This is a genomic window from Flavobacterium sp. NRK F10 (assembly GCF_024054235.1).
Taxonomy (GTDB): domain Bacteria; phylum Bacteroidota; class Bacteroidia; order Flavobacteriales; family Flavobacteriaceae; genus Flavobacterium; species Flavobacterium sediminis.
In genome coordinates this window covers 3213209-3270879 of the sequence record NZ_JAMXLC010000001.1, presented here as the reverse complement: position 1 = coordinate 3270879, position 57671 = coordinate 3213209, and the positions used below count along the sequence as shown (strand labels likewise).

Sequence of the window (57671 nt, the reverse complement as noted above, 5' to 3'; positions counted from 1 at the left end):
TGACAATTTGCAATGAAACGAATGTAAAACCGATTATCATTTTAAATAAGATTGACTTGATAAACGATGCCGCTTTAACTGATTTAATTACCAGAGTACAAGAAAGAGTGAAGCAAGTGCCTATAATTGCTATAAGCAATGAGTCCAAAAAAGGATTAGAAAAATTGAAAGAATATATTGTAGAAGGTAAAACTTATTGTTTACTAGGTTCGTCAGGAGTAGGAAAATCAAGTCTTCTAAACAATCTTTCAGGTAAAGAACTGATGAAAACAAATACAATTAGCGCGAGCTCAAATAAAGGAAGACACGTTACAAGTCACCGAGAATTAATTGTTCTTGAAAATGGTGGAATTATAATTGACAATCCAGGAATCAGAGAAGTAGGTATCGCAGATTCAGTTGGAGGATTAGAAAAAACATTTGATAAAATAGTTGAGTTGTCTAAAAACTGTAAATTTAAAGATTGCACCCATACAATAGAAATTGATTGTGCTGTAATAGAAGCAGTTGAAAGTGAAAAAGTAGATAAATTGTTCTATGAAAATTATCTGAAAATGAAACGAGAAAAAGAACATTTTGAATCAACTGTAGCTGAAAAACACAAAAAGGACAAAAAATTTGGAAAAATGGTCAAGCAATTTAAAAATTTAAAAAGATCAAATAAGTACTAAGCACAACAGCATGTATAAGCAATAGCGGTTTGGGTATTAACCCAAGCCGCTATTTCATTTAATTATAATGTATTTGGAAACTGAAAAGTAGTCGCTACTACTCATACATAAGACCGTTATATCACTCTATCTGACTGATTTTCTTTAATGAAAGAATTCACAGTTGATTTTAAACTTTTGGCATTCGTATGGAAAGAGCGGACATATTTAATTGGTTTTAGGTAAGGTAGTAAAGCATTATTTTAAGTCCTTATTTTTTTTGAGTATATTTCGTAAAAGTCCCATCAGCATAAAAAATGACAATTGCATCTATAGTAGAAGTGTTTATAGAGTTTATTAAGGTCTCTTCCAAAACTTGCGTATTTGATTTTTTTTCTTCAGGAATTTCATTTACGCCATTTTTTGTCTCTTCTATATTTTCTGACGAACTAAATAAATCATCAGAAGTAGAATTCCGTTTTTGAACAGGTTGTGACAGAGCAGAAGGAGACTCTACTTTTTTCTCTTCTTGAATTTCAGTTTTAGGAAAAGTTCCCTTCCCATTTAAAATCCAGTACAAGTCTACTTCCGGAAAAACTTCAATTACTTTCATTACAAAATCCAGACTGGGTTTGTTTCTACCCGAGAGTAGGTGAGATAAACTAGAGCGTTGTACACCGATTTTATCGGCAAACGAAGAAGCAGTTAACCCGTAAAAGTCAAAGATATTTTCTAGTCTTTTTGTAAATTCATCAGTGTTTACCATTGTAAATAGGTATTACATCATTGTTTCACAAATGTAAATAAAGTAATTGAAATAAGCAAGTTTACAAATGTAAATAGTGATAAAAATGATCTGGAGTAATATAATTAAAACTTTAAGTATTAGTATTTAATATACTGAAATACAATATTTTGTATTTATATAAATAAAATAGTTTACAAATGTGTCTTAATCATAGATAACTAATCAATAAGGACTAGTATAGTAAATTACAATTGTAAATTATTAATAGATTTTATTGTTTTACATTTGTAAACTATAAGATGTTTACATTTGTAAAAAGTTTATAATCCATGAATTTATTAGATATAGCGAAACAAAATTTAGTTTCTGAAATAAAAGGGAGATACGTTACTCTGGAAATGATTTTGCCGTTTCTTAAAACGCTTACTACTGATTTTAAATTAGAAGTTGTCGGGCAGTCTGCTTTAGGGAAAGATATTCCGTTAGTAACTTTTGGAAGAGGTTCAAAAAAGCTATTGATGTGGTCTCAAATGCACGGCAATGAATCAACAACTACTAAAGGATTACTTGATTTTCTTCATTATCTTAATTCTGATAGTGTATTCAATACCTTTATTAAAGAGAATTTTACCTTATATATGGTTCCTATCTTAAATCCTGACGGGGCAGAAGCATATACGCGTGTAAATGCAAATGAAGTTGACTTAAACAGAGACGCTTTTAACCTTTCACAACCGGAAAGTAAAGTATTGAGAAAGCTTGTTGAACAAATACAGCCTGATTATTGCTTTAATTTACACGATCAACGTACTATTTTCGGTACAATTGGGTTGCAAAAACCGGCAACAATGTCATTTTTAGCTCCTGCTTATAATGAAGAACGAGAAGTTAATGATGTTAGACTAAAGGCTATGCACGTTATTAATAAGATGTATGATAATTTACAAGGTGTTATTCCCGATCAAATAGGGCGCTTTGATGATAGTTTTAATATAAACTGTATCGGAGATTATTTAACTGCGCAACAAATCCCTACAATTTTGTTTGAAGCCGGGCATTTTCAGGACGATTATGAGCGTGATACAGTGAGAAAATTTGTATTTATAGCTTTAATTTCAGCGGTTTATGCTATTAACGAAAACGTTATAGTTGATAACGATTTGGAAAAATACTTAACAATTCCTCAAAATTCTCCTCATTTTTTTGATTTTATTTATAAAAACGTGAAAATAATTGAAAATAATCAGAAAAAAATAATTAACTTTGCGGCGCAATATTCTGAATTACTTGAAAATGGTAAGGTTATTTTTGAAGCAAGGATAGCAAAAGTAGGTGATTTAGAAGAAAATGTAGGGCATTGCGAATTTGACGGAGCAAATAAATTATTTTCAGCAGAAAATATCAATTTCCCTAAAATAGGACAAAAAGCTGATTTTTATTTAGATAATTTGTTAAAATTTTGCAATGGATTAAAAATAAATAACTAATATTGCGTTTTAATATAATTTAATATAAGCACTTTTATGAGTAAGTTTCGTTTAGATGAAGTTGATCACCAAATTTTGGATATGTTGATTGACAATACAAGAGTTCCGTTTACAGATATTGCAAAAAAATTATTAATATCTGCCGGTACTGTTCACGTACGTGTTAAAAAGATGGAGGATGCAGGAATTATTCAAGGTTCTTCATTGACGCTGGATTATGAAAAACTTGGTTATGCTTTTATTGCTTATGTAGGTGTATTTCTTCATAATACTTCTCAGACTAAATTTGTATTGGAAAGAATTAGTGAAATTCCTTTTGTGACAGTGGCTCATGTAACTACCGGAAAATTTAATATTTTCTGTAAGATTCGTGCCAAAGATACTAAACATGCCAAAGAAGTGATTTTCTTAATTGACGATATTGAAGGTGTTTACAGAACAGAGACCATGATCTCTCTCGAAGAAAGCATTAATGATAAAAAACGTTTAATGCACACGATCTTTAAAGAATTGTAAAAATAAATTGTTTATATCTTAAATCCCGATTTTTTCGGGATTTTTTTAATTTTAGACCTTTATGAATTCAATAGAACTTTTTTTTCCGCCTTTTTACGAGAAATATATAAAGAATGCCTCGAGACATCAGGATATTGTTGAAGGATTGTCTCAACAAGAAGAAGAGTTGGTGACTTTTTTTAAGCAAATTCCGAAAGATAAAATAGAATTCAGATACGCACCGGATAAATGGACGCCTAAAGATATCCTACATCATTTAACGGATACCGAACGCATCTTTTCATACAGAAGTTTGAGGGTGGCTCGCAATGATAAAACAGCTTTACCCGGTTTTGAAGAAAATGATTTTGTTCAATTTGCTAATGCAAATGACAGAAGTATGGAAAGTTTATTAAAAGAATTTCAGACGGTTAGAAAAGCAACAATTTCATTATTTGAAAATTTTAAAGAAGAACAGTTGAACAGAAGAGGAGAAGTGTCCGGAAATCAAATGTCGGTAGGAGCTATGGGGTATGTCATTTTGGGGCATGAAACACATCATATTAGTATTATTAAAGAACGCTATTTATAATATAAAAAAGGAGCTTAAAAATTTAAGCTCCTTTTTTATATTAATCTTCTTCAGATTCGTCTGCGATTTCCAAATCTTTTAAAGCATCTAATGAATCATCATCTGCAGGTCCGTCTAGGTCGTCATCTTCAAAATTCTCAATCCTGTCGGCAAGTTTTGTACTTACTTTTACAAGATAAATAGTGTCTTCAGTGCGGACTTCAACAGCTTCAATTGTCTCATTTTTAGCATTTTTAAAACGGATGATATCAGTTTCATCATAGCCGTCAGGGAATTTCTCAACTAGTAGTGTTAAGATTTCGTTTGTCAATTTTGCGTAATCAACAATTACTCTTTTCATTGGGTTGTTTTTAGTCTTGTATTTTTGTCAAATGTAATATCCTAAATGAAAAAATCAAATATTTTAAGGTGATTTTTTTAAAAAAATTACCAACCTAAAATATACGCGAAAATAAGCGGTGCAACAATGGTTGCATCTGATTCTACAATGAATTTAGGAGTGTGAATATCCAATTTTCCCCAAGTGATTTTTTCATTCGGAACTGCTCCCGAATACGAACCGTAACTGGTTGTGGAATCTGATATCTGACAGAAATAAGCCCAGAAAGGAACATCGTGCATTTCCATGTCCTGATATAACATCGGTACAACACAGATCGGGAAATCTCCGGCAATACCTCCTCCGATCTGGAAGAAACCTATTCCTTTTCCTTCACAATTGTTTTTGTACCAATCCGCTAACCACATCATGTATTCTACACCACTTTTCATAGTAGTAGCTTTGAACTCACCTTTAATACAGTAGGATGCAAAAATATTCCCCATAGTACTGTCTTCCCAACCCGGAACTACAATCGGTAAATTTTTCTCAGCAGCAGCAACCATCCATGAATCTTTAGGGTCAATTTCATAATACTGCTCTAAAACTCCGGAATTGATCATCTGATACATGAACTCGTGCGGGAAATAACGTTCTCCGGCTTTGTCTGCTTTATTCCAGATGTCATGCAGATGTGATTGTAGTCTTCGGAAAGCTTCTTCTTCAGGAATACAAGTATCTGTCACACGATTGTAATGATTTTCTAATAATTCCCATTCTTCCTGAGGAGAAAGATCGCGATAATGAGGTACTCTCTTGTAAGAGTTATGTGCTACAAGGTTCATGATATCCTCTTCAAGGTTCGCACCGGTACAAGAGATAATATGGATCTTATCCTGACGGATCATTTCAGCTAATGACTTTCCTAATTCGGCTGTACTCATGGCACCGGCCAAAGTAACCATCATTTTTCCGTTGTCAAGTAAATGTGTTTCGTATCCTTTTGCGGCATCTACTAAAGCTGCAGCGTTAAAGTGTAGGTAATGATTTTCTACAAATTGACTAATTGGTCCTTTCATGTTTTTTATTTTTTACCGACTCGAATGTTTTTATAAAATATCGGAGCAGTTTATGATTATTGTTGTTTTTTATTGTACCCTAAAATTTCTAATACATCGTCCGCTTTTTGTTGTTCCGAGAAAATTTCGGTAGCTATAATTCCGTTTTTATCCCGATCGATCAAAATGTGTTTGGGCTGAGGGATTAAACAGTGGTGTAATCCTCCGAATCCTCCTATAGTTTCCTGATAAGCTCCGGTATTAAAAAATCCTATATACAAAGGTTTTTCTTTATTGTATTTAGGTAAGTAAACGGCATTCATGTGTTGTTCAGAATTGTAATAATCATCACTATCACAAGTTAGTCCTCCTAAAAGTACTCTTTCATAGGAGTCATTCCATCGATTCACAGCCATCATAACAAAGCGCTTGTTGATTGCCCAGGTGTCAGGAAGAGTAGTAATGAACGAAGAGTCGATCATATTCCAGTTTTCACGGTCATTTTGTTGTTTTTGGTATAAAACTTCATAAATGGCACCGCCGGATTCACCTACTGTAAACGAACCGAATTCAGTAAAAATATTAGGAACATCAATTTCAGCTTCATCACAAGCAATTTTGATCTGATTCAGAATTTCTTCCACCATGTATTGGTAATCATAATCAAAAGCTAATGAACTCTTAATAGGGAATCCACCACCGATATTCAAACTATCAAGACTAGGACACTCTTTTTTAAGAGCAATGTAAACTTTCATACATTTTAAAAGCTCATTCCAGTAGTATGCCGTATCACGTATTCCGGTATTGATAAAGAAGTGAAGCATTTTCAGTTCAACTTTTTTATTATCCTGAATCTGTTTGCGGTAAAAAGGAACAATGTTTTTATATCCTATTCCCAAACGAGAAGTATAGAATTCAAATTTCGGTTCTTCTTCCGCTGCAATGCGGATTCCTATTTTAAATTTACCTTTGATTTGTTCTTGCAACAAGTCTAACTCTTCATAATTATCAATAACAGGCATTGTATTTTTATGTCCGTTATTAATTAAACGAGCAATATTTTCAATGTATTGTTCGCGTTTGAAACCGTTACATATTACAAAAGTATTTTTATTTATTTTTCCGTCTTCAATCAATTTTTCTACAATATTGATATCGTAAGCAGAAGATGTTTCAATGTGGATATTATTTTTTAGAGCTTCGTCTAAAACAAATTTAAAATGCGAACTTTTGGTACAATAACAGTAGTAATATTTACCGTCATAATCCAATTTTTCCATTGAATTACGGAACCAGGTTTTAGCTCGTTTGATATTTTTTGAAATCTTCGGAAGATAGGTAAACTTCAACGGAGTACCATATTCTTCCACTAGTTTCATCAGGTCAATACCGTGAAACTGTAAATTATCTTTATTTAAAGTGAATTCTTCTTGTGGAAAATAAAAAGTTTGATTAATTAAGTCGTAATAACTTGTCTTCATCTATAAAATTTTATATAAAGTTAAAAAAATAAGTAAAAACTAAAAAAATCAATTGATTCTTATTTTTTTAAACTCTGATATTAGCGAAAAAGATAGGGAACTTCTCGTGTATTGCTTTTAAAAACATAAAGATATCGATGAAAGTAGTAGTATATAAACTTTTAGCAAATGCAAATCGAGTGCTCTTTTGAACACTTATGGGATTCAGACAGATGCTTGTCAGTTTTAATGCTTTCATAGCGGCAAAAATAAAAAATATTGTATTATAAAATACAAATTAAGAATTAAAAAAAAGTCACTTTTGGTAATCTTCAAAAGCATTGTAAATCAAATCGTTATCGCAGAATTGATTAATTTTTATCTTGCCGATACTTTCGAGTAATACAAATTGAACTTTTCCAAACTCATTTTTCTTATCATAAATCATCAAATCGATGATATTTTGAATATCTTTTTCGTCAAAATCTACGATTTCGTAGATGTCATTCAAATGGTATTTGATTTCCTGATATTCTTCATTTGTCAAAAAGCCTTTTACCGTTGAAAGGTAAGCTTCTAAGATCATTCCGATCGCAATAGCTTCTCCGTGTAAAAGATTTTCTTTGTTCTCGTTCTCTAAAAAATAACTTTCGATAGCGTGACCTAATGTATGCCCGAAATTCAAAGCTTTTCTGATTCCGTTTTCTGTCAGATCTTCAGACACGATGCTGTTTTTTATTTCAACGGATTGGTAAATTAAAGTGTCTAAATCCTCTGTACTTAAGTCTTTTAAATTTTTAAATTTATCCCAATAAGTTTTATCAGCAATTATTCCGTGTTTTAGCATCTCTGCTAATCCGGAGCGCATTTCTCTGGAAGATAAACTGGATAAAAAAGCAGTATCAATAAGAACAGCTTTAGGTTCGCGGATGATTCCGATTTGATTTTTTAGATTTCCCAGATCAACACCATTTTTACCTCCTACAGAAGCATCAACCATAGAAAGTAGAGTAGTAGGGATATTGATAAAATCGATTCCTCTTTTAAATGTACAAGCTACAAAACTACCTAGATCGGTTACAACACCACCTCCCAGATTCAGAACAATGCTCTTTCTGTCACCGCCAAGATCTGTCATAGCCTGCCAAACCTCTAAACAAGTCGCAATATTTTTATGCTGTTCGCCTGCTTCTAATTCAATGATTTCAATTGTTATTTCGGTAACTAACTGTGATAAAAAAGCAGGTAAACAATATTGAGATGTATTTTCATCAACAATTACGAATACTTTTGAATAACGGTCAGTCGTTAATAGTTCGGCTAAATACTGATAGCAATTTTCGTTAAAAAATATTTCGTAATGATTGGCTTTTATGGTTTGCATTGTAAAATTTAATTTTTCTACAAAATACGGTAATTTTTATTTAAAATAATAGGTTACTGAAGTATATTTGCAGAGCAATTTTATGATTTCTTAAAATGGAAAAAATTTTTGACAACACGGAAATAGCTTTTGCTTTAAAAAGTGATACCGAGTTAGAAAGGGCTTATTTTTTATTCAAATTAATTGAAAGTGAGCCACTTGTAAAGATAGGTACTGCAGTAACCAACTTTGCGCTGAAAGCACATTTGCCAGTGGAGGGATTAATTCGCTCAACGGTTTTTGATCATTTTTGCGGGGGAGTGAACGAAAATGATTGCTTAACGGTAGTGGATAAGATGTTTACCAAAGGAGTATCCTCTGTATTGGACTATTCAGTAGAAGGAAAAGAAGAGGAGATACAGTTTGATTCTGCTCTTGAAATTACACTTAAAACAATTGTGTTCGCAAAAGAGCGTTTAGCTATTCCTTTTGCAGTGTTTAAACCAACCGGCTTCGGACGTTTTGCCTTGTATGAAAAAATAGGAGCAGGGGAGGAATTGACCGAATCAGAGAAATTAGAATGGAAAAAAGTAGAAGAACGTTTTGATAAGGTGTGTAAAACAGCTTATGAATTAGATGTTGCGCTTTTAATTGACGGAGAAGAGAGTTGGATGCAGGATGCTGCTGATGATTTGGTAGCTCAAATGATGCGTAAATACAATAAGGAGAAAGCAATCGTTTACAATACGCTTCAAATGTATCGTTGGGACAGATTGGATTACCTTAAAAAGCTACATGAAGAAGCAAAAAAAGAAGGATTTCATATCGGGATGAAATTGGTTCGGGGCGCTTATATGGAAAAAGAAAATAATCGTGCTCAGGAAAAAGGCTATAAATCTCCTATTTGTGTTAGCAAACAAGCGACTGATGAAAACTATGATGCTGCTGTGGCTTATATGCTTGATCATATTGACCACATGGCTGTTTTTGCAGGAACTCACAATGAACATAGTTCGTATAAGTTAATGGAATTGATGGCGCAAAAAAGTATTGCTAAAAATGATAAGCGGGTATTTTTCGGGCAATTATACGGAATGAGTGATAATATTAGTTATAATTTAGCTGCACACGGGTATAATGTTGCTAAATATTTGCCTTTTGGTCCGGTACGTGATGTGATGCCGTATTTGATCCGAAGAGCAGAAGAGAACACATCTGTTGCCGGTCAAACCAGCAGGGAGTTGATGTTGCTAAAAAAAGAGAAACAAAGACGAAAATTATAAAATAAAAAGGCTGTTTTTAACAGCCTTTTTTTATGTACTTTGATTTCGGTATTGTTTGATATAGGCTAAGCTTAATAGGAATCCTGAGAAAGCCATTAGCGCACCAACTAAAGAAGGATAATTGTAAGAAAGCCCGTTCTCTAAAGGAAGTCCGCCAAAAAAGGCACCTAAAGTATTGGCGATGTTGAATGCGGCTTGCATGAAGGCTGCGGCAATCATTTCTGAATTTTTTGCAGAAGAGAGCATCATCATGTTGATAGGTGAAGAAACAGACATGGATAAGGCACCGCAAATAAAAGTCAGAATTAAAGCAATAAATTTATATTCTGAAAAGAAAAATACGGTAATTAATGCTAAAGTCATTATAAAAAGTAAAAGCGCACTTGCTTTTGAAGGGCTCATTTTATCAGCTAAAATACCTCCTAATATATTACCGAAAACCATTCCGGCGCCAGCCAGGATCATAATATAAGCCGTACTGTCTTCTGAAAAACCGGATACTTCGGTCATTAATGGTGATATATAGCTGAACCAGGCAAATAATCCTCCGAAACCTATCGCTGTAATGAGTATGACGTGCCAAGCTTGTTTTGATTGAAGAAAAGCAAATTCGGATCTTCCTGTATTGCTGCTTAATCGTGGTAAAAACGGTAATAATGTTTTTAAGGTTATTAGTGTTATAAGACCTAAAATAGCTACTATACCAAATGCCCATCTCCAGGTATATGTATGACCTATATAAGTTACTAATGGTACCATTGCTAAATTTGCTATGGTTAATCCGGTGAACATCATGGCGATACTTTGTGCTTGTTTTCCGGGAGATGCCAGTCGGGTGGCAACAACTGTACCGACACCGAAAAAGGCTCCGTGTGGCAATCCGGATAAGAAACGTAGAATGAGTAAACTCCAATAATCAGGCGCTAAGGCAGAAAGTCCGTTGAACAATGTAAAAATAACCATTAGATACATTAAAATCTTTTTAGGAGGATGTTGAGAGGAAAGAGCAACTAAAACCGGAGCGCCGATAACCACTCCTAAAGCATAGGCTGAAATTAGATGACCGGCTTGGGGGATACTGATCTGTAAGCTTTGAGCTACGTCGGGTAGTAAGCCCATAATTACAAATTCTGTAGTGCCAATGCCGAGACCTCCCAGCGCTAATGGTAAAATGTTTTTCTTCATAAATTCTTTTGAAATGGTTTTTAAGCTTTTTGAACGGTAAAATTGGCTTATCTTAAGTTTAGATAAAACTTTTAAAGGTTAATTGATGTTAAAGTTCAGTAATGTTGAATATTCGATAGAATAAAAAAGAGAAATAGGAAGAAATAAAAAAATCCCGCTTTAAGCGGGATTAAATTTTTGTGGGCGATGAGGGATTCGAACCCCCGACCCCCTCGGTGTAAACGAGGTGCTCTGAACCAGCTGAGCTAATCGCCCTTTTGTATTAACATTTCTACTTCTGAAATGCGAGTGCAAATATACACCCATTATTTATATTTGCAAGCGTTTTGAAAATATTTTTTAATTTTTTTCTACTTTTTCTAAAACAGCTTTACTAGGGTAATTAATCATAGTTATGGTAATTTCTTCATTTTTAGCATTTTTGCCCTCTATGACATAAATTTTACCTTTTTTGTAAGCTTTATTACTTTGAGAAAAATCTACATCACCATATTCTAATGTCTTTTTTATATCATCAAGATTTACCCAGCCTTGGTGCAATTGTTGCTCTGCTTCTGGAGTTATATCTAAAGGTTTTTTTCGTAAATCCTGTAAAACTCTGCAATTGGGTAAATAACAGAATTCAACACCTCTTGATTTTGCTTTAGCACCTAAAAAATAAACTACAAAATAAATACCAATAAAAAGCCCGAATAAATAATAGGCTAATCGAAATTTGAATTTCATTCTTCTAAATTCTTTTTGCCAAAGGTAAAAACTAAATTTTGTATTGGCGCTTAATATTTATATTCTTTTAACAAATTTAACGAAAGAACATTGTGGTTAGAAAACGATTAAATTAATATCTCTGAATTCCAGGCTAAACCAATCGGCTATAGATCTGTTGGTTAATAAGCCATGATACATGTAGATCCCGTTCTTTAAACCGCGATTGCAACGAATGGCACTTTCAATTCCGCCGTCATCAGCAATATGCAGTAAGAAAGGAGAAATAATATTACTGATAGACATTGATGCCGTTTTGGAATATCTCGAAGGGATATTAGGCACACAATAGTGAATTACATTGTTCTTAATAAATGTCGGTTTATCATGAGTGGTCACTTCTGAGGTTTCAAAACAACCACCGGTGTCAATACTTACATCCACAATAACAGCGCCTTTTTTCATATATTCAACCATGGTTTCAGTAACGACTATAGGAGCTCGGTTTTTGCCACGCATGGCTCCGATGGCTACATCACAACGTCTCAGTGCTTTTAAAAGTATTTTTTCTTGTATGGTTGATGTAAAGATTCTTTGGTTTAAGGTGTTCTGAAGGCGACGTAATTTAGTGATCGAGTTATCAAAAACTTTTACATTGGCACCTAAGCCGAGAGCTGTTCGTGCTGCATATTCTGCAACGGTTCCGGATCCTATGATTACAACTTCAGTAGGAGGAACACCTGTAATATTCCCGAAAAGCAATCCTTTACCGATATTCTGATTGATCATTAATTCGGCTGCGATATGGATAGAGGCAATTCCTGCAATTTCTGAGAGAGAACGTACCGCAGGGTAAGAGCCGTCTTCATCTTTTATAAATTCAAAGGCTAATGCCGTAATCCTTTTTTGTGCCAGAGCCTGAAAATATTCCTTGCGTTGTGTTTTTAACTGGATTGCTGAAATGAGAATCGTTTGTGGGTTCATCATTTCTATTTCAGGTAATGTTGGCGGTTCTACTTTCAATATCATCGGGCAACTAAAAACCTTTTGTGTATCGTTCGTTACTTCAGCCCCAGCATCTTGGTATTCTTTGTCGGCATAGCTGGAACTTTCTCCGGCTCCGGCTTCAATTAAAACCCGGTGTCCGTGAGAAATTAAAGAGGCGACCGCATCGGGAGCTAAACAAATTCTTCTTTCTTGATAAGCAATTTCTTTAGGAATTCCGATAAATAACTCGCTCTTGTGTTTTGTAACTTCAAGCTTTTCTTCCTGAGGAAGCAACTGGGCTTTTGAAAACGGACTGAAAATAGCCATATTTTGGTTTTAGTTAAGGAGTGCCAATTTAGGAAAAAAAATAAAGATTTAAAAGCGTTCAGGAATCAGAAATTTAATTTTACAGGGAATAAAATAGGAATTCTTCATTCTGTTAACTTTCTGAAAGTGATTTTATTAAAATTTAATCCAGTAATTCTCTGAACTGCCGGATATAAAATGAAGGTAATTCAATCGTACCAAAGCCATATTGAGCATATACAAAGGGGATATTATTATTCTGTGCTGCTTCAAAATCCCATATGGTATCACCTATGTATACAGGAGTCTTTAATTGATTTCTCTGAATAACCTGTTTTATGTTATAGGTCTTAGGTTGTCCTGTATTACCGGAACATTCAAAATCGTTAAATAAATGGTTCAGTTCGTGGAAATTTAAAAAATTCTCGATATATCCGGATAAGCAATTGCTGACAATGAATAAATTGTACCTTTCTTTAAGCTGCTCTAGTGTTTCTTTTACATCCGGAAATAAGGAACCGCCTTCTTTTTGTAAATAAATCATTTCGTTTTTCTTATAGGTCTCAAAAAAAAGATCAATATCTTTTTCCGTGAGAAAAGAAAAATTCTCTTTCAGAATGATCTCAACTCTCTGACCTGAAAACGAACGTACCTGTTCAGCATTGATGGAATGGTTTTTCTGACCAAACTCTTCAAGTGCTTGATTCCATGCCTTTGCAGTACTTTCTGAAGCATCCCAGAGAGTACCATCCAGATCAAATATAAGGCTGTCTGCTGTTAGTGTTTGGGGTAAGGACATCATTAGTTTTTGATTTGTAATTCTCTTTTTCCTCCGGGTTTTACTTTTATGGAAATAGCAGCATGGTCTATCGGGATCAGGTTTGGTGTTTTTTCCGGCCATTCGATAAAGCACCAGTTCCCGGAATAAAAATATTCATCAATACCCATATCATAAGCTTCTTCTTCCGAATTTAAACGATAAAGATCAAAATGATAAACCGGATCTCCATTCAGATCTTCGTATTCATTAACCAAAGAAAAAGTAGGACTGCTGGAATTATCAGCAACTCCTAGCTCTTTGACCAAAGCTTTAATAAGTGTTGTTTTTCCGGCACCCATTTCGGCGTGAAAAGTAATTACCTTTTTTAATAGAGGAATGGCTAAAATTTCTTTAGCCACGTTCTCAATTTCATCTAAAGAGTAAGTCAGGGTCATATATTTTACTGCTATAAACGGTTTATTTCGGTTCTAATACTAAAAACGGAATGATCATTTCTTCCAGTGAAATTCCGCCGTGTTGATATGTATTGCGATAATAACTTACGTAATGATTATAATTATTAACGTAGGCTAAAAATAAGTCGTTTTTTGCAAAAATAAAAGAACTGCTCATGTTGATCGCCGGTAACCCTATTTTTTTAGGATCTTTCACAGCATAAACATCTTTTTCTTCGTAAGTCAGACTGCGACCTGTTTTATAACGAAGATTTAATGAGGTATTTTTATCACCGATCACTTTGGAAGGATTTTTACAGTTAATGGTTCCGTGGTCGGTTGTTAGTATTAGTCTAAAACCTAGTTGTTGTGCTTGTTGGATAATTTCAAGTAAAGGCGAATTTTTAAACCAGCTAACAGTCAAAGAACGATAGGCTTTATCATTTGAAGCCAGCTCTTTTACCACTTCCATTTCTGTTTTAGAATGTGAAAGCATGTCTACAAAGTTGTAAACAACGGTAGTAAGTTCGTTATTTTTTAGTGCTTTGAAATTTTCAACTAATTTTTTTCCGTCTTTAAAATTAGTGATCTTGTAATATTCTTGTTTAATGTTTAAACCTAAACGTTTTAATTGCTCAGTTAAAAATTCGGCTTCAAACAAGTTTTTTCCGCCATCGTCAACATCATTTTTCCAGTATTGAGGAAATTTCTTTTCCATTTCTAAAGGTAATAGACCTGAGAAAATAGCATTTCTGGCATATTGAGTCGCAGTAGGAAGAATAGAGTAGTAGCTTACTTCTTTTTCTAATTTATAGTAATTGTTCACAATGTTCTCAAAGGCTTTCCATTGGTCATATCTCAAGTTGTCGATCACAACAAAAAGAATGGGTTTATCTTTTTTACGGATCTCAGGAGCTACTAATTTTCCGAAAAGCTGATGTGATAACACAGGAGCATCATCCGGATCCTGAATCCAGTCTTCGTAGTTTTTTTCAATGAATTTTCCGAATTGAACATTTGCTTCAGTCTTCTGACTTTCCAATATTTCTACCATACTTTGGTCATCAATATTTTCGAGTTCCATTTCCCAATACACCAATTTTTTGTATAGTTCGATCCAGTCTTCAAAGGAATTAACCATTGCTAAGTCCATGGCAATTTTTCGAAATTCCTTCTGGTAGTCTAAGGTTGTTTTCTCTGAAACCAATCGGGAGTGATCTAAATTTTTCTTTAAGCTTAGTAAAATTTGGTTCGGATTGACCGGCTTGATCAGATAATCGGCAATTTTAGAACCGATCGCTTCTTCCATGATGTATTCTTCTTCACTTTTTGTGATCATGATTACCGGAACCGAAGATTTTCTTTCTTTGATCTCAGCTAGTGTTTCTAAACCGCTCAATCCGGGCATGTTCTCATCTAAAAAAACGATATCAAAGTTGTTTTCGTCAAACAGATCAATAGCATCCTGGCCGTTATTACAAGTTATTACTTCGTAATTTTTCTTTTCTAGGAATAATATATGAGGTTTTAACAGGTCGATTTCATCATCAACCCATAATATTTTGATTTTGTTCATAGTATCTATTTTAATGCGCAATTTACTATTAATTAAACGAAGATTTTATTAAAGATTGTATAAAATTTGTTTAAAAAATTTCATTATGCTACTGTGTTTCTGAAAAAATGTGCGAAGCATACAAAAAACGAAAAGCTTCCTTGTAGAAAGAAAGCTTTAGTATTGTAATAATGTAAAAAACAATCAACTGAAGTTGGATTATTAACTTATGGATTGTTTACGTTTTTATTCTCATTCTGAACGAGAGGAATCTCATTATTAAGATTTTTTATCGCTCATATTTTGCTCTGTAAATGAGCACTTCTTTGAAAAATCAGGTTGTTAAATTCGATCAATGATTATAGAATGGACTATTCCAGTTGTATTCACTTACATTGTTCCCTTTTTTGATCAGGAAGAAAAAAGTAATAGCAATGATCCATTTCCAACTGAATAATAAAATAATTAAGAATTGGACATCGGTTAACGTATTTCCTGATCCCAGATTTACAAGATTAGTTGTCAGCAAACTTAGTAGTGCTGTAGAGAAAATAAGGTTTGTTAGATTCTTTAAAGGCCAAGCCATTAATTTTTTTGACCAGTGCAGATCATTTCCCCAATGGTCTAACAAATAGTAATGATCGTTACCTAAGGTCATAAACAGTAAAGGATCATCATAATTGTCTAACTTAAAACTATCTTTAGGAGCCAGTATTTTAAAATTGGCTAGTTCAGTTCCGTGTTTTTCTTCAAAATCAGCGATTTTATGAATAGTACTTTCCTGATAATCATTTTTATAATATTTGGTGTCTAAAAATCGTAAACGATAATCGATAGATAATTTCCTGATCGCATCAATATGGTATATCTTATCCGTTTCTAATAGGTCAAATTGAAAAAAATTATCTTTTTCTCCGTTGGAATTTTTTAAACGATATCTGATACCTTCGTATTGGAACGCGCTATTTTCAGCTATTTGTAATCGGGAAAGTATTTCGGATAATTCTATTTTTGCTTGAAATTTATCCAATTTTTGTTTTAAATTATACATCATATTCTTATCAAATTAAAATTAGATATCAAATTATCATTTAACGGTCAAATTTATTGAATTTAATATGTCAAATAAAACAAAAAATGTTAATTTTTAAGTTTTATTCTAATCAAAAAAGCTGTTTTTGTATAAAATTTTTAAAGCAGATTTTATTCCTATATTTGTTGGAAAATTTTTAATTCGTGAGCCAAACCAATAAACTCAAAATATTTAACGATCCTATTTACGGATTTATCACAATTCCGAATACATTAATTTACGATCTGATCCAACATCCTTATTTTCAAAGATTACGTCGTATCTCTCAAATGGGGATGTCTTATCTGGTCTATCCGGGAGCGCATCATACCCGTTTTCACCATGCCTTAGGCTGTATGCATATTATGCAAAAAGCTGTGCAAACACTCCGTTTTAAAGGTATTGCTATTTCTCCGGAAGAAGAGAATGCGCTGTATATTGCTATTTTGTTGCATGATATCGGACATGGTCCTTTTAGTCATGCTATGGAGCACAGCATTGTAGAAGATATTCAGCACGAACAGATATCGCTCTTATTTATGGAGCAATTGAATGTGGAGTTTGAAGGACAACTAGCACTGGCTATTAAAGTTTTTAAAGGAGAATACCATCGTAAATTCATGTTGCAATTAATTTCCAGTCAATTGGATATGGATAGAATGGACTATCTGAAACGGGATAGCTTTTACAGTGGTGTAGCGGAAGGAAACATAAATAGCGAACGTTTGATCCAAATGATGAATGTAGAAGATGATACACTGGTTATCGAAGAAAAAGGAATTTATTCCGTAGAAAAATTTTTAGTTGCCCGTCGTTTGATGTATTGGCAGGCCTATTTGCATAAAACATCTGTAGTTGCCGAACTTACTCTGGTTAAAATCCTGAAAAGAGCGAAAGAATTGTATCACAAAGGAATCATTTTAGAGGCTAGCAAGCCACTGCAATATTTTTTGGAGAAAAAAATTAAAATCGAACAATTTGATGCTTTTGTTTTAGAGATGTTCTCTTATTTAGATGATTATGATGTTTTAAGCGCTGTAAAAGCATGGCAGTTCAATGAAGATATAGTGCTAAGTTCTTTATGTAAGATGATTATTAACAGAGACTTACTAAAGATTAAAATGATGGATGAAAAGCCAACAAAAGAAACACTACAGCCTTACAAAGAAGAATATGCAAAAATGACAGGACTTTCCGATAAAGAGTTAGACTATTTTGTTTTTAAAGGGAATCTGAAAAACCAGGCTTATAACAAACAGAGTGAGCCGATTAGGATTCTGAAGAAAGATAAAACCATTGAAGATGTAGTAGAAGCATCGGATCAATTACACTTGAAAGCATTGTCAAAACCCGTTACTAAATATTTTATTTGTTTTCCAAAAGTCATCTTAGGAAAAGGAGGTTTTTAATTTAATTTTATATTTTTGTCGGGTTAAAGTAATACTATAAGGTGCTATTTTAACCATAGAGATTTATCTTAAATTTTAATTTAATGAAATTTACTGCAGAGCAAATAGCTGGAATTTTAGAAGGAGAAGTGGTAGGAAACCCTAACGCAGAGGTCTTTAAATTAGCTAAAATTGAAGAAGGAACAGAAGGTGCTTTGACATTTTTGGCTAACCCGAAATATATCAATCATATATATACAACAAATGCAACGGTAACAATAGTTAACAAATCTTTTGAACCGGAACAGGAAATACAAACTACTTTAATAAAAGTAGAAGATGCTTACAAAGCGTTTTCAACGCTATTAGAGTATTACAATCAGGTAAAACTGATGAAATCCGGTATTGAACAACCCAGCGCTATTTCTGAAGGAGTTATTTATGGTGATGATCTGTATCTGGGAAGTTTTAGTTATGTCGGAAAAAATGTAACTATAGGAAATAACGTAAAGATTTATCCGAACAGTTTTATAGGCGATAATGTAGTGATAGGAGATAATACTATTCTGTTTGCAGGTGTCAGAATCTATTCTGAAACAGTTATTGGTAATAATTGTACCATTCATTCAGGAAGTATCATCGGATCAGATGGTTTCGGTTTTGCACCGCAGGAAGACGGAACCTATAAAAAAGTACCGCAAATAGGTAATGTAATTATTGAAGATAATGTTGAGATCGGTTCTTGTACTACAATAGACAGAGCAACATTGGGTTCAACAGTAATCAGAAAAGGAGTCAAATTAGACAATCAAATTCAGATTGCTCATAATGTTGAAATCGGAGAAAATACGGTGATCGCTTCACAAACCGGAGTAGCAGGTTCAACAAAAATCGGTAAAAATTGTCAGATCGGTGGGCAAGTGGGTATTGTAGGACATATTACCATCGGAGATAATGTTCGTATTCAGGCACAATCAGGAATCGGTAAAAGTTTAAAAGACAATGAAGTTGTACAGGGAAGCCCGGCATTCGGTTATGCTGATTTTGCAAAATCCTTTGTACATTTTAAGAACTTACCTAAAATTGTAGCCGATTTAGAAAATTTGAAGAAGAATAACAACTAAACTAATATAAATCGTCATGGTTAAACAAACAACCATTGGTAATGAAATTTCATTAAAAGGTGTGGGGCTTCACACCGGTCAAGAAGTGACAATGACTTTTAAACCGGCTCCGATTAACAACGGGATAACTTTTGTTCGTGTTGATCTGGAAGGAGAACCGGTTATTGAAGCTGATGCTAATTATGTTGTAAATACGCAAAGAGGTACAAACCTAGAGAAAAAAGGAGTAAAGATCCAGACTCCGGAACATGTATTGGCTGCTGTTGTAGGTTGCGATATTGACAATATTATTATCGAATTAGATGCTTCTGAACTTCCTATTATGGACGGTTCATCCAAATATTTTGTTGAAGCTTTGGAAAAGGCTGAAATTGTAGAACAAAATGCTGAGCGCAGAGTTTTTGAAGTAAAAGAAGTTATTTCCTATACAGATGAAGCTACAGGAAGTGAAATTACAGTTATTCCACATGACGAATATTATGTAACTGCCATGGTAGATTTTGGGACTAAAGTTTTAGGTACTCAAAATGCTACTATGAAAAATATTAAAGAATTTAAAACTGAAATTGCCGATTCAAGAACTTTCAGTTTCTTACATGAGTTGGAAGCTTTACTGAATAACGGATTAATTAAAGGTGGTGATTTGAATAATGCTATTGTTTATGTGGACAAGGAAATTTCCTCTGAAACAATGGAAAATTTAAAAAAGGCTTTCGATAAAGATAATATTTCAGTTAAACCTAACGGTATTTTAGACAATCTTACCTTACATTACCCTAATGAAGCTGCCCGCCACAAATTATTAGACGTTTTAGGAGATTTAGCATTGATCGGGACAAAAATAAAAGGTAAAGTTATTGCTAATAAACCGGGGCATTTTGTAAACACTCAGTTTGCTAAAAAGATGTCTAAAATTATCAAATTAGAAGAACGCAATCAAGTACCGAAATACGACATCAATCAGCAACCGGCTTTGGACGTAAACCAAATCATGGGATTACTACCGCACAGACCTCCGTTTTTGTTGGTTGACAAAATTCTGGAATTATCAGATACTCATGTAGTAGGGTTAAAAAATGTAACCATGAACGAACCGTTCTTTGTGGGACATTTTCCGGGAGCGCCAGTTATGCCAGGAGTCTTACAAATTGAAGCAATGGCACAGGCCGGAGGTGTTTTAGTATTAAGTACCGTTCCCGATCCGGAAAATTATTTAACTTACTTCATGAAAATTGATAATGTACGTTTTAAACATCCGGTACTTCCCGGTGATACATTGTTCTTTAAATTAGAGTTGTTATCACCGATACGAAGAGGAATTTGCCACATGCAGGGTTATGCTTATGCTAATGGTAGATTGGTGACAGAAGCCGAATTAATGGCTCAAATTGTTAAATCAAAATAATCCTTTAGATTAAAAAACATTTCAAAATATGAATCAACCGTTAGCATACGTTCATCCGGGGGCAAAAATCGCAAGAAATGTCGTAATTGATCCTTTCACAACCATTCACAACAACGTTGAAATAGGGGAAGGAACCTGGATAGGCTCTAATGTAACCATCATGGAAGGAGCCCGCATCGGAAAAAACTGTAATATTTTCCCGGGAGCAGTGATCTCTGCACCACCACAGGATCTGAAATATCAAGGAGAAGACACTATTGTTGAGATTGGTGACAATACCACGATCCGCGAATGTGTAACTATCAACAGAGGAACAACAGACCGTATGAAAACGGTTATCGGAAAGAACTGTTTAATTATGGCCTACTGTCATATTGCACACGATTGTATAGTAGGGGATAATTGTATCTTTTCGAACAATACTAATCTGGCAGGACATATTTCAGTAGGTGATTTTGTAGTATTGGCAGGAATGGTAGCCGTACATCAGTTTTGTTCAATCGGAAGTCACTCTTTTGTAACCGGAGGTTCATTAGTACGTAAAGATGTTCCGCCTTTTACAAAAGCAGCAAGAGAACCGCTTTCGTATGTTGGGATCAACTCAGTAGGATTAAGAAGAAGAGGTTTTTCAACAGAAAAAATTAGGGAAATTCAGGATATTTACCGAATTTTATATCAAAAGAACTATAACACGTCACAAGCTTTAGGAATTATAGAAGCTGAAATGGAAGCTACAAATGAACGTGATGAAATTATTCAGTTTATTAAAGATTCATCGAGAGGTGTGATGAAAGGGTATTCAGGAATTTATTAAAACATAAACAAAAATTAAATAAAAAAACATGGCTACAACAGCAGATATTAGAAACGGATTATGTATTAAGTTTAACCACGATATTTATAAGATTGTTGAATTTTTGCACGTAAAACCAGGAAAAGGTCCTGCTTTCGTTAGAACCAAACTAAAATCATTAACAACAGGAAAAGTTTTGGATAATACTTTTTCTGCCGGTCATAAAATTGAAACAGTTCGTGTTGAAACACATACTTTTCAGTATTTATACAGAGAAGGAGAAGATTTTCATTTTATGAATAATGAAACATTTGAACAAATTACCTTAAACAAAAATATCTTAGATGCTCCTGATCTATTAAAAGAAGGAGAGAATGTAATGGTTCAGATCAATACAGAAACTGAATTGCCTATAGCTGTAGATATGCCGGCTTCTGTTGTATTAGAGATAACTTATACTGAACCGGGAGTTAAAGGCAATACGGCAACAAACGCAACAAAACCGGCTACAGTAGAAACCGGAGCAACAGTAAACGTTCCTTTATTTATCAATGAAGGTGATAAAGTTAAAATTGATACTGCTACCGGAAAATATATGGAAAGAGTTTAATTTTTAAAAAACGGCCCCAATGTTTTATTGGGGTTTTTTGATGAAATTTTATAGAAAACATAGCTTAAAAGAAATTGCCGCAATCATTGAGTGTGATTATGTCGGTAATGCGGATTTTCCCGTTTTGGGAATGAACGAAATTCACGTAGTAGAATCGGGAGATATCGTTTTTGTGGACCATCCTAAATATTACGACAAGGCACTTCAGTCGGCTGCAACCATTGTTTTGATAAACAAAGAAGTGGAATGCCCGGAAGGAAAAGCTTTATTGGTTTCTGACGATCCTTTTCGGGATTTTAATAAGCTGACCAGGCATTTTAAGCCCTTTCTTTCGGCTTCAACATCCATTTCCGAAACAGCAGAAATAGGAGAAGGAACCGTTATTCAGCCTAATTGCTTTATTGGTCATAATGTAGTCATCGGTAAAAATTGTTTGATTCATGCTAACGTAACCTTGTATGATAATACCGTTATCGGAGATAATGTTATTATCCATTCCGGAAGTATTTTAGGAGCTGATGCTTTTTATTATAAAAAGCGTCCGGAAGGCTTTGACCAGTTACTTTCAGGAGGTAGGGTAGTGATCGAAGGCAATGTCGGGATCGGTGCTTTGTGTACTATAGACAAAGGAGTAACCGGAGATACAACCATCGGTGAAGGAACTAAAATAGACAATCAGGTGCATGTGGGGCATGATACTGTGATCGGTAAAAAATGTTTAATTGCGGCGCAAACCGGAATAGCCGGTTGTGTAGTGATTGAGGACGAAGTAACGCTATGGGGGCAGGTAGGTACCACTAGTGGTATTACGATAGGTTCTAAAGCTGTTGTCTTAGCGCAATCGGGGATTTCGAAATCTTTAGATGGCGGAAAAGTCTATTTCGGATATCCGGCAGAAGAATCTCGTGAAAAATTAAAACAATTAGCCAATATCAAGAGAATTCCTGAGATCATAGAAATTTTAAAAAATAAATAAAAACAAAAGAAGTAAGCCCTAAAAGGATACTAATTTAGCAAAAATCCATGAAAATATTTTTAAAAACACATGGCTATTTTGTTTAAAAACTTATTTTTGTAGAATAAATAATAACAAATCAATAATCTCAAACTATGAGCGTTTTAGTTAATAAAAATTCAAAAATAATTGTTCAAGGATTTACTGGTAGTGAAGGTACTTTCCATGCATCACAAATGATTGAATATGGTACAAACGTTGTAGGAGGTGTAACACCGGGTAAAGGTGGTTCAACTCATTTAGACAAACCTGTTTTCAATACTGTGAAAGATGCAGTAGACCAAGTAGGTGCCGATACTTCTATTATATTTGTTCCGCCTGCATTTGCTGCAGATGCTATTATGGAAGCTGCAGAAGCCGGTATCAAAGTAATCATTTGTATTACAGAAGGTATTCCTGTAGCAGACATGATCAAAGCATTCGATTATATTAAAGATAAAGGTTGTCGTTTAATCGGACCTAACTGTCCCGGAGTAATTACTCCTGAAGAAGCAAAAGTAGGAATTATGCCTGGTTTCGTTTTCAAAAAAGGAAAAGTAGGTATTGTTTCTAAATCTGGTACTTTAACGTATGAAGCAGCTGACCAGGTTGTAAAACAAGGATTAGGTATCACAACTGCAATCGGTATCGGTGGTGACCCGATCATTGGTACTACAACTAAAGAAGCGGTTGAATTACTAATGAACGATGCTGAAACGGAATGTATCATCATGATCGGTGAGATCGGTGGACAATTAGAAGCTGATGCAGCTCGTTGGGTTAAGGCTGACGGTAACCGCAAACCGGTTGTTGGTTTTATCGCAGGAGAAACAGCTCCTAAAGGTAGAACAATGGGACATGCAGGAGCTATCGTAGGTGGTGCCGATGATACTGCTGAAGCTAAAAAACGTATCATGAGAGAGAACGGAATTTTTGTAGTAGATTCACCGGCTGAAATCGGTAAAAAAGTGAAAGAAGTTTTAGGATAATTTCCTATTCTATATAAAATTTGAAGCCTCGGTTAGCCGAGGCTTTTTTTTATACAACTGACGGATAAAATTAGGATAACTTTAAAAGAGGAAGACTATATCCATAATATCGAAATTGTTATATTTGCTTTAAATTTTTAACAAACTGACAAAAATGAAATTATTAGAAGGAAAAGTTGCTATTATTACCGGAGCCAGTAGAGGTATCGGGAAAGGAATAGCAGAAATATTTGCCAAGAACGGTGCTAATGTTGCTTTTACGCACAGTTCATCTGCTGCTTCAGCTCAGGAATTAGAAAATGAATTAAATGCTTTAGGAATTAAAGCAAAAGGATACCAATCAAATGCTGCTGATTTCGGTGAAGCGCAAAAATTAGTTGACGATGTTTTAGCCGACTTCGGTACGGTTGATATCCTAATAAATAACGCCGGAATAACAAAAGACAACCTTTTAATGCGTATGTCTGAAGAAGATTTTGATAAAGTAATTGAAATCAACCTGAAGTCTGTTTTCAATATGACTAAAGCCGTTCAGAGAACCATGCTAAAAAACAGAGCCGGTTCCATTATCAACATGAGTAGTGTAGTGGGAGTTAAAGGAAATGCCGGACAGGCTAATTATGCTGCATCAAAAGCAGGTATGATCGGATTTACTAAATCGATAGCTTTAGAGCTAGGATCCAGAAATATCCGTTGCAATGCAATCGCTCCCGGATTTATTGAAACAGAAATGACGGCAAAATTAAATGAAGAGGTGGTTAAAGGCTGGAGAGAAGCTATTCCGTTGAAAAGAGGAGGAACTCCTGATGACGTAGCAAATGCTTGTGTGTTCTTAGCATCAGATATGAGTGCTTATATTACCGGACAAGTATTGAATGTTGACGGTGGAATGTTAACTTAAAAAGAAACTATTATTATGACTTCAGGCACGTTATTATTATTGAGTTTAGCTTTTATTATAGCTGCTTGTTTGTCGTATTATCAATACCTGTATAAAGCCAATGAAAGAACGCTTAAGTACTTTTTATTGGCTTTTTTACGTTTTTTAAGTTGGTGTTTAGCTTTTGTATTGCTGATTAATCCGGTTTTTAGCACAAAGAAATACGAAATTGAAAAAACGCCACTTCCTGTTTTTCTGGATAATTCCGAATCGGTAGCTGATTTAAAAGCTGAAAATGAGGTTGAAAATGTTTTAAAAGCAATTCAGGAAGATCATGATATCAAAGAAAATTTTGATATTCACGTATTTCAGTTCGACCAAAAAATAACTTCGTTTAAAACTTTAGATTTTAAAGGTAAACAAACACAAATAGAGAAACTTAGCGAGGAAGTAAAACAACTTTTTAGAAATAAAAAAGCTCCGGTTATTTTAGTTACAGACGGTAATCAAACCTATGGAAATGATTATGTATATAGCTTTACGGAAAACACTCCGGTCTATCCGGTTGTGCTGGGTGATACAGCGACTGTCTTGGACCTAAAGATCGACAAGATCAATGTTAATCCGTATGCTTTTCATAAGAATAAGTTTCCTGTTGAATTATTTTTAAGCTATAACGGTTCAAGGCGTATAGAATCTTCTTTACAAATCATGAATAAGGGAAGTGTTGTTGCTAAACAATCAGTTTATTTTGACAGCAAACATCAATCTCAGGTTGTTCAGGTTTATTTGGAGGCAAATGTGATCGGTAATCAAAAATATACAGCTACATTGAGTAGTTCTTTAGTTGAAAAGAATAAAAAGAACAACAGCAAGCCATTTGTCGTTGATGTCATTGACCAACGAACGGAAATTGCTGTTATCAGTGAAATAAACCATCCCGATTTAGGTGCTTTAAAGAGAAGTATTGAAAAGAATCAGGAACGAAAAGTTACGTTACTGACTCCTGATAAGATAAGTGATCTAAGTCAATATAATGTTGTCATTTTGTATCAACCTACACCTAAGTTCCGATTTATTTTTGATGCAAATGCCAAACTAAAATTAGGAACCTGGATCATAACCGGAAAAAATACAGATTTCGATTTCTTAAACAGCGTACAAGACGATTTTGTTTTCAGAATGAACAATCAAACGGAGAGTTATTCTCCGGATTTTAATCCTGTTTTTAATGCTTTCTTACAGGAAGATATTCATTTTAATAATTTTCCGCCGTTAGAAAATAAATTCGGAGCTATCCGATCTTCAGGAACTGAAAATACATTGTTGTTTGCTAAGGTCAGAAATATCGAAACAACTAATCCTTTGTTAGCTTTCAAAGAAGAAGGAAATCAAAGAAGAGGGTATCTTTTCGGGGAAAACATCTGGAAATGGCGGATGGAAAGTTATCTGAGTCAAAAATCATTCAAAGATTTTGATTTATTGACGGATAAGATCATACAATATTTAGCAACAAATTCAGATAGAAAAACACTGCTGATCGATTACGAGCGTTTTTATAACAGTGGCGAAACTATCGGGATCACAGCTCAGTTCTTTAATAAAAATTATGAATTTGATGAAAATGCAGAATTGTCAATTTCATTGAAAAATAAAGAAACCAATCAGGTTAAGAACTATAATTTTATGAAAGCGAATCGGGCTTTTAAAGTAAATTTTACGAATCTTTCTGCCGGGAATTATAGTTTTATCGTTACCGAAAAAAAATCAAAAACTAAAGAATCGGGTTCTTTTGAAGTCCTTGATTTTAATATTGAAAAACAATTCGTAAACCCTGATTTCAAGCGATTAAAGCTGTTGGCACAAAATACTAACGGTAAAGTCTTTTTCCCGAATGAAATAAAGGATCTGCTTCAATTTTTATCTCAAAATAAAGAATACCTTCCGGTTCAGAAAGAAGTAGTGATCAAAGAGCCTTTGATCGAATGGAAATGGTTACTGTTGCTTTTAACCTTATGTCTGGCAACCGAGTGGTTTGTTAGAAAATACAACGGATTGTTGTAATCTTAAGCAAATCTTAATTTAACATTAAGCTGTTCTTAAGTAAAAAAGATGCAGAAGTGCGGAAATTTGATCTGTTAATCAATCCGCTTTATAATGTTCCTATTTCCAAAACGTTACAAGACCTTATTATGGTTTAGCTTAGGTTTTATTCTTATTTCATTTCTGCTAAGAATTGTTTTCATGATCTGGCAGTTAAATGACCTGGATCTTAGTTTTTTAAAATTAATCCGAATCATTTTTACAGGTTTATTTTTTGATTTAGGTGTCCTTTCCTTTTTATGGACAATAATATCGTTTTACCTATTATTTACACCTAAAAGATGGATAGGAACTATTGCTGATAAAGCTGTTGTTTTATTCGGAATGGGATTAGTAACCCTAATCTTTACGTTTACTTTTTTTGCTGAAATAACCTTTTGGGAAGAATTTCATTGTCGCTTTAATTTCGTAGCAGTAGATTATTTAATTTACACTTATGAAGTGGTTAAAAACATCAATGAATCTTATCCTTTGGTTATTTTAATTCCTTCAATACTAATGCTGGTAGTTTTAGTGTTTGTATTGTTTGTAAAAAATAAAGTATTCAGCGATACTTTTCTGGATAAAACAGAAATGAAAAACAGAGCAATAATATTTAGCGGAAGTCTGGCTGTTTGCTTATTTTATTCCTTTTTTATTAAAAATAATCAGGCTGAATGGTCTGAGAACCGATACAACAATGAAATTTCTAAAGCAGGAATCTATTCTTTCTTTTCTGAATTCAGAAATAATAAGTTGGATTATGCCGCTTTTTATAAGACAATCTCAGAAGAGAAAGCATTTGCTACTATCCGCAAAGATTTAGACAGAAAGAACAGTCGTTTTATTTGTGAAAAAGAATGTATCAAAAGAGAAATAACAGATACTTTGCAAGAAATTCATCCGAACGTAGTATTTGTTTTAATGGAAAGTATGAGTGCTGACTTTATGAGATCTTTCGGAAACAACGGAAATTTAACGCAAAATTTAGACAGTTTAGCAGAAAAAGGATTATTTTTAACGAATCTATTCGCTACCGGTAACCGTACAGTAAGAGGAATGGAAGCCGTAACCTTATCTATACCACCTACACCCGGACAAAGTATTGTAAAACGTCCGGATAACAGTAACTTGTATAATGTTGCTAACGTTTTCAAAGCTAAAAATTACCAATGCAACTTCTTTTACGGAGGAGATGGATATTTTGACAATATGAATGCCTTTTACGGAGGAAACGGTTTTGATATATACGATAGAGGTAGAGGAAGTATTTTGAGTGATAAGATAAAAACAACGCGTCATTTAATTAAAGACGAAGAAGTTACCTTTGAAAATGCCTGGGGGATATGTGATGAAGATATCTATAACAAAATGATTGAAGTAGCAGACAAAAGCTATGCAGCTCAAAAGCCGTTCTTTAATTTTGTAATGACCACTTCTAATCACAGACCTTATACGTATCCGGAAGGAAAAATAGATATTCCTTCAGGAACGGGAAGAGACGGAGCTGTAAAATATAGTGATTTTGCCATTGGTGAAATGTTTCAAAAAATCAAAGATAAACCATGGTTTAAAAACACTGTTTTTATCTTCATAGCAGATCATTGTGCCAGTAGTGCAGGAAAAGACGAGATAGACGTTAAGAATTATCATATTCCGGCTATTATCTACGGAAAGGATATCATTCAGCCGGAAAAAGTAGAAACACTTTGTAGTCAAATTGATATTTTTCCAACGTTATTTGGGCAATTGCATTGGAGCTATACCTCAAATTTCTTTGGTAACAATGTAAAAGCTAATGATTACCAATCGAGAGCTTTGATTGCTACATACTTGAAATTAGGACTTTTAAAACCGAATCATGAAGTTTTAGTTCTGTCAAATAAAAAGAATTGCCACCAGTATTTATGGAATGAAGAAACAAATGAACTACAGTTGCAAGAAGTAGATACCAAATTTGAAAAAGAAACGATAGCTTGGTACGAAACTGCTGATTATTTGTACAACAACAATTTGTTAAAGTAAAATAGAATTGTCTCGTCTCATGAAGGTGTTTTTTTCAATAGTAGCCCTATTGTCTTTATTTTCGGTCTCGGCTCAAATAAAGAGCGATACCATAATACAAGATCAACGGCTGAAGTTTGATTACAAATCTTTAATCATACCGTCTATTTTAGTGGGCTATGGTATAATTGGTATTGAGAGTGATGGTATTAAGTATTACAATTCTGAAATAAAGCATGAACTCAATGAAAATATTGATGAAAAATTCACAATTGATGACTTTTCTCAATATGTGCCGTTTGTTTCAGTATATGCCTTAAACGGACTTGGATTACAGGGGAAACACGATTTTAAAGACAGAACAATAATTTTGGCAACCGCATACCTTCTGATGGGAGGAACGGTTTACGCCTTAAAAACAACAACAAAAGTAGAAAGACCTGACGGTTCAACGAATAATTCATTTCCTTCAGGACATACTGCAACAGCATTCATGGGGGCAGAATTTTTATATCAGGAATACAAAGATATATCTGTTTGGTACGGTATTACCGGATATCTGGTAGCAGCCGGAACCGGTTTCTTCAGGATGTATAACGACCGGCATTGGCTTACTGATGTAGTAGCAGGAGCCGGAATAGGGATCATAAGTACTAAAGTAGCTTATTGGTTACATCCGGTAATCGAAAAAAAGATATTCAAAAGTAAAAAGAAGTCGAACAAGATTGCAATGCCTTTCTATAACGGAAAGCAATATGGTGTGGGGGTAGCTATTACTTTTTAAAAGTTTGATATATATGATTCTGAAAGTAATATTCTTAGGGCTTACCACAATCATTGCTTTTTGGCTAAGCGCAATAAGCGGCGGCGGCGCAAGTCTGATTCTGATTCCGGTATTGAACTTGTTTTTACCGGCTTCTACTATCCCTTTTACTTTAACAGTAGGAACACTGTCAAGCTCAGCTTCTCGGATAGTTTTCTTTAAAAAACATATTAATTGGAAGATATTCTTTTGGTTTTTTCCGTTTTCTGTTCCTGCTGCATTTTTAGGAGCATCACTCATGAAATCTCTTAACCCTGATTACCTGCAATTCGGAATTTCCCTTTTTTTAATAGCTAATGTAGCTCAGTTAATACAATCAAAAGACAAGTTAGAAAAGAATTCGAAAAGATCCAATAATTCACTTTTAGCCTTAATTGGCTTTTTAGCAGGCTTCATATCAGGAATAACAGGAGCTATAGGATTATTATTTAACAGGTTTTACTTCAAATACGGACTTTCAAAAGAGGAGATCATTGCTACAAGGGCTATAAATGAGATTTGTTTACATATTACGAAGTTAATCATCTATATTTCATTGGGATTATTCTCAAAAGATGCAGTTTGGTTTGGTGTAACGATAGCTTTGGGAGCTATTGCATCTTCCTATACAGTAAAATTTTTACTTCCTTTTATAAAAGACTCTTTGTATAAGAGAATAGGCTATACCGCTATGGTGTGTTCCGGCTGTATTTTATTAATAAGTTCATCCAATAGAATTATAGAACAGGATCATATTTCCGTATTTACTCAAACAAATGAAACAACAATAAATTGGAGAAATAAAAAGATAGCCTTAGAGTTCTCTGAAAAAGAAGGCTTAGAAATAGAGATTCCTATTGATAAAGAAGAATTACCGGAAGAAATAAAAAAAGAATTTCATAAATTTACAGAAGAGTATGACAAAATAATCATTGAAAAGATTTACAAGAATTATACAACTGAATATTATGAATTCAACTGTTATCGAGAAAATCATTTAAAAAGAGTAGCAGTGCTCAAAGGATAAATTAATATTTACTTAAGAAAAAAAGTAGCATACTTTTTGCAGTTATAAATCGTTTAATTTGTATAAATATTTAAAGCATGAAAAAAATTGCAACGTTATTAGTTCTGTTATTGTGTTCGATTACAGGATTTTCCCAAGATTGGAAATACAATTTTGAGGAGGCAAAAAAGATAGCACAAACGGAGAATAAAAATATTATCATGATATTCTCGGGTTCTGACTGGTGTGCTCCGTGTATTAAATTAGATAGAAATATTTGGCAATCAGAAGAGTTTAAAAAAGAATCTGCTGAAAACTGGGTTTTAGTTCGTGCTAATTTTCCGAGAAAAAAAGCCAATCAGCTTTCAGAAGAGCAAACAACTCACAACAGAGCATTAGCAGAGAAATATAACAGAGAAGGAAGCTTTCCGTTAGTTGTCGTATTAACACCTACAGGAAAAGTTTTAGGAAAAATGGGCTTTAAGAATGTTCCGCCTGAAGAATATATAAAAATGATTCATGCATTAGAAAAATAAAGAATGCGTTATTTATTTGTCGTTTTATTTTATGGATTAATAGCTAATGCCCAGATTGTTTATAAGAAACATCAGGGGCTATTAGGAAGTCCTTTTGAAATTACAGTAGTCGTTCCCGATAGTACTAAAGGGGAATATTACTGCGGTATGGCTATAGCCGAAGTAAAGCGAGTAGAAAACTTAATTTCCGATTGGATTCCGGAAACCGAAATTTCCCAAGTCAATAAAAATGCAGGGATTAAACCGGTTAAAGTCAGTAAAGAAGTATTTGAACTTGTTTTCAGAGCCATTCAGATCTCTAAGTTGACAGAAGGCGCTTTTGATATCAGCTATGCTTCAATGGATAAAATATGGAAATTTGACGGAAGTATGAAACAAATGCCGTCACCGGAAGAAATCAAAAAATCTGTCGAGCGTGTTGGTTATCAAAATATTATTTTAGATGCTACACAATCGACTATTTTCCTGAAGAATAAAGGAATGAAACTTGGTTTAGGAGGAATAGGACAGGGGTATATCGCAGATAATATCAAAACATTATTGCAAAGCAAAGGCTGTACTTCAGGAATTGTAAATGTTTCGGGAGATATAAATGTCTGGGGAAATCAACCGGACGGGCAGCCTTGGAAAGTAGCCATTGTTAACCCGATGAATAAGTCAAAAGTTTTTGCTACTTTTCCTTTGATCGATAGTGCAGTGGAAACTTCCGGAAGTTATGAAAAATTTGTAGTGTTTAATGGCAAACGCTATTCCCATATCATTGATCCCCGTACAGGATATCCTGCCAGCGGTATCGTTAGTGTTTCTGTTTTTGCTAAACAAACGGAATTAGCTGATGCTTTGGCAACAGCGATCTTTGTAATGGGAAAAGAAGTAGGGCTTAATTTAATTAATCAATTGCCGGGTTTAGGCTGTATTATCGTAGATGATACAGGTGAAATTTTTACTTCAAAAAGTATCGATATTGAACAATACCAACATAAAGAATAAAACTGTTTTTATATGAAGAAAATCTTATTTCTAATTGTATTGGTTGCCGGATTACAATCATGCAATTCCGTTAAAGAGTATGACAAACAATACCTTAACGATCCGGAGATGAAATTGTCAGCCCGAACTGCTGAACGTTTTGAGACTAATTATCAAGTATATAGAGAAGCAGCAGCCGGAGCCAATGGCGGTAAGACCGGAGGAGGTTGCGGTTGTAACTAATCGTTTAAAAGACTAAGATGAAAAAAATATTTGTTTTTCTATTAACAGTAGCAGCAGGATTTGCTGCTCAGGCACAAGAGCAAGAGCAGGATTCTACAGGAGTGTCCTATAAGAAACGTGTTCTGGAGGCTACGGAAGTTGATTTCTTAATGAGTTATTATAAGCAGGACGGTGTTCACTCGGCAGTTTCAGGCGGTAAAGGGATGGAAGAGTTGACCGATATCACACCTACAATCGTAGTGACAATGCCTTTAAATGAGGATGACGTTTTAACCGTTGATGTTGGTGTTTCTGCTTATTCATCTGCTTCATCCGGTAATATTAATCCGTTTGATAGTAATACGCCAAGTCCTTGGCAGGCAAGTTCAGGAGCATCTGCTTCAGATCAATTGACCAGTTTGGTTTTAGGCTATAGCCATAGTTCAGATGATAGAAATACTATTTGGAACGCTCATATATCCGGTTCAGTGGAATACGATTACCACTCGATCGGTTTCGGAGGTGGTTATACCCGATTACTTAATGATAAAAACACTGAACTTTCGGTTTCTGCCAATGTTTATCTGGATCAGTGGAAGCCTATTTATCCTAAAGAATTACAAGATTTTGCAGATCATGGTTTGTATGGTGGTATTTACAATTACTTTACCATTACAACAGACGATCCGTTGAACTTTGATCCCTATAATCCTGAAAAATTTAAGTTCCATAGTAACAAAAATCGTAACTCATATTCATTATCATTAGGTTTGTCACAGGTTTTTACACGTAAGATACAGGCCTCTTTCTTTATGGATGTTCTACAACAACAAGGCTTATTGTCAACGCCCTACCAAAGGATATACTTTAGTGATAAACCTAATTATTTTATCAATGAGTTCCAATTGGCAGATGACATAGAGCGCTTACCGGACACACGTTTTAAATTACCTATCGGTATGCGTTGGAATTTTTACTTGCACGAACGAGTAACCATACGAACTTATTACCGTTACTATTGGGATAATTGGGGAGTTGACTCTCATACCGCAAGTATAGAACTTCCGATAAAATTGACTGATAAATTCACATTTTATCCGATGTATCGTTACTATACGCAAAATGCTTCTAAATATTTTGCACCTTATGAAATGCACGTATCAACAGAAGAATATTATACATCTGATTATGATTTGTCGACCTTTGTTTCCAATCAATATGGAGTAGGAGTAAGTTATACAGATATTTTCACTTCCGCTAAAATCTGGAAGTTCGGAATTAAGAATATTGACCTCAGATACAATCATTACAGCAGAAATGATGGTTTAGATGCAAATATTATATCATTTGCTATTAAATTTGTACAACAATAATTTTTTATGAATATACTCATTGTTGAAGACGAAATAGGAATTTTAAATTTCCTGCAACAAGGATTAGAAGAAGAAGGCTTTACTATAACTACTGCTATCAACGGAGTGGAGGGTTTGGAAAAAGCCCTCCATTCTTCTTTTGATTTGATCTTGTTAGACTGGATGATGCCTAAAATGTCTGGATTAGAAGTATGTCAAAATATCAGAAAACAAAACACTACAGTTCCGATCTTGTTTTTAACAGCAAAAGATACGGTTCAGGAAACCATAGAAGGGTTAAAGGCAGGAGCAAACGATTATATTAAAAAACCGTTCAGTTTTGAAGAACTATTAGAACGCATAAAAATTCATTTTCGCAAAAAAGAAGAAACAACCTTACAATTAGGAAATATAACGTTGAATAAAAATACCTTTCAGGTATATGTGGATCAAAAAGAAGTTTCTCTTACACAAAGAGAATTTGAACTTTTAGCGTATTTAATTGAGAACAAAGGAAAAGTATGTACTCGAAATAACATCATTGAAGATGTTTGGGATATTCATTTTGAATACGATACCGGAGTTATAGATGTATTCATGAATGCTATTCGAAAAAAACTCAATTTATCAAAAAATCAGGATTTAATTAAAACAGTCAGAGGAGTAGGCTATATAGCAAACGATTAATATGTTTTCTTTTTCATTTAAAAATAGAATTGCTTTTTACTACATAATAAGTACAGCCTTATTGATAGGCTTTGTTTTTCTGTTTTTATTTCATATTTCTAAACTAAGTATCAATTCTCATATTAACGGTGAAATAGAGAAAGAACAACAAAAACACTTAAAAAATGTTACTCTTGACAGTAATCAGACTTATCTTATAAGGGTTAATCAATGGCGTGACAGAGAACATAACTCTGTTGATGTAAACCCGGTTTTTGTAGAGTTCTATGACAATAATAAAGAGCTCATTGACAAATCTCCTAATCTGAAAGATGAAGATCTATCTCTTTACAGTGAAAAAAAGAATAATAAATTTGTAGACTCTGAAATTAACGGAAAAAAGATCCGACAGATTCAAACAGAGATCGTCGATGATAACAATGTTGTAGGTTACATGGTTGTAGCTATGTCCTTAGATGATGTCGTTTTTATCATTATTTTACAAAATGTCCTTTTAATAACTTACCCTTTAATTTTAGTGATATTATTCTTTATAGCACGGTTCTTTGCCGGAAGAAGTATCGCTCCGATCAGCAATATTATTGAAACCTCTTCAAGTATTACAAAAGACAACTTATCCTCTAGAATTCCGCTTCCGGTAAATAAAGATGAATTGTATCAGTTATCGCTACAGATCAATCAATTACTGGATAGAATAGAAAGTGCAGTTGAACGGGAAAAACAATTTACTTCAGATGCTTCTCATGAACTGAGAACTCCGTTAGCTGTAATTAAAGGAACTTTAGAAGTTTTAATTCGCAAACCGAGAACAAAAGAAGAATACGATCAAAAAATAGCGTTTTGTATCAGCGAAGTCGATCGTTTGAATACTTTGGTAGACCAACTGTTACTCCTAGCACGGTTTGAAAATCAGAAGAAGAACATTAAGAACGATACCATTCATCTTAATGCTTTGATTTTAGATATTTTATCACGTTTCTCACAAAAAATCAAAGAAAAAAATATTTCAGTTCTTACAAAGATCGAAGAAAACTGTACGCTTAATTCTGATTATTATTTAATTTCAATTATCTTTAATAATTTAATTTCAAACGCATTAAAATATTCCAATCCGGATAGTATATTAGTAATAGAAGCCATACAAACTAAGAACGGATTAAAATGTAAAGTAACAGATAGCGGTATAGGAATTTCAAAAGAAGATTTAGATAAGATTTATAACTCATTTTTCCGTTCAAATGCCACTATGCACCCGGAAATAAAAGGAACAGGTATTGGACTGTCAATAGTAAAAAGACTCTGTGATCTTTTAAAAATAGAAATAGTTATTGAGAGTATTGAAGAGCACGGTACCACTGTAATACTAAGCTTTTCTTAATTTTACTTTAAGGCAATCTTAAGTTAAATCTTATACATTCTTCTTAGTTTTACATCATAAAATTTTAGAGCCTTGGAAAAGATTATTGCCTTTAGTTTACGAAATAAACTTATCATAATTTTATTGACTTTTGCTATAGTAGGATTTGGTGTTTATTCCGTTTTTAACATTTCTATCGGAGCCGTTCCTGACATTACAAACAATCAGGTTCAGGTTATCACAACATCACAGAATTTATCTACGCAAGATATTGAACAATATATTACGTATCCGGTCGAATTAGAAATGGCTAATTTACCCGGAGTAGAAGAGATACGTTCGGTTTCAAAATTTGGTCTTTCAGTTGTAACCATTGTTTTTACAGATGAAACCGGAACCTATTTACCTCGTCAGCTTATTGCCGAAAAAATAAAATCAGCCAGTGAAAAAATACCGCAAGGTTTCGGTAGTCCTTCTATGGGACCAATTACAACCGGATTGGGAGAAGTATACCAATATATCTTAGATGTAAAACCCGAATACAAAGATCGCTATTCCGTTACAGACCTGAGAACCATTCAGGATTGGATCGTTAAGCGTCAGTTATCCGGTATCAAAGGAGTTGTAGAGATCAATACTTGGGGAGGTTATTTAAAACAGTACGAAGTTGCGATTAATTCTTCCCGATTAAAATCCATGAATGTTTCGATCGATGAAGTATTTACAGCTTTGGAGAAAAATAACAGCGTGGCCGGAGGTGCTTATATCGAAAAAGTGAATCAAAGTTATTTCATTCGAGGAGAAGGTAAAGTCAATTCTCTTGATGATATCAAGCAAATAGTCGTTAAAAACGAAAACGGAACTCCTGTATTAATTAAAGATGTTGCCGATGTTCGTTATGGAAGAGCCAATCGCTTCGGAGCCATTACCGGAAACGGTGAAGGTGAAAAAGTACTGGGACAAGTCATGATGCTAAAAGGAGCTAATTCTAAACAAGTATTAGAAGATGTTAAAAACAGAGTGGCAGAGATACAGAAAACATTGCCTAAAGGTGTTTATATTAACGGATTTTTAGAGCGAAGTGAATTAGTTGCCAAAACAACATTTACAGTATCGGAAAACCTTATTTTGGGTTGTTTAATCGTTATTTTCGTAGTAGTTCTGTTACTGGGTAACTGGCGTTCCGGTTTGGTTGTTGCCTCAGTCATTCCGCTTTGTTTGCTGTTTGCTATTTCTTTTATGAATATTTTCGGGATTGATGCTAATTTAATGAGTTTAGGAGCTATCGACTTCGGAATTATTATTGACGGCGCCGTGATCATTGTTGAATTTATTGCATTTCAGATTTCAAGTAAATCCCAACATTTAAAGACAATTGATAAAGAGAACCGCCAATCTGAGATAGATGAAATTACTCTAAAAAGTGCTTCTACTATGATGAATTCGGCTGTTTTCGGACAGTTAATAATCTTAATAGTATTTATTCCTATTTTATCCCTTTCAGGAGTTGAAGGAAAAATGTTTAAACCTATGGCAATGACCTTTAGTTTTGCTATCGTAGGAGCCATGCTATTTTGTTTTACCTATGTTCCGGTAGTTTCTTCTATCTTTTTAAAACCGACAGAAGAAAATCCGAGATCAATTTCTAACCGATTGATTAAGAAATTAAATAAATGGTATTATCCGGTAATAAAATGGGCACTGAAAAATACTAAAAAAGTAATGTATTCTGCTTTAGGTCTTTTAGTACTTGCAATAGCTGTATTTACAACAATGGGAGGAGAATTCATCCCGACCTTAGATGAAGGTGATTTTGTGATCCAACCGGTTTTAAAAACAGGAACGTCTTTAAGTAAAACTATTGAAACAACTACTAAAATAGAACAAATTATACGGAAAAATTTCCCGGAAGTCCAACAAGTAGTAAGTAGGATAGGAGCTGCTGAAGTTCCAACCGATCCTATGAGTATGGAGGAAAGTGATATTATTGTAAAATTAAAGCCAAAATCAGAATGGGTTTCTGCTGAAACAAAGGATGAACTCGCGGATAAGATTAAAATTGCTATCCAAAAGAAAATTCCCAACTTAGAGGTTGAATTTACACAACCTATCGAAATGCGTTTTAATGAATTAGTTTCAGGAACCCGTTCGGATGTGGCTGTTAAGATTTTCGGAGAAGATTTAGATATCTTAGCTGAAAAAGCAAAAGAGGTCGAAAAAGCCATTCAAAACGTAGAAGGAGCTTCTGATATTATTTTAGAAAAAACAGAAGGATTGCCACAAATGGCAGTACAGTACAATCGTTCTAAAATTGCTCAATTCGGATTGAATATTGCTGATTTGAATGACATGATCTCATTGGGCTTTGCCGGAAAAACGGTCGGAAACGTCTTTGAAGGTGAAAAACGCTTTGACCTCGTAGTCCGATTAGATAAAACGAAACGTCAGGATATAGAAGATCTACGCAATTTATTTGTTACCACACCGGATAACTTCCAGATTCCACTACGGGAACTAGCTGATATAAGCTATACAGAAGGTCCCGCTAAAATTTCACGCGACAATACCAACCGTAGAATCGTAGTAGGAGTTAATGTAAGAAATCGCGATTTGCAAAGTGTGGTTGATGATATTCGAAAAATTGTAGATACACAGATCAAATTACCGGCAGGTTATTATGTTACATACGGAGGACAATTTGAAAATTTACAAAGTGCTAAAGCTCGTTTAATGGTAGCCGTTCCTATTGCCTTGTTCCTAATATTCATTATGTTATATTTTGCTTTTCATTCGATCAAGGAAGCTATTATGGTTTTCTCAGCCATACCATTATCTGCTGTAGGAGGAATTTTGTTCTTATGGATTAGAGATCTACCGTTCAGTATTTCGGCAGGTATCGGATTTATAGCTTTGTTTGGTATCGCAGTACTTAACGGAATTGTTTTGATCGAGCATTTTAAAGAACTTAAACATAGAGGAATGGATAGTATTGACGAGTTAATTTTAAGAGGTACAACAGATCGTTTGCGTCCGGTATTATTAACTGCCTCAGCAGCAGCATTAGGTTTTCTTCCTATGGCAGTCTCAGCTTCTGCCGGTGCCGAAGTTCAACGCCCGTTGGCAACTGTTGTAATCGGTGGTTTATTTACTGCTACATTGTTAACTATGGTTGTTTTACCGGTATTATTCAAAGTTTTGAGTACGAAAGATTTTAAGAAACCTAAAATTAAGGCGAGTGTAATTGTTTTACTGATCTCAATTGTAGGCGGAATGCAATCGGTTAATGCACAAGAAAAGTCTCAGCAAGAAATTGAGCAGCTTTTTAAATTGGCGATGGAAAACAATACGGAATTAAAAGCGGGACAATTACAAGTTGACAAACAAAAAGCCAACATCGGTTCGGCATTTGCTCTTGATAAAACTAATTTTTATTATAGTTATGATCAAAATAATTTGGCTATTAATAACGAACCTTTAAAAGTTTTTGGTGTTCATCAAACCTTTTCTTTTCCAACGGTTTACTTTGCCCAAAAGAAAGTCTTAAAAACGGTTTACGAAAAAGAAAAAGCCTCTTTTGAACTTCAAAAAAACAAATTGAAATCAGGATTAGAAAAAGTATACAACCAAATTGTATATTACCAGCATAAAGAAAAACTATATCGTTTTTTAGATAGTTTGCACCAGAATTTTTCTAAAGCCAGTAGCCGCCGATTTGAATTAGGAGAATCTAATTATTTAGAAAAAATTACAGCAGAAGCTAAATACAAACAAATTGCGACACAATTGACGCAGGTTGCTAGCGATAAAAAAACAGCCTATGCACAGTTACAGGCTTTGCTTCAATCCGATTCATTGGTAACGGTTCAAAATTCAGATTTACAGCCTTATCTTGTAAGTGATTCCACTTCACAAGGTTTGTATCAGAACTATTTTGCTACCATTAGTGCAAACATGAAACAACAAAACCGCTTTCAGAAACAAAACTGGTTTCCTGATCTGAGCATTGAGTATTTCAGAGGTAAAAACAGCGGTTTGTCACAATCTTTATATGGAATTCAGGTTGGAGTAGCAATCCCTTTGTTCTTTAACGGCAATGTGACCAAACAAAAAGTAGCCCGATTGGAAATGGAAAGTTGGGAACAGCAAAAACAAAGTGAAACCGAAAAGATGAATCGCTATATCGAACAAAAGCAAAGCGAATTATTGAAATATCAGGAAGCTATTGATTATTACAACCAAACTGGAAAACATTTAGCTTCCGAAATTATAAAAGTGGCTGATATGAGCTACAAACACGGGGAAATTGATTTCTTCCAATACATTCAAAGTTTGGACAATGCAACCCAAATAGAAATAGAATTTCTAAACAATGTTTTATTATACAACAATGCTAAAATTGACTTACAATACCTTAATTACTAATCTCATGAGAAAAATAAGCTATATCTTTTTACTAAGCCTGGTAACTCTTTCTTGTAAAAATCAGGAAGCCACAGCAGAACCCGAATCTACTAATGAAGACGGATATTCTGTAACTCATGAGCAATTCAAAGCCATGAATATGGAATTAGGTTCGCCATCTGAACACGATTTCAATATTTCCGTTCAGGCAACCGGAATGATTGATGTTCCGCCACAAAATAAAGCTAAAGTCACTACTTTTTTAGGAGGTTATGTAAAAACTACTAATCTTTTGGTAGGGGATAAAGTAAAAAAAGGAGAGGCACTATTAACGTTAGAAAATACAGATTTTGTTGATCTTCAGAAAGATTACGTAGAAGTTGCCGAACAAATAGGTTATCTAAAATCAGAATATGAAAGACAAAAAACTTTATATGAGGAGAAAATTACCTCACAAAAAAATTACTTAAAAGCGGAAAGTGATTATAAAAAAGCATTCGGAATGTACCAAAGTTTAAAAAAGAAATTAGAACTTTTAAATATTTCCCCCGCACAAGTAGAAAAAGGAAATTTTACATCCGTAATTACACTTTATGCACCTATTTCCGGTGATATAACTCAGATGAATGCCAATGTAGGAATGTTTATGGCTCCTTCTGATATTATTCTGGAGATCGTTGATATCGATCATTTGCATGTAGAATTAAATGTTTTTGAAAAAGATATTTTAAAAATAAAAGAAAAACAAAACATTGTTTTTACCGTTCCGCAAGCCTCTAAAGAAAAGTTTAATGCCGAAGTGGTTTTAGTAGGTAAATCCATTGAAAATAAAGACAGAACTATTATGGTTCACGGTCATTTAGACGATACTATTAAACAACGTTTGTTAACCGGTATGTATGTCGAAGCTAAAATTGAAACCGAAAGTATTAAAAGCTTAGGTATTCCAACAGAAGCTATTCTGTCAGAAAATGACAAAAAATTTGTATTTTTAGTAGATAAAGATCAAAACGGAAGTTACAGCTTCAAAAAGGTTTTGGTTAAAACAGGCGAACAAACCGATACCTTTACCCAAATTTTACCGGAAAGTAATTTGCCTGCTAACGCTAAAATCTTAACAAAAGGAGCTTTCGATATTAACTAATATGAATTGATATGACCGAAATCAAAAAACTAAGAGAACAACTGCAAATGGAAGTAGACACCAGTTTTCTCTATTATTCCATTGCTCAATTACAGGCTGACGAAAATTTAAAAGCAGTTTTAAACAGTTTGTCTGATATTGAAAAAGGTCATGCCAATGCTATTTTGAAAAAGATTAATGTGATCGACCCTAATTTTAAAATGATCCCGCCTTCGGGCAAAGCAAAATTACAATTGAAATTAGGTAAAGTCTTTGGATACAGTTCCATACTGAACAATTTATCCAATATTGAAAAAAATTATGCTTCAAAAACAATTCAGCAAAAAAATGCCGATGGCGTTCCGCTTGATGGTTTTGAGCACAATCACTTAAAGATCATTGAAGCAGTCAGTGACAATCGGAAACTTAATATTGATGGTGGCTTTTTATCCAAATTTGAAAGCCGACATAAATCGGTTGGGGGAAATGCTTTAAGAGCGGCCGTTTTAGGAGCCAATGATGGCTTGGTGTCCAATATGAGTTTAGTTATGGGAGTTGCCGGAGCAGCCGTTTCTAACAGTACCATTTTACTCACCGGAGTTGCCGGATTATTAGCCGGTTCAATTTCTATGGCTTTAGGCGAATGGCTTTCCGTGCAAAGTTCACGCGAATTAAACCAACGCCAGATTGAGTTGGAAACAGAAGAATTAGAAGCTTCACCAGAAGAAGAGAAACATGAAGTAATTTTGCTTTATCAAGCTAAAGGAATGAGCAAAGAAGAAGCTCAAAAATTAGCCGATAAACTTTTTGAAAACAAAGAAACCGCTTTAAATACATTAATTTCAGAAGAATTAGGAATTAATAAAGAAGAAATGGGCGGTTCGGCTTGGGAAGCGGCTATAACTTCTTTTTTATTGTTTTCTGTTGGAGCTATCATTCCATTGTATCCTTTTATCTTTTTAGACGGATTCAAAGCAATTATGCTCAGCATAGCCAGCGGAGTAGTAGGGTTATTTATTATTGGAGCTTCAATTACGCTTTTCACCGGAAGATCGATTTGGTTCTCAGGATTCAGACAGATAATTTTTGGTTTAGCCGCCGCCGCAGTAACCTACGGAATTGGCGCTTTAATTGGTGTTTCAGTAGCAGGGTAATGTTATTTTTTTGAAAATACTATTGCTCAATTCAAAAACTGTTGTACATTTGTCAAACAAAATAGAACAAAAATGTTTTTAAATCAATTACATCATCATCATCATTTTTTACACGCTCAAGCGAGGTAATGATGATTGGTATGTAATAATCTCATAAAATAATAACCCGTTTGAGTACATCAAGCGGGTTTCTTTTTGCTCATTACTCTCTTGGTGTACTCATTTTTAAGAAAAAAGTAAAATGAACACCTTAAAAATTGCCATTCAAAAATCAGGACGATTAAACGAGGATAGCTTAAAAATCCTTAAAGACTGTGGAATTTCTATTGAAAATGGGAACGACCAACTCAAAGCTACGGCTTCAAATTTCCCTTTAGAAGTTTTATATCTGCGTAACTCCGATATTCCGCAGTATGTATCAGATGGTGTAGCAGATATTGCCATTGTAGGCGATAATCTATTAATTGAAAAAGGAAACGACCTTGAAATTGTTGAACGCTTGGGGTTTTCAAAATGTAGAGTTTCAGTTGCTGTTCCCAAAACGTTCGATTACGACGGATTGAAGAGTTTACAAGGCAAAAAAATTGCCACTTCTTATCCTAATACCGTGCAACGTTTTTTTAATGGAAATGGTATTGATGTCGAAATTCACCAAATCTCAGGTTCTGTTGAAATTGCACCAAATATCGGGCTTTCTGACGCTATTGTCGATATTGTTTCTACCGGAAGTACGTTATTCAAAAACAATTTAAAAGAAGTAGAAGTCATTCTAAAAAGTGAAGCGGTTTTGGCTGTTTCCCCAAAAATTGACCCCGAAAAACGAGAATTACTGCAAAAACTACAATTCCGTATCCAATCCGTTCTAAAAGCCAGAAAATCAAAATACATTTTAATGAATGTTCCCAATACTAAAATTCAAGCCGTAAGTTCCATTTTACCGGTTTTAAAAAGTCCAACGATTATGCCTTTGGCGGAAGAAGGTTGGAGCAGCCTGCACTCGGTAATCAATGAAGATACTTTTTGGGAAGTCATTGACCGACTAAAAGAAGCAGGTGCCGAAGGAATTTTGGTTTGCCCAATAGAAAAAATGGTTCTTTAATTCAAAAACAACACACACAATGAATACAATTTTAAATCCGGAACAAAATACTTGGAACGAATTGACGCAAAGACCAACGCAATCCTTTCAAGATATCGAACTCACTGTCAGTGCTATTTTTAAAGAAATTCAGCAAAAAGGAGACAAAGCAGTAGCAAAATACACATCTATTTTTGACGGAATTACGTTAGAAAACAATCAAGTAACGCAACAAGAAATCACTGAAGCCGAACAACAACTTTCTGACGAACTCAAAGAAGCGATTCAAACCGCTAAAAAGAATATAGAACGTTTTCACGCAGCTCAAAAAACCGCTAAAGTTGCTGTAGAAACACTACCCGGAATCAATTGTTGGCAAGAAAAAAAGCCAATTTCAAAAGTAGGATTGTACATTCCCGGAGGTTCAGCGCCTTTATTTTCAACCGTTTTAATGTTGGCTGTTCCTGCAAAATTAGCAGATTGTCAAGAGATTATCTTATGTACGCCGCCAAATAAAGAAGGAAAAATCAATCCGGCAATTTTATTTGCAGCCCAATTATGCGGTATCACACAAATCCAAAAAATTGGTGGCATTCAAGCCATTGCTGCTATGACTTTTGGAACGGAATCTGTTCCTAAAGTGTACAAAATTTTCGGTCCTGGAAACCAATTTGTAACGGTTGCCAAACAAGTAGCTACACAATATGGAGTTGCTATCGATATGCCAGCCGGACCTTCGGAACTTTTAGTGGTAGCCGACGAAACGTCAAATCCTGCATTTATAGCTTCTGATCTATTGAGTCAAGCCGAACACGGTGCTGATAGTCAGGTAATTTTGGTCACTACTTCTCAAGAGGTTCTTAAACAAACCGAGTCAGAAATTGAAAAGCAATTGGCCATTTTACCACGCAAAACTATCGCCGAACAAGCCATTGCACAATCGCGTTTAATCTATTTCGATTCGGAGCAAAAAGCTTTGGATTTTATCAACGAATACGCTCCGGAACACTTTATTATTGCAGCTCAAAACGAAGATTTTTATACCAATGGCATTCAAAATGCAGGTTCGGTTTTCGTAGGTTCTTACACACCCGAAAGTGCCGGTGATTATGCTTCGGGAACCAATCACACTTTACCAACCAATGGCTATGCTAGAAATTATAGTGGTGTCAATTTGGATAGTTTCTTGAAAGCAATCACTTTTCAAAAAATCACTCCAAAAGGGTTGCAAACCATTGGAAATACTATTGAAATCATGGCAGAAGCCGAAGGTTTACAAGCGCACAAAAATGCAGTTACTATTCGTTTAAAAACACTTGAAAATGAAAACATTTAATATTAATTCGTTTATTCGTTCCAATATCAAATCCATGAAACCGTATTCGTCGGCACGTGATGAATTTCAGGATTTTGAACGCGAAATGATTTTTTTGGATGCCAACGAAAATCCGTTTAATACAGGCTTAAACCGGTATCCGGATCCGCAACAAAAGAAGTTAAAAGAGCTTTTGGCGAAGCAAAAAAACGTAAAAACATCACAAATCTTAATTGGAAACGGAAGTGACGAAGTTTTGGATTTAGTCTTTCGTGCGTTTTGCGAACCTAATTCTGATAATGTTATCAGTTTGCCGCCAACCTACGGAATGTACAGTGTTTTAGCCAATTTAAATGCTATTGAAAATAGAGAAGTTTTGTTGACCAACGATTTTCAGCCTAACACACAGCAGATTTTAGAAACCGTTGATAACAATACAAAAATCATCTTTTTGTGTTCACCAAATAACCCAACAGGTAATTGTTTCACCGATGAAAACATTACTTTTTTATTGGAAAATTTTGATGGATTAGTCGTTTTAGACGAAGCTTACATTGATTTTGCAGAACGAATAAGTTGGTTGCAAAAACTAAACAAATATCCTAATTTAATCATTTCGCAAACGCTTTCAAAAGCTTATGGTTTAGCCGGATTGCGTGTTGGTCTTTTATACGCTTCTGAAGAAATTATTCAGGTCTTAAACAAGATAAAACCACCATATAATATTAACACATTATCACAAGAAAAAGCAATTAGTATTTTACAAAATAAAGACATATTAAAAAGCATAAGTACTTTATTTACAGAAGAAAAAAACAAATTAATTCAACAATTACTTAAATTTGAGTTTGTAAAAGAAATCTACCCGAGTGATGCTAATTTCATTTTGATTAAAGTAGATGAAGCTAAAAAAAGACACCAAGAACTAGTAACCAAAAACATCGTTGTCCGCGATAGAAGTAACCAACCACTTTGCGAGAATTGTTTACGAATTTCCATTGGTACACCCGAAGAAAATAAAATCGTTTTAGAAACCCTAATGAACTTATAAATGGCACAAAAAGTATTATTTATCGATAGAGACGGAACTTTGGTTTTAGAACCATCCGATTATCAAGTGGATCGTTTTGAAAAACTAAAATTCTATCCGGAAGTGTTCTATTATTTGGGAAAAATTGCCAAAGAATTAGATTACGAATTGGTGATGGTAACCAACCAAGACGGTTTAGGAACTGAAAGTCACCCCGAAGAAAACTTTTGGCCGATTCAAAATTTCATTATCGAATGTTTTGAAAACGAAAAAGTTACGTTTAGTAAAGTTCATATCGACAACAGTTTTCCGCACGAAAATAAACCGACACGCAAGCCACAAATCGGAATGTTAACTGAATATTTAGATGCCGAAAAATACGATTTGGCAAACTCTTTTGTTATTGGTGATCGCATTACCGATGTGGAATTGGCTAAAAATTTGAACGCTAAAGCTATTTTTATTGCGAATGAAGAAACTTTGGGACAAACAGAGCTTTCGGCTACAGTTCAGGATTTAGAAGCGTTTATTGCGTTAAAAACACAATCTTGGAAAAACATTTACGAGTTTTTAAAGTTAGAAAGCAGAAGTGCAAGTATAGTTCGTAAAACCAATGAAACGGATATCGCCATCACGCTAAATTTAGACGGAACCGGCAAAAGTGAAATCGATACAGGAATTGCCTTTTTCGATCACATGTTAGACCAAATCGCACGTCACGGTCAAATGGATTTGGAAATTTCAGTAAAAGGAGATCTGGAAGTTGATGAACACCACACCATAGAGGATACAGCTATTGCGCTAGGCGAAGTTTTTGCAAAAGCTTTGGGCAATAAATTAGGCATTGAGCGCTACGGATTTTGTTTGCCTATGGACGATTGTTTAGCACAAGTTGCCATTGATTTTGGCGGAAGAAACTGGTTGGTTTGGGAAGCCGACTTCAAACGCGAATTGATAGGGAAAATGCCAACAGAAATGTTCTTTCACTTTTTCAAATCGTTTACCGATGGTTCTAAAGCAAATCTAAACATTAAAGCAGAAGGAACAAACGAACATCACAAAATTGAAGCTATTTTTAAGGCATTTGCCAAAGCGATAAAAGTAGCCGTAAAACGCGATCCCGATAAAATGATTTTACCGTCCACTAAAGGTCTTTTATAATGAATACAACTCAAAAAATAGCACTTATAGATTACGGCGCTGGCAATGTTCAAAGTGTTTTGTTTGCTTTGGAACGCTTGGGTTTTCAAGGAATTGTTACCAATGACGCTGCAATTATTCAACAAGCTGATAAAGTGATTTTTCCAGGTGTAGGCGAGGCGAGTAGCGCCATGCAAAAGTTAAAAAGTACCGGTTTAGACCAAGTGATTCCCCTTTTAAAACAACCGGTTTTAGGAATTTGCTTGGGTATGCAATTGTTGTGTCGCCATTCGGAAGAAGGAAATACCAATGCTTTAGGCATTTTTGATTTGGACGTAAAAAAATTCAGCAATAGCGTCAAAGTACCGCAAATGGGTTGGAATACCATTGCAAATTTAAAGTCTGATTTGTTCCGAAATATTTCAGAAAACGAATATATGTATTTGGTTCACAGCTATTATGTTCCGGAAAATCAGTATAGTATTGCACAAACTAATTACGGAATTGATTATGCTTCGGCGATTCAAAAAGATAATTTTTACGGTGTCCAATTTCATCCGGAAAAAAGCGGAAAAGTCGGAGAACAAATTTTAAAAAACTTTTTAGATAGTTAAAAACATGAGAATTATACCTGCCATTGATATTATTGACGGAAAATGCGTTCGTTTGACCAAAGGCGATTACAGCACACAAAAAACGTATAACGAAAATCCGTTAGAAGTGGCCAAAGCCTATGAAGATGCCGGAATTGACTATTTACACGTTGTGGATTTAGACGGAGCCAAATCGAGCCGAATCATCAATTATAAAACCTTGGAAACTTTGGCGACTAAAACCCAACTCAAAATTGATTTTGGTGGTGGCTTAAAATCGGATGATGATTTAAAAATTGCTTTCGATTGTGGTGCACAGCAAGTTACTGGTGGAAGCATTGCCGTTAAAAATCCGGAAGTGTTTGAACAATGGATTACAAAATACGGTTCGGAAGCCATTATTTTAGGTGCCGATGCAAAGAACGAAAAAATTGCCGTATCGGGTTGGCAAGAAGAATCTAGTGAAGATTTATTGCCTTTTATAGCCAAATATCAAACCAAAAGCATTCAGTATGTAATTTGCACCGATATTTCGAAAGATGGAATGCTTGAAGGCCCAAATTTTGATTTGTACCAAAAGATTTTAACCGAATGCAATTCGTCAAATGAAAATTTAAAACTCATTGCTTCCGGCGGAATTTCTAACGAAAAAGAGCTGTATCAATTAGCCGAATTAGGTTGCGATGGAACAATTATCGGAAAGGCGATTTACGAAGGAAAAATCAGTTTAAAACAATTGGAACAATTTATTATGGGTCACAAATAAAAAAAATTATGCTAACCAAACGAATTATACCTTGTTTAGATATTAAAAACGGACGCACCGTAAAAGGAGTCAATTTCTTAGCTTTACGCGATGCAGGCGATCCGGTGGAATTGGCACAAAAATACGCCGAAACTGGCGCTGACGAATTGGTTTTTTTAGATATTTCGGCTACAGAAGAACGTCGTCGAACTTTAGTCGATTTGGTTCGAAATGTGGCTAAAACCGTGAATATTCCGTTTACTGTGGGTGGCGGAATTGCTTCTGTTGCTGATGTTTCGGTATTGTTGCAAAACGGCGCTGATAAAATTTCCATCAATTCGGCTGCTGTTAAAAATCCGAAATTAGTAGAAGAATTAGCTAAAGAATTTGGAAGCCAATGTGTTGTGGTTGCCATCGATGCGAAACCAATGGAAAACCAATGGAAAATACATTTGGTTGGTGGTAAACAAGCCACTGCAATCGATTTATTTGATTGGGCAAAAACTGTTGAAAATTTGGGCGCCGGAGAAATTCTGTTTACTTCTATGGATCACGACGGAACCAAAAATGGTTTTGCAAACGAAGCTTTAGCCCGGTTGTCGTCTTGGGTCAATATCCCGATAATTGCTTCGGGTGGAGCAGGAGCCAAAGAACATTTTGCTGATGCGTTTATTCAAGGAAAAGCCGATGCTGTTTTGGCTGCTAGCGTTTTTCACTTTAACGAAATTCCCATTCCGGAATTGAAACAGTATTTAGCCGATCAAAATATTGTGATTCGAAAGGTTTAAAACTTCTCGATTTCACTCGAAGTGACAATCATACAAATTATTTTAACTCGTTAATGATACATTTAAAAATATGAAACCAAATTTTTCAAAAAATAGCGATGGCTTACTTCCGGCTGTCATTCAAGATGCAGAAACTAAAAACGTACTGATGTTGGGTTACATGAACGAAGAAGCTTTGGCACAAACGTTGGCTACTCAAAAAGTAACTTTTTTTAGCCGAAGTAAAAACCGATTGTGGACCAAAGGCGAGGAAAGCGGTAACTTTTTACAACTGATTTCTATTGCTGAAGATTGCGATCAAGATACGCTTTTGGTACAAGTAAAATCATTGGGACCGACTTGTCATACAGGTTTAGACACATGCTGGCAACAAGCTAACAATCAGGAATATGGATTTTTAACTCATTTAGAAGAAACCATTACTAATCGCAAAGAATTAGCTGAAAAAAATACTGAAAATATTAGTTATGTCACTTCTTTATTCAGAAAAGGAATCAATAAAATAGCGCAAAAAGTAGGAGAAGAAGCTGTTGAAGTAGTTATTGAAGCCAAAGACAGCAATGACGATTTGTTTTTAAACGAAAGTGCCGATCTATTGTTTCACTATTTGATTTTGTTACAAGCCAAAAATTATAAGCTAAACGATGTAGTTAACGTTTTAAAAGAAAGGGAGAAGTAATGATTTGCTTCTCCAAATTTCTCTATTAGTTCTATTTAGTATCATTCATATAGGTTGTCCTTTCATAAAGTTCTTCATATATCGGATCTTCAATAACTTTAATCAGTTTTTCGTTAAGACACTAATCCAATGCAAAAAATAGCGAGTAGTACTTTTTCTGTTTTCATATTTTATTATTTTTTCAAATATATTTATTTCCCTAAACTTTTGTACCTTTAAAATAAAAATGATCAGTCAAAAAACCTTTGATTTTTTAAGCGAGTTACAAGCCAACAATAACCGGGAATGGTTTGCCGAACATAAAAAAGAGTTCGATCGGGAGTTTCAAAATAGCAAAGCCTTCTTCCAGCAAGTAGGGGGTGAATTAGGTAAGCAAGACAGTATAGAGAAAGTACATGTCTTCCGAATTTACCGTGATGTGCGTTTTTCAAAAGATAAGTCGCCTTATAAAGCTCATTTCAGCGCTTCATTTACGCGTACGAAGCCTTTATTGCGCGGTGGTATGTATTTGCATATTGAGAATAACAATAGTTTTGTGGGTGGCGGTTTTTGGGATCCGAATGCTGAGGATCTGCAACGTATTCGCAAAGAAATTGAACTTGATGCTGAAGAATTGCGAGCTATTTTACAACAACCTCAATTCATTGAGAATTTTGGTGTTTTAACAGGTGACGAACTGAAAACAGCTCCCAAAGGTTTTGATAAGAATCATCCGGATATTGATCTGATCCGTAAAAAGCAATATTTATTGGCTCGTCAATTTAGCAATAAAGAAGTATTACAACCTGATTTCCAACAGGAAGTACTGAAAACTTTTGCTGCTATGCGTCCGTTTTTTGATTATATGAGTAGTGTGCTGACTACAAATTTAAACGGAGAAAGCCTGTATTAATCTTCTAATAGCTGTAACTGGTTTTTAAGGCGTTCCATTAACAAATTCATCATTCTTTTGTTCAAATTGGATGAATTTTGGATGTATTCCTTGTATTCCGTTATTGTGAACATACCAATGATAATGCCTTTCAGTGAATTTCGGAACTTGATATCGCGCTGAATGGCATTTTCAATATAGTTCATTTTCTTTTCCGGTGTTAAAGTAAAAAATACCCCTTTTTGTTTGGTAGCATAGTTCTTGAATACCTCTACAAACAGATCGTTTTGAAATTTTAAAATAGGACGAATGGTTTGGTTTTGAAAGCGCTCTTCAGAACTTGAATTTTCGGTTACTAAGCCAATAGATTCACCTCGGATCTCTAAAATAGCTTCATCTTTCGTTTTCATCTTTTCTTTTTTTGGATACTTAAATTTACGAAATCAAAAAGCTTGAATCTTGGCTATTTACGATAAGTTATTAAGAATCAATTGTTAATTACTTTATCGATTTTACAAAAAACAGTCCGAATTTTTAGTTTTTTTAAAGAAGAATTCATACCTCAGAATTGGATGCGATTTAGTATTTTTACATTGAATTTTAAAACTAAAGAATTATGAGATTTCATACCAGAAAATGGGTAAAACCAGAGGACCTTAATGCTAACGGAACATTATTCGGAGGAACATTATTAGCCTGGATAGATGAAGAAGCTGCTTTATATTCGATCATTCAGTTAGAAAATTCAAAGGTGGTAACGAAATATATGAGTGAAATTAACTTTATGAGTTCGGCCAACCAAGGGGATATTGTTGAAATAGGTATTGAAGTCGTTAAATTCGGTAGAACTTCTTTAGTTTTAAAAAGTGAAGTTCGCAATAAAATGACACGTGAAACCATTATTACGATAGACAATATCATTATGGTTAATTTAGGTTCGGACGGAAAACCGACACCACACGGAAAAACAAAGATAGAATACGTTAAAGATCGATTGGAACAACAAAATGAAAATGGCAGCGGAAATTAAGCTGCCTTTTTTATTGTTTAGAAGTTATTTCTACATTACTGATTTCCAGTATTTCCAAACCGAAATAGCGTACGGAAGCTATAATGTGATCGAACAGATCGGCCATGATATGTTCGTAATTTACCCAGTTTTTATCTTTGGAAAAGCAATATACTTCAAGCGGAATTCCACGTTCGGTAATTTCTAAGTAACGTACCATCATCAACATATCTTTATTGATTCCCGGATGTTGTAAGATGTATTGACTGACATATTTGCGGAACAACCCTAAGTTCGTTAAGTTTCTTCCGTTGACAATCAATGATTTGTCAACAGTATTATTTGTATTGTATTTATCAATATCCGATTGGCGATGTTCGATATAAGACGTTAAATGTTGTATTTTTTTAAAGTAATCCAATTCGTTTTCTTTAACAAAACGAACAGAACTAGGCTTGATTAAAACCTGTCTTTTAATACGTCGACCATCAGAATTAGTCATCCCTCGCCAGTTACGGAAACTATCCGAAATCAAGCTATACGTGGGAATTGTGGTGGTTGTATTGTCGAAATTACGCACTTTTACAGTTGCCAAATTGATCTCAATAACATCACCATCTGCACCAAATTTTTCCATAGTGATCCAATCGCCGATTCGTACCATATCATTAGCCGAAACGGAAATACTGGCCACAAATCCTAAGATCGTATCACGGAACATTAAGATAATAACAGCCGAAATGGAACCGAAAGTAGTTAAAAAAGCCGTTTTACTGATCTCAAATAAAATGGACAAAAAAGAAACGATCCCGAAAGTCCATAACAGGATCATGACTACTTGAATGTAACTATCAATAGGCTTATCACTAAAGCGTGGCTTTTCTTTTAAAAAATCTTTCAGTGCATTGAAAACACTTCGTATGATCCAAAGTGTTAAAAGTATAATGTAGATCTTGATACCTTTTTCAAAGAAATTTTCCCAAGAGGTAAAATCATTTAAAATTACAGGTACCGTTTTGTAAATGAATAACAAAGGAACCAGATGAGCAATGTATTTAGCTGTTTTATTGGCTACTAAAAAATCATCAAAGGATGATCTGGTTCTTGCAGCAACGATTGCCAGACAAACGATAAGTATTTTTTTAAAAATAAGGTCTAATACATAAGCCAATACAACCAATAATACAATGTTTATCACTAAACTAAGGTAAACACTGATAGCTTGATTAACACCTATTTCATGTAATAAATTTTCAGCCCAATTGAATATTTTCATATTTTATAATTCCGCTAAATAACGTTTTTCGATATAAAAAGTACCGAAAGGCAAAACCGATGCTATACAAATGATAAAGTACTTTTTAAAATCCCAGTTCTGTTCTATTTTAAACATAGTAGCCAATGCGATATAAGCCAAAAACAATAAACCGTGTGCCATTCCTACCGGAAACAGTAGACTTTTATACAAGTCAAGATTCATTGGTTTTACGACCAACATGTTTGAAAACAATACAAGTAACGAAATTCCTTCTAAAAAGGCAACAATTTTAAATAATTTGATCATGATAAAGCGGAATATATAGCAAATCCATAAATTACAAAGCGAAAAATACGTAGTGCGGCAAAAGCAAAGAATTGTCTTTGCGGAAATTTGATCATTCCGGCAGCCAAACAAGCCATTGCAAAAGGTAAAGGTAATAATGCTCCGACAGCAATTAAAAATCCGCCCCATTTTTGCATGTTGCGAATATGCTTAGACATTCTTCCCTCTAAATAATCATTGATCTTGGGGATCAATAATAAAGTTCTACCGTAATAATAGGAAACCACACCGCCTAAATATGATAAAACGGCTAATAGTGAAAGATAGAGTAGAGGGTGCTCAGTGGTTTTGGTCCAGGCAATAAAAATATCCGGTGGCAATAAGCCAAGAAAACTTTCTGAAGCAAAGAATAAAGAAAAAATAAATGTTTTACTGAAATTCTGAGTAACATAGAGCAACATTTCAGAAATACTCATCACACGGTAATTAACAATCAATAAAGCACCGATAATAAGCAATAGCGGCATGATCGCTTTTTTAGTATTATTCCATATAAAAGCGTAAAAACCAGTATATTTATAGTACTGATGTAATAGTTGAGCTCTTGATTTTTTCTGTTGTTTTTGCATGATTTCTTTGAAATGATTGCAAATTTAGCAACTAAATATCAAAATCACGTTAAAAAATGTATAAAAAAATCGGTCAAATGACCGATTATATTATGTAAAACAGAATTTAATTTTAAGAAATTAAAAAGCCAAAAAGGCTGCATTATAAGCTCTTAAGTCTAAAAGATTGTTTTTCTTTGATAGATCGGCTAAAAGTGAAAGGAAATATTCAAAGCTTTCTAAGTCATTTTCGCTTGAAAAATTTTCATTTTCTTCTTCCTCAGCTTCGAATGGTTCGTCATCCGGAACACCAATTAAAAACGCTTGATTTGACTCTAAATGTTCATAAGCTAAACGCAATGCTTTTGTAACAACCGGATTTTGTTCTTCAAGAGAATATTCGCGAATCTTTTTCAGATCTTCAACAATCGCATCGATATTAAATTTGTCCTGTAAAAGATCTTTTTGAATTTTTTCAATTAATTTTTGTGCGTATTTATTTTCCATGGTATGAGTTTATAATAAGGGTTACAAAGCTAAAATTAAAATAAGATTATTGCAATGCTTTATTTATTTTTTATCGGATTATTTTTTGAGTAGAATTTTAAAAAGCATTACTGCCTAAATAAATTGAGTAACTGAGACATTGAACAAGTAATAAAGGTTTTCATTAATAATATTTAAAGTATTATATATGACCTATAATTTGCATTATGTAAAATATAAAATATTTTATGCTATAACATATTGTATCAATTCTATCTTGTATTCCTCTTTACTCTTTTATAAATTCTTTTTTTTATTTTAGTTGCTCAGCTATCTCTAAAAGTCTATTCGTTGTCTTGAAATTTCTGGTCGTCACTATTACGTTTAAAATATTTTCTAAAAACGTATTAGTGAGTTTGGTTCTTCCGTAACCGTTGGGACAATATAAATAAACAATTCGTTCTTTTATTACTATGGCTTCGTTTTCAGCTTTTTTATTATAGATATTTTCTTTATTGTGGTTACTTGGTTCGCTAGCTAAAAATGTAAAATATATAAAAGCTTCTTCTTTATCTTTTTGAAATGGATTATTTTCAATACTCTCTTTTAATTCCTCAATTGTCAATACAATTACCGGAACTGTAAATCCGAATTCTTGCTTTATTTGGGATGTTAAAATATCTTCGATCTTTTTAGTATCATTGTATTCAGAAGAAAAAATAACGTTTCCGCTTTGAACATAAGTCGAGATATTTTTAAAGCCTAAATTCTTATATAACTTCTTTAAATCGCCCATTTTAATACTATTTTTTCCGCTTACATTAATTCCTCTTAGTATTGAAATATATGTTTTCATTTTTTACTGTTCTGATTTACTAAACGGAAATAAAATAGCCGCAGCCATTCCGTAAAATGCTAACCAATGACCTGAAAAACCTCGCAGCTCATTTGCTTTGTAATGATGATACTCTTGTTCGGTTATCACTTTAATTAGTTTTCCGTGATTTTGCAAGACATATTGATCGTTAATGAAATCAGGAACTCCCGGTTGAGAACTTGTAAATAACATAAAGTTAAGTACTGCATAAAAGAAGCCGCCTATTGCAATTACGACCAACCAAGTGGGAGTTTCTTTAAAAATAATCTTAAACAGACTAAAAGGTTTTACATTATTCTGTTTTCTTAATCGTTGGTATTGTTTGAACTCTTCATTTTTATTTAATTCAAAAATTACCGGAATCCAAACCACAAAAATACCAATGTGCAGAACCCAGATGAAAGGTATTGTTTCTGTAACATCAATCTTAGCTAATGAAAGTAAATGAACCATCAAACCTGATGTCCAACCTGCAATTGCAAAATAAAATAGTTTTTTCTTCATTATCTTAAGCCACTATATTGTGTCATTTTTCGATGAACTTTTTTCTAAACAAATATAGATTAATTCCTTAAAAAACGGGGATACAATAAATAGGTCTATGCTATTATTTAATTTTCAAAAGCTCCCTAATTAATTCAATAGCCTTATCCATTTCTGCTTTTTGAAAACGGAATGCCGGACCGGAAACCCCCACTACTCCAATGATTCGGTTATTTTCACGTAAAGGGATAGCAATACAGTGCATATCTTTTTCATTTTCTTCAAAATCATACGCAAAATCATTTTGTGCAACTGTTTCCAGCTCGTGTTCTAATTTTTTTCGTTCAGAAGGTTCTAATTTACCCAGCAAAACATTTCGGAGATGCGGAGAATTTGCCATAAATATTTTACCTATAGCAGTTCGCATCAGTTGAAAATCTTTATTGAGTTCCAATGAAATACGGATAGAACTATTCGGTTCGCTGATTAATTCATGTCTGAAATACATTCCCATTTGTACTGATAAATAAGCAGTTTCATTGGTTAATCGGGTAATCTTTTCTAAAACCGGACGCATTTTAGTCTTTAAGCTGTTGTTGTCTGTATGCGGAGCTACTAAATACTGTAATTTTGGTGTAACTCTATAACGCGGAGATAACTCATCCTGTTCAATATAGCCCAACTCTTTTAGGGAATTCAAAAAATTATGAACTGTTGTTTTTTTCAGATCTAATGCGGTAGCAATATCATTCAGACGAACGAGATTTCCATTGGAAGCAACATACTCAAGAATTGCAAAAACTCTTTCGATCGATTGTATCATTTATTCAATATTATGGAACTTATTTATATTAAAAGTTTAATTAGTATTAAAATATTCAAAATTAATGCAATTTTGTGAGACAAAGTCAGACTCCTAACAATTTAATTATAACTATGCAAAATTTAAACGGTAAAAATGCCTTAATTACAGGTGGTGGCAAAGGCTTAGGAAAAGCAGTTGCTTTAGCTTTAGCGGCAGAAGGTGTTAATCTCGCTCTTATTTCCAGAACGTTAACCGACTTAGAAGCGGTTGCGGCAGAAGCTAAAAAAATAAACAATACAATAAAAGTAGCTGTTGCTACTGCTGATATCGCTGATTATGATTCGGTTGTTACTGCGGTAAACCAGTTACAGTCAGAATTAGGTCCGGTTGATATTTTAGTGAACAATGCCGGTGTCGGAAAGTTCGGAAAGTTCATGGATCTGGAAGTCTCAGAATGGGAAAACATCATAAAGATCAATTTATTAGGAAGTTATTACGTGATCAGAGCCGTTTTGCCTCAAATGCTAGAACGCAAATCAGGAGATATTGTAAACGTTTCCTCTACGGCAGGCTTAAAAGGAGCCCCGGTTACCAGTGCGTATAGCGCTTCTAAATTCGGTTTGATAGGTCTTTCAGAATCTTTAATGCAGGAAGTTCGTAAATCAAATATCAGAGTAATGACAATGGCACCTAGCACTATTGCTACAGATATGTCCGTTAATTTAAACTTAACCGACGGTAATCCGGAAAGTGTGCTACAACCGGAAGATTTCGCAGAATTATTAGTCGCTCATTTAAAATTACATCCAAGAGCACTCGTTAAGGATGTAGGACTATGGTCCACCAACCCATAACATCTTTTTTGCCCCGAAATAATAGAAAAATAAAGCTGTATAAACGAATTATGCAGCTTTATATTGTAATTATTTTTTATACCTTATTGCTTAATAAGGGTTAACTCTGTAAATGGGAGAACAAAATCCAGACTTAGATTAGGGTTGTCAGAAAAGCTACGTGAAATATTTGCAATTTTTATTTTTATAATTTCTTGCCCTGCCAGATCAGTAGTTCTTCTTAAAATTAAAAACGCATATCTTTGAGATAAATCATCATTAATTGTGAGCAATAATCTAATTTCATTGGGAATACAATCGTCACATTTAGCTCTTCTATAATTGTTATCATTTATCAATACATTACCTACAATATTGTGCCTGTTCGGGTTTGAATAGTTTAGAGTTAACTCATTAAGAGTATTCA

At 34.1% G+C, this 57671-nt stretch carries 57 protein-coding genes, 1 tRNA gene and 1 pseudogene (1 of these 59 cut by a window edge); 37 read left to right on the top strand and 22 right to left on the bottom strand.

Annotated features, from left to right (window positions below; genetic code table 11):
• Positions 1 to 671, top strand: the 3' portion of a protein-coding gene (gene rsgA / locus NHF50_RS14940) for a ribosome small subunit-dependent GTPase A (RefSeq protein ID WP_252777184.1). Its footprint begins 397 nt before the window's first position; only the last 671 of its 1068 coding nucleotides appear in the window; the start codon falls outside the window, past its left edge; the stop codon is at positions 669 to 671.
• 250 nt (positions 672 to 921) lie between these two features.
• On the opposite strand, the gene NHF50_RS14935 is transcribed toward rsgA, so the two are convergent.
• Positions 922 to 1416 (bottom strand): helix-turn-helix transcriptional regulator, encoded by a 495-nt coding sequence (locus tag NHF50_RS14935; protein ID WP_252777183.1) that lies wholly within the window; start codon positions 1414 to 1416, stop codon positions 922 to 924.
• Between the two features lie 311 nt (positions 1417 to 1727).
• Between NHF50_RS14935 and NHF50_RS14930 the strand changes: the two genes are divergently transcribed.
• From NHF50_RS14930 to NHF50_RS14920, 3 genes are all read left to right on the top strand, one after another.
• Complete coding sequence (locus NHF50_RS14930) at positions 1728 to 2885, top strand: M14 metallopeptidase family protein (RefSeq protein ID WP_252777182.1); 1158 nt, start codon at positions 1728 to 1730, stop codon at positions 2883 to 2885.
• A gap of 36 nt (positions 2886 to 2921) precedes the next feature.
• The gene (locus NHF50_RS14925; protein WP_109570401.1) at positions 2922 to 3401 is read left to right on the top strand and encodes an Lrp/AsnC family transcriptional regulator; all 480 of its coding nucleotides are present in this window, start codon (positions 2922 to 2924) and stop codon (positions 3399 to 3401) included.
• Positions 3402 to 3462: 61 nt separating this feature from the next.
• Entirely contained in the window at positions 3463 to 3972 is a 510-nt protein-coding gene (locus tag NHF50_RS14920; protein ID WP_252777181.1) for a DinB family protein, read from the top strand.
• Between the two features lie 43 nt (positions 3973 to 4015).
• Here the strand turns inward: NHF50_RS14920 and NHF50_RS14915 are convergent.
• From NHF50_RS14915 to aroB, 4 genes and pseudogenes are all read right to left on the bottom strand, one after another.
• Positions 4016 to 4312 (bottom strand): annotated as a pseudogene (locus tag NHF50_RS14915) (hypothetical protein); the annotation flags it as partial.
• A gap of 86 nt (positions 4313 to 4398) precedes the next feature.
• Positions 4399 to 5370: a deoxyhypusine synthase family protein gene (locus NHF50_RS14910; RefSeq protein ID WP_109570399.1), complete on the bottom strand. Its 972-nt coding sequence runs from the start codon at positions 5368 to 5370 to the stop codon at positions 4399 to 4401.
• A 56-nt stretch (positions 5371 to 5426) separates the two neighbouring features.
• Positions 5427 to 6833 carry an arginine decarboxylase gene (locus NHF50_RS14905; RefSeq protein ID WP_109570398.1) on the bottom strand — a complete coding sequence of 469 codons (1407 nt, stop codon included), beginning with the start codon at positions 6831 to 6833 and terminating at the stop codon, positions 5427 to 5429.
• A 295-nt stretch (positions 6834 to 7128) separates the two neighbouring features.
• On the bottom strand, positions 7129 to 8196 hold the full coding sequence (gene aroB / locus NHF50_RS14900) for a 3-dehydroquinate synthase (RefSeq protein WP_252777180.1): 1068 nt from the start codon (positions 8194 to 8196) through the stop codon (positions 7129 to 7131).
• 95 nt (positions 8197 to 8291) lie between these two features.
• On the opposite strand from aroB, the gene NHF50_RS14895 reads away from it, so the two are divergent.
• On the top strand, positions 8292 to 9458 hold the full coding sequence (locus NHF50_RS14895; protein WP_252777179.1) for a proline dehydrogenase family protein: 1167 nt from the start codon (positions 8292 to 8294) through the stop codon (positions 9456 to 9458).
• A gap of 30 nt (positions 9459 to 9488) precedes the next feature.
• Here the strand turns inward: NHF50_RS14895 and NHF50_RS14890 are convergent, their stop codons facing one another.
• The 8 genes from NHF50_RS14890 to NHF50_RS14855 all read right to left on the bottom strand — a co-directional run bounded on the left by NHF50_RS14890 (position 9489) and on the right by NHF50_RS14855 (position 16441).
• Positions 9489 to 10643 carry an MFS transporter gene (locus NHF50_RS14890; protein ID WP_252777178.1) on the bottom strand — a complete coding sequence of 385 codons (1155 nt, stop codon included), beginning with the start codon at positions 10641 to 10643 and terminating at the stop codon, positions 9489 to 9491.
• A 180-nt stretch (positions 10644 to 10823) separates the two neighbouring features.
• A tRNA-Val gene (locus NHF50_RS14885) sits at positions 10824 to 10898 on the bottom strand.
• An 84-nt stretch (positions 10899 to 10982) separates the two neighbouring features.
• Positions 10983 to 11369: a DUF4258 domain-containing protein gene (locus NHF50_RS14880; RefSeq protein WP_252777176.1), complete on the bottom strand. Its 387-nt coding sequence runs from the start codon at positions 11367 to 11369 to the stop codon at positions 10983 to 10985.
• A gap of 96 nt (positions 11370 to 11465) precedes the next feature.
• Positions 11466 to 12662 (bottom strand): alanine dehydrogenase, encoded by a 1197-nt coding sequence (locus NHF50_RS14875; RefSeq protein WP_109570394.1) that lies wholly within the window; start codon positions 12660 to 12662, stop codon positions 11466 to 11468.
• Positions 12663 to 12804: 142 nt separating this feature from the next.
• Positions 12805 to 13443, bottom strand: a complete 639-nt coding sequence (locus NHF50_RS14870) for an HAD family hydrolase (RefSeq protein WP_252777174.1) — start codon at positions 13441 to 13443, stop codon at positions 12805 to 12807.
• On the bottom strand, positions 13443 to 13856 hold the full coding sequence (gene tsaE / locus NHF50_RS14865) for a tRNA (adenosine(37)-N6)-threonylcarbamoyltransferase complex ATPase subunit type 1 TsaE (RefSeq protein ID WP_109570392.1): 414 nt from the start codon (positions 13854 to 13856) through the stop codon (positions 13443 to 13445). The genes NHF50_RS14870 and tsaE overlap by 1 nt, the downstream gene beginning before the upstream one ends.
• A gap of 22 nt (positions 13857 to 13878) precedes the next feature.
• Entirely contained in the window at positions 13879 to 15432 is a 1554-nt protein-coding gene (locus tag NHF50_RS14860; RefSeq protein ID WP_109570391.1) for a response regulator, read from the bottom strand.
• 331 nt (positions 15433 to 15763) lie between these two features.
• A complete protein-coding gene (locus NHF50_RS14855; protein WP_146193492.1) occupies positions 15764 to 16441 on the bottom strand; it encodes a hypothetical protein in 678 nt (225 codons plus the stop codon).
• Positions 16442 to 16647: 206 nt separating this feature from the next.
• Here NHF50_RS14855 and NHF50_RS14850 point away from each other — a divergent pair, with 206 nt between their 5' ends.
• From NHF50_RS14850 to NHF50_RS14705, 30 genes are all read left to right on the top strand, one after another.
• Entirely contained in the window at positions 16648 to 17892 is a 1245-nt protein-coding gene (locus NHF50_RS14850; RefSeq protein WP_252777172.1) for an HD domain-containing protein, read from the top strand.
• Positions 17893 to 17975: 83 nt separating this feature from the next.
• Positions 17976 to 18995: a UDP-3-O-(3-hydroxymyristoyl)glucosamine N-acyltransferase gene (lpxD, locus tag NHF50_RS14845; RefSeq protein WP_252777171.1), complete on the top strand. Its 1020-nt coding sequence runs from the start codon at positions 17976 to 17978 to the stop codon at positions 18993 to 18995.
• 16 nt (positions 18996 to 19011) lie between these two features.
• Positions 19012 to 20400: a bifunctional UDP-3-O-[3-hydroxymyristoyl] N-acetylglucosamine deacetylase/3-hydroxyacyl-ACP dehydratase gene (locus NHF50_RS14840; RefSeq protein WP_109570387.1), complete on the top strand. Its 1389-nt coding sequence runs from the start codon at positions 19012 to 19014 to the stop codon at positions 20398 to 20400.
• A 28-nt stretch (positions 20401 to 20428) separates the two neighbouring features.
• Positions 20429 to 21214 (top strand): acyl-ACP--UDP-N-acetylglucosamine O-acyltransferase, encoded by a 786-nt coding sequence (gene lpxA / locus NHF50_RS14835; RefSeq protein ID WP_109570386.1) that lies wholly within the window; start codon positions 20429 to 20431, stop codon positions 21212 to 21214.
• A gap of 28 nt (positions 21215 to 21242) precedes the next feature.
• Entirely contained in the window at positions 21243 to 21803 is a 561-nt protein-coding gene (efp, locus tag NHF50_RS14830; protein WP_109570385.1) for an elongation factor P, read from the top strand.
• A 40-nt stretch (positions 21804 to 21843) separates the two neighbouring features.
• Positions 21844 to 22779, top strand: a complete 936-nt coding sequence (locus tag NHF50_RS14825) for a UDP-3-O-(3-hydroxymyristoyl)glucosamine N-acyltransferase (RefSeq protein WP_252777170.1) — start codon at positions 21844 to 21846, stop codon at positions 22777 to 22779.
• 134 nt (positions 22780 to 22913) lie between these two features.
• On the top strand, positions 22914 to 23786 hold the full coding sequence (gene sucD / locus NHF50_RS14820) for a succinate--CoA ligase subunit alpha (protein WP_109570384.1): 873 nt from the start codon (positions 22914 to 22916) through the stop codon (positions 23784 to 23786).
• Between the two features lie 154 nt (positions 23787 to 23940).
• On the top strand, positions 23941 to 24687 hold the full coding sequence (fabG, locus tag NHF50_RS14815; RefSeq protein ID WP_252777169.1) for a 3-oxoacyl-[acyl-carrier-protein] reductase: 747 nt from the start codon (positions 23941 to 23943) through the stop codon (positions 24685 to 24687).
• 15 nt (positions 24688 to 24702) lie between these two features.
• Positions 24703 to 26730 (top strand): hypothetical protein, encoded by a 2028-nt coding sequence (locus tag NHF50_RS14810; RefSeq protein WP_252777168.1) that lies wholly within the window; start codon positions 24703 to 24705, stop codon positions 26728 to 26730.
• Positions 26731 to 26910: 180 nt separating this feature from the next.
• Positions 26911 to 28773 carry an LTA synthase family protein gene (locus NHF50_RS14805; RefSeq protein ID WP_252777167.1) on the top strand — a complete coding sequence of 621 codons (1863 nt, stop codon included), beginning with the start codon at positions 26911 to 26913 and terminating at the stop codon, positions 28771 to 28773.
• Between the two features lie 19 nt (positions 28774 to 28792).
• Positions 28793 to 29536 (top strand): phosphatase PAP2 family protein, encoded by a 744-nt coding sequence (locus tag NHF50_RS14800; RefSeq protein ID WP_252777166.1) that lies wholly within the window; start codon positions 28793 to 28795, stop codon positions 29534 to 29536.
• Between the two features lie 13 nt (positions 29537 to 29549).
• On the top strand, positions 29550 to 30581 hold the full coding sequence (locus NHF50_RS14795) for a sulfite exporter TauE/SafE family protein (protein ID WP_252777165.1): 1032 nt from the start codon (positions 29550 to 29552) through the stop codon (positions 30579 to 30581).
• Between the two features lie 77 nt (positions 30582 to 30658).
• Entirely contained in the window at positions 30659 to 31096 is a 438-nt protein-coding gene (locus NHF50_RS14790; protein WP_109570379.1) for a thioredoxin family protein, read from the top strand.
• 3 nt (positions 31097 to 31099) lie between these two features.
• On the top strand, positions 31100 to 32086 hold the full coding sequence (locus NHF50_RS14785; RefSeq protein WP_252777164.1) for an FAD:protein FMN transferase: 987 nt from the start codon (positions 31100 to 31102) through the stop codon (positions 32084 to 32086).
• Positions 32087 to 32098: 12 nt separating this feature from the next.
• A complete protein-coding gene (locus NHF50_RS14780) occupies positions 32099 to 32308 on the top strand; it encodes a DUF4266 domain-containing protein (RefSeq protein WP_109570377.1) in 210 nt (69 codons plus the stop codon).
• A 17-nt stretch (positions 32309 to 32325) separates the two neighbouring features.
• A complete protein-coding gene (locus tag NHF50_RS14775; RefSeq protein ID WP_252777163.1) occupies positions 32326 to 33660 on the top strand; it encodes a DUF3570 domain-containing protein in 1335 nt (444 codons plus the stop codon).
• A gap of 6 nt (positions 33661 to 33666) precedes the next feature.
• Positions 33667 to 34326: a response regulator transcription factor gene (locus NHF50_RS14770; RefSeq protein WP_252777162.1), complete on the top strand. Its 660-nt coding sequence runs from the start codon at positions 33667 to 33669 to the stop codon at positions 34324 to 34326.
• 1 nt (position 34327) lies between these two features.
• Positions 34328 to 35704, top strand: coding sequence for a cell wall metabolism sensor histidine kinase WalK (locus tag NHF50_RS14765; RefSeq protein ID WP_252777159.1), 1377 nt, complete (start codon positions 34328 to 34330; stop codon positions 35702 to 35704).
• A gap of 72 nt (positions 35705 to 35776) precedes the next feature.
• Positions 35777 to 40105, top strand: coding sequence for a CusA/CzcA family heavy metal efflux RND transporter (locus tag NHF50_RS14760; RefSeq protein ID WP_252777157.1), 4329 nt, complete (start codon positions 35777 to 35779; stop codon positions 40103 to 40105).
• Positions 40106 to 40109: 4 nt separating this feature from the next.
• On the top strand, positions 40110 to 41228 hold the full coding sequence (locus tag NHF50_RS14755; RefSeq protein WP_252777155.1) for an efflux RND transporter periplasmic adaptor subunit: 1119 nt from the start codon (positions 40110 to 40112) through the stop codon (positions 41226 to 41228).
• Between the two features lie 11 nt (positions 41229 to 41239).
• A complete protein-coding gene (locus tag NHF50_RS14750) occupies positions 41240 to 42361 on the top strand; it encodes a VIT1/CCC1 transporter family protein (RefSeq protein WP_252777154.1) in 1122 nt (373 codons plus the stop codon).
• A gap of 241 nt (positions 42362 to 42602) precedes the next feature.
• On the top strand, positions 42603 to 43460 hold the full coding sequence (gene hisG, locus NHF50_RS14745; RefSeq protein ID WP_252777153.1) for an ATP phosphoribosyltransferase: 858 nt from the start codon (positions 42603 to 42605) through the stop codon (positions 43458 to 43460).
• 19 nt (positions 43461 to 43479) lie between these two features.
• Positions 43480 to 44775, top strand: coding sequence for a histidinol dehydrogenase (gene hisD / locus NHF50_RS14740; protein ID WP_252777152.1), 1296 nt, complete (start codon positions 43480 to 43482; stop codon positions 44773 to 44775).
• Positions 44762 to 45805, top strand: a complete 1044-nt coding sequence (hisC, locus tag NHF50_RS14735) for a histidinol-phosphate transaminase (RefSeq protein ID WP_252777151.1) — start codon at positions 44762 to 44764, stop codon at positions 45803 to 45805. The genes hisD and hisC overlap by 14 nt, the downstream gene beginning before the upstream one ends.
• On the top strand, positions 45806 to 46945 hold the full coding sequence (gene hisB, locus NHF50_RS14730; RefSeq protein WP_252777150.1) for a bifunctional histidinol-phosphatase/imidazoleglycerol-phosphate dehydratase HisB: 1140 nt from the start codon (positions 45806 to 45808) through the stop codon (positions 46943 to 46945).
• Positions 46945 to 47538, top strand: a complete 594-nt coding sequence (hisH, locus tag NHF50_RS14725) for an imidazole glycerol phosphate synthase subunit HisH (RefSeq protein ID WP_252777149.1) — start codon at positions 46945 to 46947, stop codon at positions 47536 to 47538. Before hisB ends, hisH begins: the two co-directional genes overlap by 1 nt.
• 4 nt (positions 47539 to 47542) lie before the next feature.
• Complete coding sequence (hisA, locus tag NHF50_RS14720; RefSeq protein WP_252777148.1) at positions 47543 to 48283, top strand: 1-(5-phosphoribosyl)-5-[(5-phosphoribosylamino)methylideneamino]imidazole-4-carboxamide isomerase; 741 nt, start codon at positions 47543 to 47545, stop codon at positions 48281 to 48283.
• Positions 48284 to 48291: 8 nt separating this feature from the next.
• The gene (gene hisF / locus NHF50_RS14715; protein WP_252777147.1) at positions 48292 to 49050 is read left to right on the top strand and encodes an imidazole glycerol phosphate synthase subunit HisF; all 759 of its coding nucleotides are present in this window, start codon (positions 48292 to 48294) and stop codon (positions 49048 to 49050) included.
• 70 nt (positions 49051 to 49120) lie between these two features.
• Positions 49121 to 49729, top strand: a complete 609-nt coding sequence (gene hisIE / locus NHF50_RS14710; RefSeq protein WP_252777146.1) for a bifunctional phosphoribosyl-AMP cyclohydrolase/phosphoribosyl-ATP diphosphatase HisIE — start codon at positions 49121 to 49123, stop codon at positions 49727 to 49729.
• 220 nt (positions 49730 to 49949) lie between these two features.
• The gene (locus NHF50_RS14705; RefSeq protein ID WP_252777347.1) at positions 49950 to 50621 is read left to right on the top strand and encodes a DUF2461 domain-containing protein; all 672 of its coding nucleotides are present in this window, start codon (positions 49950 to 49952) and stop codon (positions 50619 to 50621) included.
• Here the strand turns inward: NHF50_RS14705 and NHF50_RS14700 are convergent.
• A complete protein-coding gene (locus NHF50_RS14700; RefSeq protein WP_109570364.1) occupies positions 50618 to 51010 on the bottom strand; it encodes a glyoxalase in 393 nt (130 codons plus the stop codon). The two genes, NHF50_RS14705 and NHF50_RS14700, sit on opposite strands and share 4 nt — an antisense overlap.
• 206 nt (positions 51011 to 51216) lie before the next feature.
• Here NHF50_RS14700 and NHF50_RS14695 point away from each other — a divergent pair, with 206 nt between their 5' ends.
• Positions 51217 to 51630: an acyl-CoA thioesterase gene (locus NHF50_RS14695; RefSeq protein WP_252777145.1), complete on the top strand. Its 414-nt coding sequence runs from the start codon at positions 51217 to 51219 to the stop codon at positions 51628 to 51630.
• A 10-nt stretch (positions 51631 to 51640) separates the two neighbouring features.
• On the opposite strand, the gene NHF50_RS14690 is transcribed toward NHF50_RS14695, so the two are convergent.
• From NHF50_RS14690 to NHF50_RS14660, 7 genes are all read right to left on the bottom strand, one after another.
• Complete coding sequence (locus NHF50_RS14690; RefSeq protein ID WP_109570362.1) at positions 51641 to 52885, bottom strand: mechanosensitive ion channel family protein; 1245 nt, start codon at positions 52883 to 52885, stop codon at positions 51641 to 51643.
• A gap of 3 nt (positions 52886 to 52888) precedes the next feature.
• The gene (locus NHF50_RS14685; RefSeq protein ID WP_252777144.1) at positions 52889 to 53173 is read right to left on the bottom strand and encodes a DUF3817 domain-containing protein; all 285 of its coding nucleotides are present in this window, start codon (positions 53171 to 53173) and stop codon (positions 52889 to 52891) included.
• Entirely contained in the window at positions 53170 to 53781 is a 612-nt protein-coding gene (locus NHF50_RS14680) for a YqaA family protein (protein ID WP_252777143.1), read from the bottom strand. Before NHF50_RS14680 ends, NHF50_RS14685 begins: the two co-directional genes overlap by 4 nt.
• 120 nt (positions 53782 to 53901) lie before the next feature.
• Positions 53902 to 54267 carry a hypothetical protein gene (locus NHF50_RS14675; RefSeq protein WP_252777142.1) on the bottom strand — a complete coding sequence of 122 codons (366 nt, stop codon included), beginning with the start codon at positions 54265 to 54267 and terminating at the stop codon, positions 53902 to 53904.
• A gap of 292 nt (positions 54268 to 54559) precedes the next feature.
• A complete protein-coding gene (locus NHF50_RS14670) occupies positions 54560 to 55102 on the bottom strand; it encodes a DUF1697 domain-containing protein (RefSeq protein WP_252777141.1) in 543 nt (180 codons plus the stop codon).
• A 3-nt stretch (positions 55103 to 55105) separates the two neighbouring features.
• Positions 55106 to 55627 carry a hypothetical protein gene (locus NHF50_RS14665; RefSeq protein WP_252777140.1) on the bottom strand — a complete coding sequence of 174 codons (522 nt, stop codon included), beginning with the start codon at positions 55625 to 55627 and terminating at the stop codon, positions 55106 to 55108.
• A 103-nt stretch (positions 55628 to 55730) separates the two neighbouring features.
• A complete protein-coding gene (locus NHF50_RS14660) occupies positions 55731 to 56429 on the bottom strand; it encodes an IclR family transcriptional regulator (RefSeq protein ID WP_252777139.1) in 699 nt (232 codons plus the stop codon).
• Positions 56430 to 56542: 113 nt separating this feature from the next.
• On the opposite strand from NHF50_RS14660, the gene NHF50_RS14655 reads away from it, so the two are divergent.
• A complete protein-coding gene (locus NHF50_RS14655) occupies positions 56543 to 57265 on the top strand; it encodes a 3-ketoacyl-ACP reductase (RefSeq protein WP_109570355.1) in 723 nt (240 codons plus the stop codon).
• Between the two features lie 83 nt (positions 57266 to 57348).
• Here NHF50_RS14655 and NHF50_RS14650 read toward each other — a convergent pair.
• A partial coding sequence (locus NHF50_RS14650) for a DUF6705 family protein (RefSeq protein WP_252777138.1) occupies positions 57349 to 57671 on the bottom strand: 323 nt, incomplete at its 5' end.

Excerpts from the sequence above, each read along its gene's own strand:
- NHF50_RS14935 (WP_252777183.1), bottom strand. The coding sequence starts at position 1,416 with ATGGTAAACACTGATGAATTTACAAAAAGACTAGAAAATATCTTTGAC.
- NHF50_RS14930 (WP_252777182.1), top strand. The coding sequence starts at position 1,728 with ATGAATTTATTAGATATAGCGAAACAAAATTTAGTTTCTGAAATAAAA.
- NHF50_RS14925 (WP_109570401.1), top strand. The coding sequence starts at position 2,922 with ATGAGTAAGTTTCGTTTAGATGAAGTTGATCACCAAATTTTGGATATG.
- NHF50_RS14920 (WP_252777181.1), top strand. The coding sequence starts at position 3,463 with ATGAATTCAATAGAACTTTTTTTTCCGCCTTTTTACGAGAAATATATA.
- NHF50_RS14910 (WP_109570399.1), bottom strand. The coding sequence starts at position 5,370 with ATGAAAGGACCAATTAGTCAATTTGTAGAAAATCATTACCTACACTTT.
- NHF50_RS14905 (WP_109570398.1), bottom strand. The coding sequence starts at position 6,833 with ATGAAGACAAGTTATTACGACTTAATTAATCAAACTTTTTATTTTCCA.
- aroB (WP_252777180.1), bottom strand. The coding sequence starts at position 8,196 with ATGCAAACCATAAAAGCCAATCATTACGAAATATTTTTTAACGAAAAT.
- NHF50_RS14895 (WP_252777179.1), top strand. The coding sequence starts at position 8,292 with ATGGAAAAAATTTTTGACAACACGGAAATAGCTTTTGCTTTAAAAAGT.
- NHF50_RS14890 (WP_252777178.1), bottom strand. The coding sequence starts at position 10,643 with ATGAAGAAAAACATTTTACCATTAGCGCTGGGAGGTCTCGGCATTGGC.
- NHF50_RS14880 (WP_252777176.1), bottom strand. The coding sequence starts at position 11,369 with ATGAAATTCAAATTTCGATTAGCCTATTATTTATTCGGGCTTTTTATT.
- NHF50_RS14875 (WP_109570394.1), bottom strand. The coding sequence starts at position 12,662 with ATGGCTATTTTCAGTCCGTTTTCAAAAGCCCAGTTGCTTCCTCAGGAA.
- NHF50_RS14870 (WP_252777174.1), bottom strand. The coding sequence starts at position 13,443 with ATGATGTCCTTACCCCAAACACTAACAGCAGACAGCCTTATATTTGAT.
- tsaE (WP_109570392.1), bottom strand. The coding sequence starts at position 13,856 with ATGACCCTGACTTACTCTTTAGATGAAATTGAGAACGTGGCTAAAGAA.
- NHF50_RS14860 (WP_109570391.1), bottom strand. The coding sequence starts at position 15,432 with ATGAACAAAATCAAAATATTATGGGTTGATGATGAAATCGACCTGTTA.
- lpxD (WP_252777171.1), top strand. The coding sequence starts at position 17,976 with ATGAAATTTACTGCAGAGCAAATAGCTGGAATTTTAGAAGGAGAAGTG.
- NHF50_RS14840 (WP_109570387.1), top strand. The coding sequence starts at position 19,012 with ATGGTTAAACAAACAACCATTGGTAATGAAATTTCATTAAAAGGTGTG.
- lpxA (WP_109570386.1), top strand. The coding sequence starts at position 20,429 with ATGAATCAACCGTTAGCATACGTTCATCCGGGGGCAAAAATCGCAAGA.
- efp (WP_109570385.1), top strand. The coding sequence starts at position 21,243 with ATGGCTACAACAGCAGATATTAGAAACGGATTATGTATTAAGTTTAAC.
- NHF50_RS14825 (WP_252777170.1), top strand. The coding sequence starts at position 21,844 with ATGAAATTTTATAGAAAACATAGCTTAAAAGAAATTGCCGCAATCATT.
- sucD (WP_109570384.1), top strand. The coding sequence starts at position 22,914 with ATGAGCGTTTTAGTTAATAAAAATTCAAAAATAATTGTTCAAGGATTT.
- fabG (WP_252777169.1), top strand. The coding sequence starts at position 23,941 with ATGAAATTATTAGAAGGAAAAGTTGCTATTATTACCGGAGCCAGTAGA.
- NHF50_RS14810 (WP_252777168.1), top strand. The coding sequence starts at position 24,703 with ATGACTTCAGGCACGTTATTATTATTGAGTTTAGCTTTTATTATAGCT.
- NHF50_RS14805 (WP_252777167.1), top strand. The coding sequence starts at position 26,911 with ATGATCTGGCAGTTAAATGACCTGGATCTTAGTTTTTTAAAATTAATC.
- NHF50_RS14800 (WP_252777166.1), top strand. The coding sequence starts at position 28,793 with ATGAAGGTGTTTTTTTCAATAGTAGCCCTATTGTCTTTATTTTCGGTC.
- NHF50_RS14795 (WP_252777165.1), top strand. The coding sequence starts at position 29,550 with ATGATTCTGAAAGTAATATTCTTAGGGCTTACCACAATCATTGCTTTT.
- NHF50_RS14790 (WP_109570379.1), top strand. The coding sequence starts at position 30,659 with ATGAAAAAAATTGCAACGTTATTAGTTCTGTTATTGTGTTCGATTACA.
- NHF50_RS14785 (WP_252777164.1), top strand. The coding sequence starts at position 31,100 with ATGCGTTATTTATTTGTCGTTTTATTTTATGGATTAATAGCTAATGCC.
- NHF50_RS14780 (WP_109570377.1), top strand. The coding sequence starts at position 32,099 with ATGAAGAAAATCTTATTTCTAATTGTATTGGTTGCCGGATTACAATCA.
- NHF50_RS14775 (WP_252777163.1), top strand. The coding sequence starts at position 32,326 with ATGAAAAAAATATTTGTTTTTCTATTAACAGTAGCAGCAGGATTTGCT.
- NHF50_RS14770 (WP_252777162.1), top strand. The coding sequence starts at position 33,667 with ATGAATATACTCATTGTTGAAGACGAAATAGGAATTTTAAATTTCCTG.
- NHF50_RS14765 (WP_252777159.1), top strand. The coding sequence starts at position 34,328 with ATGTTTTCTTTTTCATTTAAAAATAGAATTGCTTTTTACTACATAATA.
- NHF50_RS14755 (WP_252777155.1), top strand. The coding sequence starts at position 40,110 with ATGAGAAAAATAAGCTATATCTTTTTACTAAGCCTGGTAACTCTTTCT.
- NHF50_RS14750 (WP_252777154.1), top strand. The coding sequence starts at position 41,240 with ATGACCGAAATCAAAAAACTAAGAGAACAACTGCAAATGGAAGTAGAC.
- hisG (WP_252777153.1), top strand. The coding sequence starts at position 42,603 with ATGAACACCTTAAAAATTGCCATTCAAAAATCAGGACGATTAAACGAG.
- hisD (WP_252777152.1), top strand. The coding sequence starts at position 43,480 with ATGAATACAATTTTAAATCCGGAACAAAATACTTGGAACGAATTGACG.
- hisC (WP_252777151.1), top strand. The coding sequence starts at position 44,762 with ATGAAAACATTTAATATTAATTCGTTTATTCGTTCCAATATCAAATCC.
- hisB (WP_252777150.1), top strand. The coding sequence starts at position 45,806 with ATGGCACAAAAAGTATTATTTATCGATAGAGACGGAACTTTGGTTTTA.
- hisH (WP_252777149.1), top strand. The coding sequence starts at position 46,945 with ATGAATACAACTCAAAAAATAGCACTTATAGATTACGGCGCTGGCAAT.
- hisA (WP_252777148.1), top strand. The coding sequence starts at position 47,543 with ATGAGAATTATACCTGCCATTGATATTATTGACGGAAAATGCGTTCGT.
- hisF (WP_252777147.1), top strand. The coding sequence starts at position 48,292 with ATGCTAACCAAACGAATTATACCTTGTTTAGATATTAAAAACGGACGC.
- hisIE (WP_252777146.1), top strand. The coding sequence starts at position 49,121 with ATGAAACCAAATTTTTCAAAAAATAGCGATGGCTTACTTCCGGCTGTC.
- NHF50_RS14700 (WP_109570364.1), bottom strand. The coding sequence starts at position 51,010 with ATGAAAACGAAAGATGAAGCTATTTTAGAGATCCGAGGTGAATCTATT.
- NHF50_RS14695 (WP_252777145.1), top strand. The coding sequence starts at position 51,217 with ATGAGATTTCATACCAGAAAATGGGTAAAACCAGAGGACCTTAATGCT.
- NHF50_RS14690 (WP_109570362.1), bottom strand. The coding sequence starts at position 52,885 with ATGAAAATATTCAATTGGGCTGAAAATTTATTACATGAAATAGGTGTT.
- NHF50_RS14685 (WP_252777144.1), bottom strand. The coding sequence starts at position 53,173 with ATGATCAAATTATTTAAAATTGTTGCCTTTTTAGAAGGAATTTCGTTA.
- NHF50_RS14680 (WP_252777143.1), bottom strand. The coding sequence starts at position 53,781 with ATGCAAAAACAACAGAAAAAATCAAGAGCTCAACTATTACATCAGTAC.
- NHF50_RS14675 (WP_252777142.1), bottom strand. The coding sequence starts at position 54,267 with ATGGAAAATAAATACGCACAAAAATTAATTGAAAAAATTCAAAAAGAT.
- NHF50_RS14670 (WP_252777141.1), bottom strand. The coding sequence starts at position 55,102 with ATGAAAACATATATTTCAATACTAAGAGGAATTAATGTAAGCGGAAAA.
- NHF50_RS14665 (WP_252777140.1), bottom strand. The coding sequence starts at position 55,627 with ATGAAGAAAAAACTATTTTATTTTGCAATTGCAGGTTGGACATCAGGT.
- NHF50_RS14660 (WP_252777139.1), bottom strand. The coding sequence starts at position 56,429 with ATGATACAATCGATCGAAAGAGTTTTTGCAATTCTTGAGTATGTTGCT.
- NHF50_RS14655 (WP_109570355.1), top strand. The coding sequence starts at position 56,543 with ATGCAAAATTTAAACGGTAAAAATGCCTTAATTACAGGTGGTGGCAAA.